Origin of the sequence: Alkalihalophilus pseudofirmus OF4 (assembly GCF_000005825.2) — a bacterium.
Lineage (GTDB): Bacteria > Bacillota > Bacilli > Bacillales > Bacillaceae_D > Alkalihalophilus > Alkalihalophilus pseudofirmus.
The window spans coordinates 692,055-748,599 of the sequence record NC_013791.2 but is presented as its reverse complement, the minus strand read 5'-3'; the positions used below and the strand labels follow the sequence as shown (position 1 = coordinate 748,599).

The window sequence follows — 56,545 nt, the reverse complement described above, 5'->3', positions numbered from 1 at the left end:
TTTTTCATAAAATCCTCCCCTGCACTCAGCTTTCATCACGCTTACACTCGATACTTATAAACTCACCTACAAAGTATATAGAAAATATTTCCTTCAGCCAATATTCTTTTTGTTAATTGATCATTCGATAAGATTTCATTGAAGATTTGACTGAATATTTGTTGGAACAAAAAGCAAGGGAGATCCCTTGCTTAATGAGATGCTTGTTCATTCAGTTTTTCTTGTAACCGACGCACTTCATCTTCTACTTCGATTTCATTATTTGCCTCAAATAAATCACTTCTAGATGATGATATCACTCTATCTTCCCTTATCATCAGCTGCTCATCAAATCGCTCAAATTCGTCATCAAGATCTATTAACGATTGCTTTTGAGCTGGTTTTACATGTTTATGTGTTTTTGCTGACTGCATTCTTAAGGCTAGTTCAACTTTCTTTTCACGTAATTGTTTATATTGATCTTGGAGCTTTTCAATTTCTACTTCATAATAATGCTTCACTTCCATGCTTTTATGAGTCAGTTCACCATATCGAACCACCTGATTGGCTAGTTGCTTTTTATCAAGTAATATTTTTTTTGCAAGCTGATCCTCACCAGACTTTAACGCCTCTAGAGCCTGTTCCTCTCTTTTCACCATTAATCTTTCTGTCATGTCTTTATCACGCTTAAGCATATCCTGAATCTGCCTTTGCTTTTGAATCGTACGTTCAGCTTTTTTTATCGATTCTTTCACATCTCTTATATGCTGCTTCACCATCATTTCTGGATTTTCAATACGATCTAATCCCTCATGTATCGTTGCTTTAATATACCGCTCAATTCTTTTCAATGCTGACATTTTAATTCCTCCTTGTATTTAACACTTGGTATTTAACACTTGATTTATTATTTTTTTATTAATCGATCAAACTCTGCATCTAAAGAGTCATAATCAGATCCATAGTTATCTTCATCTTCGTCTTCTTCCTGCTCTGTTTTTTGGACAACTAACTTATAGCCAAAGTAAACAAGCAAGAGGCCAATCGCTAAACTGACGACACCGCCCATTCCTCCAAATAAAATGACGGCACCTAGAGCTAATAACACAATACTCGATGGAGACCATCCGGTTTCCTGCCATTTGGTATAACCAAGGTACATCATCCATGCTCCTAGCACTAAGCTGATTAAACCTCCTAAATGAATACCAAACATACTAAGGAGAATGCTTACACCAATGAATAATAGGATCGCTCCTCCTAACGCTTTTGCTGCTCTTCTCATTTTCACCCCTCCTTGCCTTTCGTTACTTCTATTGTAGGAAACAGCATCAAAATTGACCCCTTGCCTGAGCACGGTTTGCTCTCCGCCTCTAGACTGATCTTTCTCTCGGACCTTTGTCACTTCTTTGTCACTTCAGTGAACAAATTGTTTTTCAAATGAAATAAATTAGAGTTATGGTATATACTTTGTACGAACAAGCTTAAGGATTTTTTCTTTCATAAGTGAAATGATAGAATAGTTTTACTTGCTTTTGCATGGACTAGTAGTATATGGAGGTGACGTTATTGGGTGAAGTAACGATATGGCTTGCGTTTCTTGCGGGGATTGTATCCTTTTTATCCCCTTGTGTATTTCCACTAATGCCGGCTTATTTAGCACAATTAACTGGAACACAAGTGACAGGTAATAAAGTGGCCGCTGACAGAAAGATTATTTTAATGAGAAGTCTGGGCTTTGTAATGGGATTTACAAGCATTTTCCTTTTACTTGGCCTTTCCACATCACTCATCGGGCAGGCTTTCTGGGATTATAGACCACTTATAGAGCAGATTGGCGGAATCATTATTACGATTTTCGGTTTACAAATGATGGGCGTCATTTCTATACGGATGCTGTTATCTGATAAACGAATAAAAGCAAAACCACATAAGTCAAGCAGCTTTGCAGGATCTGTTCTGCTTGGATTTCTATTTGGGTCGGGATGGTCGCCGTGTATCGGTTTAGTTCTTTCATCCATTTTATTTTTAGCAAGTCAGGCAGATACAATGTGGAGTGGGATGTTCTTACTCTTAATGTACTCATTTGGCTTAGGCATTCCTTTTGTCGCAGTAGCGCTTCTATGGTCTCGCTCCCTTGATAAAATGCGCCGCCTGAACAAGTGGCTCCCTACGATTCAAAAAGTGAGCGGAGGAATTATGGTAGCATTGGGTATTCTTTTATTTACAGGACAGTTCAGTATTATTTCTGCTTACCTGCAGCGCATTGCTACAAACTTACCTTTTAATTTGTAATGGAAGAATTCTTCACAAAAAAACGGAGGGATCAATTTATAGATCCTCTCCGTTTTTTTCTTGTTCAAATAATCGAATTCTGTAACTATTCATTGCCGTCTCCCCAAGCAGATCAAGAAAATGATAGTTAGCTGCTGCCCCAACGATAGCACCAAAGCCTGGTATCATCTGCAGCATTTTCGGTAAATCAATAAAGTCACGATAGTTTAATTGAAACTCTTTCCAATCAACATGCTCCATATACTCTCTTTTACTAGGTAGATAATTGTACTCCTCTTCCCACTCTTCAATCCGCTTCAGAGCTTCAATACGCTTATCCCCGCTTGAGAAGGCAAGCTGGAAAAGACGCAAGACAAAAAGTCTCTCCCTGTAATCTCTTACATCATAGCCATATGCCTGGGCTACATCAAAGAGAAATTTCATTTTTATTCCGAGCAATAGAGGGAAATCAGCTAAACCAAGCAGAATGCCACCAGCACCAGTACCTGCGCCCTCAGCAGCTGCTGTTCGTTTATATGATTTGATCAGCTGTCTTACTTTTTCTTCACGTTCTTCTAAACTTAAATCATACAAGGGTTCTTTATTGGCAGTATGCTCTGTTCCAGTTAACGTAGCTTGAACCATATTTCTAATACCTGTCGTTACCACCGTATGAACCCTCTCAGGTATCATTGTATTCATTTTCACTTGAAGCTTTTTTGTGTAACGGCCTGCCATTGAAGGACGTTTTAACAGCTTCCTTTTCCAGCGCGTGACTTCTTCTTTGGCATTTTCCTTATACATTAGCACACTCCTTTTATATCCAATCATTTCTACTAATAAATGAGAAAAATGAGTTTACCATGCCTGCTTTTTGCGCTTATGAATCCATGTGGTGCTTCCGAGATAGCTAAACAATATTCCTATTGCAAGGCCAATTGCTGTAATTAAATAAGTAGAGCTGACCAATAAAACTCCTGTTAAGACAGCAGTCATAACGAGCAGCAGCCTGAAGCTGATCGTCGTAAGTGCTTCTTTTCTGTCTCCTTGTTCAATCGGATATAGGTCTACCCACATATTCGTGTCATAATGGAACCATAACGTAGACAGCTGCATCATTACCATATGCATAAATAAAAGAAAAACAGCAAGCTCCATCCATCCGTTTGGCAGTATGGCTAATAAGAAGCTCGCAACGACGACAAGCCTTACATACACTCCTAAGTAGTCATTTGCACGAATAAATGTTCGCGCAAATAAATAATGATACACGCTTTTTTTGTTCGCCGATAAGAATCCGAGCATTCCGTTTAAATACGAGCGGCTTCTCACTTGTTCCTTTAATTGCGGCACATCCGTAAATGCATTAGCAATACGATAGAAGAACATCAGCATTTTCTGCTCTACGGAAATTAAATGTTCCCATTTAATTGAAAGCTTCACAGCTAGTTTTTGATAATAGAACACGTACAACAGTGCCATGATTCCAACTACAGCTATAAAATAGATAAAATCAGCACCTGAAAATAACAGGTAAGTAAATACTCCATTCACCATAAGTCGTAATAGGAAGTGTGATCCTCTCTCCTGACCGCTAGCAAAACGCTGCTCTTGCCAAGTGCTCGCTACATTCCAAGCTTTTGCGATAAGCAGCATTAGTAGTACAAACCAGAAGCTTCCTGATTCATTTGAAATTCTTAATGCAAAAAGTGGTGCCAAGACAATAAAGATAACGAGCATCACAAAAGATTGCAGAATGTATGAATAGATCTGAGAAGCTCTGAAATATCGATCGAGCTTTGACTCATAAGGCAGTAAAAACACTACATCTGCCTGCTTCACAAATGTCCTGATACGTCCTCTTGTTAAAACAATCGCAAAGATGACTGTAAAAACCCATAAAGAAGGGAATGCTTCCGGTAATTCTTCTAATGCCTGACTATAATAGAAGCTTCCAATTAGGATGAGAAAGTAAACCGTAAATAAAAAACCGCTGTTTCCAATTAAGCGTAGATAACGTATCGCTTCATTCCAGTAAGAGCTGGTCCGCTCACGCCAAAGAGTCATCCCATCCCTCATAGGACCGCGTCCTTTGTCATCTCAATATAAATATCATCTAATGTGGCTTCAGGCATCTTTAGCTGACTTCTCATTTCATCAAGTGTACCAGTTAGCACCACTTTTCCATGATGAAGAATGACAAAGCGATCACAATAACGTTCTGCCGTCGCTAGAATATGGGTAGACATTAAGATAGCTGAACCGCGTTTTCGCATATCAGAAATGAAATTGAGAAAAGACTGAATACCAATCGGGTCAAGACCAACAATCGGTTCATCGACGATATACACAGGCGGCTCCACTAAAAATGCACTCATAATCATGACTTTTTGGCGCATCCCTTTAGAAAAATGACTAGGAAACCATTTTTTCATTTTTGTCATTTTAAATTCTTTAAGCAAGGCTTCTGCACGCTCTTCAAATACTGCTTGATCAAGATTGTAAGCAAGCGCCGTTAATTCAAGATGCTCCCATAATGTTAATTCATCATATAGAATAGGAGTTTCAGGTATGTACGCATATGAACGACGGTATTCATTGGCATCTTCGTGAAATGTCTTTCCTTCAATAGTGACACGGCCTTCATGAGGCTCAAGCAGTCCTAATATATGTTTAATGGTCGTACTTTTCCCTGCTCCATTTAAGCCGATTAACCCAACAATCTCTTCTTGATTAACAGAGAAATTCACATCATGCAGCACTGGCTTTTTAGGGTGATATCCCCCAGTAAGATGTTCTATTTTTAAACGTTGATTCATCGTTTGTTTGCCGCCTCCCTGGTTTAATTCTGATTATTCTATTCATTTATATAAAATTCTTAGATGCTTATATCCTTTTGATTGTACCAAATGAATGACTACCTTCTCCACCCGCACCCTAAAAACCTCTCTAAAACAAGTAAGAAGTAACCGGTTTCGGCTACTTCTTATTCTACCTTATGCATTTGGCTGTGGAGTATCCGTAGGTTCAGCATACCCCTCTTTATAATGCTCATCAATAAGATCACGAATGTCTTTTTCCGACATGCCATTATCGTACAATTCCATCGAAGCATGTGCTATCTCAAGGCAAACACCACATTTAGCCCCGTGATCATCCCAGACAATAGAGCCGTCTTCACCACGCTCATTAATAAAGCAATCAAACGTGCTGCGATGACCTACAGATTCCCCGCATCCACAATAGCAAGGCATATGTTCAAGCAGCTCTTGATAGTGAGGCGTACGCTCGTAAATCTGTGCAATCGAATCTGGATGATTTTCTAAAAATGTTGGCAAAACACTCGCCGATGCTGTTTCTTCATGAATATCGCCCATCATCATCGAATGATCAGCATGCTCATCCACCGCATTGTCATTTGAACAACCAGCGGCTGGAAAAGCAAGTAATATAACTACAAGGAAAAGACCTATTTTCTTCATATCCATTCTCCTTTCACAAGGTAACCACCCGTATTATAGCACGCCCCACCCAAAGAAAATGTGAATAAAAAAAGAAAAGCGAAATGATTCGATTAGGTAAGAGGAGGCTGGAGGTTCGACAATTAGAAGCCTCCTTTTGCTTCGTTTGGCGAAGTGAAGGCACCGAGTACCTGAATCATGCAGCTAGACAAAGAAAAGCGAAGGGGCATGCCCTGGCATTCGAAAACTTAGGGGAAGCAAAAAGAAGTCGCTTTTTGACTTCGTTTGATTCACAAAAGTTTCTCGAAGGACAATGCCCCGCAGTTAGACAAGAAAAGCGAAAGCGACTGGGCTGGCATGCGGCCAAATAAAAGTCTAATACCCTACCTGTCTGTTATTGAACTATTTTGAAAGACTTTATCAATTTGATTGCGATCATAATCTAATATCCAGTCATTATATTTGTCGTAAATAGTCCGTATTCTATCAGTCGATGTAGCAATCAAGTCACAGCCCCTATCATCGTAAATATGAAAAACGGTTTCCTTTTCACGATTTATAAAATAGACATCATGAGAAATAGCTGGCTTAAGCCCCATATCTTGATTACAGATTGCTTTTATCATAGGGCTGTAACGTATATCAGCTGTCGTGCATTTCAAAGAAAATCGATGAGTTCTATATATTCCTTCGTCGTCATCTTCTGAGAAAATAAAAGGAATGCTCCGTTGCTGCAGCTTAAACAAAACGGATTTCTGCTTCACATATTTTGAGAAGATATTTAGTTTACGTTTAAAGCTTTCTCCATCAGCAAAATCATTTACATCTATCACTAATAGGATTTCATCATCAGTTATATTGATAGAACCAATATTTTCTACAAGACTACCCCCTGTATCATTTGCATTATTCCCCCAAATAAAAGAAGCAGTCCTACATGATTGCTCATTGGACTGCTCCCTCTCTTAACATACGCTTATTAGTTAACCATTCTTGCTCCTTCGCCCCAATATTCTTTACGGATTTGAACCTTTTGGATTTTTCCAGAGGCCGTTTTTGGAAGTGCTTCTGCAAATACTACGCTTTTAGGAGCTTTAAAATGAGCCATTTTACTTCTAGCAAATTGAATCACTTCTTCTTCAGTAAGCTGATGTCCCTCACGCAATACGACGACAGCGTGTGGAACTTCTCCCCACTTCTCGTGAGGAACGGCAATGACAGCCGCTTCTAAAACAGCAGGGTGCTCATATAGGACGCCTTCTACTTCAATAGAAGAAATATTTTCTCCACCACTGATGATGACATCTTTTTTACGGTCTACAATTTCCATATAACCATGTTCATCTACAGTGGCCATATCCCCCGTATGCAGCCAGCCATCCCGAATCGTCTCACTCGTAGCATCAGGGTTTTTCCAGTAGCCTTCCATAACTCCATTTGAACGGACAACAATCTCTCCGATGCTTTTGCCATCCGCCGCTACTTTCTCACCGTACTCATTCACAACCTTCAACTTTGATCCAATCATCGAATAGCCTGTTTTTGCTTTTAGACGAGCTTTCGCTGCATCATCAAAAGAAAGCTGTTCTGAACGGATTTGAGAAGTTGTTACAAGCGGGCTTGATTCAGTCATTCCATACACTTGAATAAACTCCCAGCCCAATTCTTCCTCCACACGTGTTACAAATGCAGGAGGCGGAGCAGACCCAGCGATCACGACTCTCATATTATCCCTTTTCGGCACATTTTCTGTTTTAGCATATTCAAGCAGCATGTTTAAAACAGTAGGTGCCATATGAGCTACGGTTACCCCATTTTTCTCAATTTTTTCAAAAATAGTTTTCGGATCGATTTTTCTAAGCATTACTTGCGTTGCACCGTTCGCTGTGTAATAAAACGGCGAACCCCATCCATTCACATGGAACATTGGCAATACATGCAGCAACGTATCTTGATCACTCACACGCAAATGATGCTGAGTACTTAAAGCATGCAGGTAGTTGCTGCGGTGCGTTAACATAACACCTTTGGGATTTCCAGTTGTACCGCTAGTATATAAAATATTTGCTAGATCATTTTCTTCTAAAGGAACACGTTTAAACTCGTCTGTTGGAAACTGACTGAGCCATCGCTCATATGAAACCCCTGCCTGTTGATCCTCTTTAGCTCCATGAATGATAATGTGTTTTACTGTTTCTAGCTTATCAATAACAGGCTCCACTAGAGGGTACAATTCTTGGTCAACAAAAAGCACTTGAGATTCACTATGATTTAAGATAAACAAGTAATCTTCGGGCTTTAATCGTGTATTTAAAGAAGTCATCACTGCTCCTACCTGAAACACGCCATAGAAGCCTTCAAGCATATCTTCTGTATTGGGAGCAAGGTAAGCAACTTTGTCTCCTTTTTGGATACCTAGCTTTGTTAATCCATAAGACAATTGTTGTACTCGTTCATTTAATTGCTGATATGTAAGCGTTCTCTCTTCTCCGACAATAGCTGGCTTATCCCCATATAATTCAACAGCACCATCTAGAAAATCAAGCAAAACTAAAGGTACATGCATAATCGTTCCTCCTGCTTCTGATTTATTTAAATTTTCTAACTATATCATACCATATAGCCCTTACTGTGCCAATAACACACTGATGTTTATCTTCTGTTACAAAACAGACGAACGACTTGCATGTCCATAACTCACTAAGATATAGTAGAAAAAAGAAAATTACTCCATATTTAATCTATATTTATCCAAATCAAATCGAAAGGGTGATAAGATGTCTCACGATGTAAATTGTATATTTTGTAAGATCATTAAGGGAGAGATTCCTTCTGCAAAAGTTTATGAAGATGAAAAGGTTCTAGCTTTTATGGATATTAGTCAAGTTACAAAAGGGCATACATTATTAATACCTAAAGCTCACAAGGCAGATGTGTTTGAGCTTGATACAGAACTTGCCCGCCACCTTTTCTCAGTTGTTCCGAAATTAGCAAAAGGCCTTAAAGCTACATACAAGCCTGAAGGATTAAACATAGTAAATAATAACGGGGAAACAGCTGGCCAAACTGTCTTTCACTATCATGTCCATTTAATTCCTCGCTACGGTAAGGGCGATGGATTTGGCGCAGTATGGAAAGATCACAGCTCAGACTATAAGCCAGAAGAATTGCAAGAAATGGCAGCTGCTATTTCTGCACATGTTACGAACTGACCAAATGGTCAGTTCTTTTTTTCTGTACATTCAGAAAATATCTCTCCTTTCTTCTCCTTTTTTAAATAAATTATGGTACGATAATCGTATTAGAAAAAACATTACTGTAGTACCGAATTAAAGGAGTGGAGAGAGAAATGAGCAAACAGGTTTTTAACTTTAATGCAGGCCCTTCAGCCCTGCCTAAGCCAGTATTAGAAAAAGCACAAGAAGAATTACTTAATTTCGGTGACAGCGGCATGTCAGTTATGGAGCTTAGCCACCGCAGCAAAACATACGAAGCAGTCCATCAAGAAGCTAAAAGTTTACTAACCGAACTCTTAGAGATTCCTGACAACTACGAGATTCTCTTTCTTCAAGGCGGCGCTAGCTTGCAATTTTCAATGATTCCGATGAACTTGCTTAAAGAAGGTAAAACAGCAAGCTTTGTTATGAGTGGTTCATGGTCTGAAAAAGCTCTAAAAGAAGCTCAATTAGTTGGCGAAGCGAAGATTCTTTCCTCTTCAAAAGATGAAAATTACCGTTCAATCCCTGAAGTTAACTCATCTGAAATTAATGCAAATGATGCATACATTCATATTACATCAAATAACACCATCTTCGGTACACAGTGGTCCACCTATCCAGATACAAAAGATGTTCCTTTAATTGCAGACATGTCGAGTGATATCCTCTCGCGACCGATTGACGTCAGCAAATTTGGAATGATTTACGCAGGAGCACAAAAAAATCTTGGCCCTTCTGGTGTAACAGTTGTTATTATCAGAAAAGATTTGCTAGAGAGCGCCAATGACCAAATTCCAACTATTCTTCGTTACCAAACGCATGCTAAAGCCGATTCCCTGTACCATACCCCACCAACATTTGCGATCTACATGCTTCGTAATGTTTTACAGTGGGTGAAGGATCAAGGCGGTGCAAGCGGTATTGCTCAAGCAAACGCCAAAAAAGCACAGCTCCTTTATGCTACCATTGATGAAAGCAATGGCTTCTATACAGGACATGCGACAAATGAAAGCCGATCTCATATGAATGTAACGTTCACTTTAAAAAGCGAAGAACTCACTAAATCTTTCTTAAGCGAAGCAGCTGAAAAAGGCTTTGTCGGTTTAGGTGGACACCGTTCTGTTGGGGGATGTCGTGCATCAATTTATAATGCTGTTCCATTAGAAGCTTGTGAAGCACTAAGAGCATTCATGGTTGAATTCCAAAATAAACACGCTTAATTAGAAAGAGAGCTGTAAATGAACAGCTCTCTTCTAGACATATACTAAAAGCCATCCAGATAGGACTCCACTGATGATAAAACATGTAAACATGATCAATATTGTTTTTCTCCAATAGGTTCTCTCTGAAGCATCTTTCGTTTTCACAAACCTTGAAATTGAATAAATGAGACTATACATCAATAATAAACTTACAGATAGTACCAATAAAATGAGTGCGTGCTGCATAGTCATCTTCCCTCCTTTTTTTATTGTATGAGCGGCAGATGGCACACATGACGATCAATTATGGATGAGGTGAGAAAAATATGCATATTAAATCTTTACTTTCTGGGATTGTTGCTGGAGTTGTAGTAGCAGGTACAGCTACTCTATTCACTACCCCAGCATCAGGTCGTGAGCTTCAAGAAACGTGTAAGGATCGAGTTCTAAAAGTACGTAAAGGTGTTAAGCAATTTTCTAATGATTCCATCGTATTAAAAGAAAAAGTAACAGAAACAACCCAGCTAGGCATTCAATCAATTAAAGCAGTTAGCTCAGAAGTGAAAGAAAGTATTTCTGACTGGCAAAAAGAGGTTCAGCCAAGTATCGATCAGCTAAGAAAAGATACAGAAGAACTTCAACGCCGAGTATCTCAGATGAAGCAGCTAGATTAAGCTGCTTTCTCTTTAGTAAATAATCACTATATAAATATAGATTTACAAACATTTTTTAGAAAATTTCTAAAAAGAAGAGAATTCCTCTTTCTTTTTGACACATTCCTTGTCATAATAAGTAATAAAAGTATTCAGAAATAGCTTTATAAAAGATAAAGAAATATGAAGCGTGATAGGGGGAGAAAAATGGAGCCAAACGAACCTTACTCTTTAAAACAGTCTGTTATTTTCAATCATAAGGTTGCGCAATTAAGTAAAGCACTTTGGAAGTCGGTAGAAAAAGATTGGCAGACATGGATTAAACCATTTGATTTAAATATTAATGAACATCATATTCTCTGGATTGCTTATCATCTTGACGGTGCGTCTATTTCAGATATAGCCAAATTCGGAGTGATGCATGTATCAACAGCTTTTAATTTTTCAAAGAAGCTGGAAGAACGAGGATTCCTTACGTTTTCAAAAAAAGAGAATGATAAACGAAATACGTACGTTTGTCTAACTGAAGAGGGTAAGGAAATGTTTTTAAAAACATTAGAAACCTATGAGCCTAGCACATATGGAGTGTATGGGGGCGCCCTTCCAATCAAAGAATTATACGGGAAATTCCCAGAATTCTCTGAAATCATGAGCATGCTTCGCCATATCTATGGTCCTGATTTTGTAGATATGTTTGAACAAACCTTACAAAAATTTGAAGAAGGCTTTACTGAAGAAGAAGGCCGCTTGTCTCCAAGACGCCCAATGCTTGATGATCATTCTCTTACGAAAGAGTCATCTTAACCGAAAAAAATTGCGGAACGATTTCTAAAAATCGCTCCGTTTTTTTATTGTCTTTTTTTATTATTGTCGAAATCCTTTTATTTTTGTCAGAGGTATTGCATTTCCTAGAAAAAGGGCGTAAATTATTCAATTAGGTTGAGCATTAAATTTACTAGTTATCTTTTATTAGATTCGACCTTATATTCAACCAACTTGTGGTTCAACTTGTTTTGGAGGTGCAGCTTAGATATGAACTGCTGGAAGACCATTAATATTTCTCGTGATTATGGAACGTTGCGCCTAATCATGTTCTCATCAAGCACTGTTTTACTATCATTTTTATTTTATTATTTAGTCATGAGCACGATTGTGCAGACAACTGAATTTACTCAATTTGGCTTTGTTACAGTGGTGTTAAGTTTATTTGGGTTAGTCCTTACACATAAATTGCTTCACTGCCTTCCCATTTGGTTATTTGGCGGGCGTGCAAAGATCAAAATCAGTACAAGGAAATTATTGTTCCCTTTAATGGATATCAAATTAAGGGAGCCGCTTTCCCGAAATGTTTACTTATTGGCTCTATTTTCACCTTTAGTATTTATTACAACAGCAGGTGCGGTAGGATCCATTATGTGGCCGCAATTTTTACCTTATTTTTCGATCCTTACATCGATCAATTTCGGCTTGGCCTTTTATGATTTGGTTTACGCTTCTCACCTAATGAAAGCACCTAAACAGTGTTATATTGAGGATCATGATGAAGGCTTTCATATTCTAATAAAGCAAGCAGTATAGCAAAAAGCAGAACCCATTGGTGTGGATTCTGCTTTTTGTATGTTGAATTAATTATTTACGATCATCTCAAACGTGATTTCATCTTCAGGTAAATTGATGGCTTTTGCTCTAAAATCAATTTTCGGATCAACATCAATTTCAGTGACTTTTATATGCGCCAAACGATCTGCAGGATAGATATCTACCCATTCAGGCAGGTCAGCATACTCTTTAATCAGCTGCATAGCCCGGTCCTGTGGAAGCTGCAAGATACCGACCGATATATGGTCAGCTAGCAATAGAACATCGCCATTCTCCCTCACTTGCGGTTCAAAATGCATTTCTAAAGGGACTCTTTGACCTAAAATACTAAACTCGGACCTAAATTCAATCAATTCATCTCCAAGCTCTACTACATATGGAACACCAGCATCTTGTTTTTCGATTTCCCTCGCGATTAAACCATTTAATTTACTTTTAGAAGTCTCAATTGTAAATGCTGCTTCACTATCCACTGGAGCAGCTTGCGATAGATGTTCTTCATCAATTGGACCTGTAAATCTCATGACAAAAACAAAAGCAATAATAAGCACGATAATATTTATTGCGAGCAGCGTTAAAAACGCTAATTTAAATGGAAACTTATTTTTCGATCTCTCCATCTCTCCATCACCTCTCCCTTTGATCATACGTACTCTTATTCTATTTTACAAACCACCTAACCCCTGCATTCCCCTTATCATTAAAACTAAATCATGCATACTTCTATCTTTTTTTAAAAAGTTTTGATAAAGTTTAAGATAAGACAAAGCTAGACTGGAGGCAATTGAATGGTCTTATTTCTCGTATTTTTTGCCCTATTTATTTTGTATATGATCAATACAATGACGGATGCCTTATGTGAACGCAAAGAAATCCCGTCTGAAAAACAACCAAAAGTTTTTCGCACAATTAATATCTTAATGACAATTTTACTAACATCCACATACGTAAAATTCATGTTTACCTAGAAAAGCGAAGGCTACTGCTTTGGCTTGCGGTAAAATAAGGGGGAAGCGATGAGCAGCGCTCCTGGCTTCGTTCGATGCACCGTTATTTCCCGCAAGACAAGGAGCCGCAGCTAGACACAAAAAGCGAAGGCGACTGCTTTGGCTAGCGTTAAAATTAGTGTAAGGTCTATGTAAACAAAAAGAATGGGGCGCAATAGCGCTCCATTCTTTTTTGGGTGATTAGCAGCACCAAGAAGCACCGATAATCACTAATAAGATAAATAACACGACGATCAACGCGAATCCGTTATATCCATAAGAGTGACCCATTGTTTAATCCTCCTCCCCCTTAGTAAAGTGTTAAACCGTAAAGAGGTGTGTAGATGCTAGCACCAAGCTGCACCGACGATTACTAATAAGATGAACAACACCACGATTAACGCAAAACCTCCACCATGATATCCTTGAGACATAAGAACACCTCCTCTTTGCTTTGTTAGGATATACTATGCAAATGTCTTGATTAGGTACTAGGCGATTGCCCCAAAATTTTGAGACTACGTTTTAAACAGTACTGAAAATCATTCTCTAACAGAGTAATCTATGGTATAGTTATGTCTGAAAGAAGGATCGACTGTTCATTGTATAAAGTATGTGGGCCAGCTAAGAAGGTACATAGAAGTTAAAGATAATTCAACAAGATGGTTGGAACATAATCGTAGAAATTCAATGAATAGCGACAATTTTGAGGAGTTGAACTCATGAATAAACGAATGATCGCAGCTGTTGGTCTTGCATGTATGACTGCTCTTGCAGCTTGCAGCAATGATGATACTGCAACTGATTCTAATGTAGTAGTGACTGTGGATGGAAATGAAGTAACTGAAGCTGAATTTTATGACAAGATGAAAGAACGATACGGCCAAGCAACATTAGAGGAAATGGTGCAACGAGTTCTAATTGCTGATGCTAAGGATGAACTAGGCGTGACTGAAGAAGAAATTGAAGAAGGAATTGAGAACTTTAAAGGACAATTAAATGTCGAAACAGACGAAGAATTACTTGAAATTCTAGATGCTCAATTTAATATGACGTATGAATCTATGGATGATTTTGTAGAAGATATGATTGTTCCACCAATTGTTCTTGATAAGTTAGCCAAATCTGAAGTGAACGTAACTGAAGAAGATAAACAAGCTTATTACGAAGAGAACGAAGAGCTTTATGCTGAGCAGGTTCAAGCGAGTCATATTTTAGTTGAAGATGAAGAAACAGCAAACGAAGTCCTTGAAAAGATTGAAGCGGGAGAAGACTTTGGAGAATTAGCTGCTGAATATTCAATGGATGGTTCTGCTACTCGCGGTGGCGATTTAGGATTTTTCGGTACCGGCGAGATGGTACCTGAATTTGAAGAAGCTGCTTTTGGACTAGAAGTCGGTGAAGTAAGTGATGCTGTAGAATCTCAATATGGATACCATATTATTAAAGTAACTGATCGTAAATCTGGTTATGAAGATTTTGCAGATGATATCGAACAAGCACTGATTCAAGAACAATCTAAATCAACAGAGGAAGTATTACGCGACCTTGTCGACAATGCAACGATCGATATTAAAGACCCTGAGTTTGCAGACCTTTTTGAGGAAAGTGAGCCAACGGAAGAGACAACCGAATAATAACACAGCCGGCACCTTAATTGATAAGTGCCGGCTTTTCTCTTGCTTAAGCGCCCAAATTGCACTCTAGCCTATGTCAAAAACTAGACGCTTGCATACGTTAGATTAGGGGATAGCCCTAATCATAGTTTTGAAAGGATGATTCTCATGTCAAAAAAAGGTCCAGTACAAGGCGGCTACGATTACGGATACGGCGATAACGGATTTTGCCTGCTAGTGATCCTATTTATCTTATTAATCATTGTAGGCTCAACGTTCTACTGCTGCTAGACAGAAGCCTGGAAAGACAATACCCTGCAGCTAGCTAGAAGGCTAAGGCTCTGTCAACTTTCAATGTTGATCAAAATGTAGAAAAGAACTTCCAATTTTATTGGAAGTTCTTTTTAATTTGCTTATTAAGGTAAGCAATTGAGCTGCCTATTTCCAGTCAACTTTTTCATCCCTCAGTTATCCTTTTATTTTAATTTATTTCTTACTTAAATATAAATTTTATAACGAAATAATTACATTAAACAGCTAAAAAATTCACCTTAAGAGTCATTTCTGAATATTTCTTAACGTGGACTGTTCTGTGCCTGTATCTGATTTTTTCAACACAGAAATATTGCCATCTGTTTCAAGCAAAACTGCGCGTACTTTTTCTAAAGAATCAATTCCACTCGAACGGGCTGCCTGAAGTATTTCCACCTCAAGAATACGGGATTTCTTCATAGTACTATAATAAAATTTTCCATTATAGTAAAGCAACTCAGGCTGAGATTTGATCATTTCACTTACAACAGTAGATCGAACCGAGAGCCATGCTATGATATATTGCATCGCAACTAGGACCACAAAGGCGGTGATCCCCTCCGCTAGTGCAACATTATTATTTAAGAGGATGGTTGCAAGAGTTGAGCCAAGTGCGATAGTAACAATCAAATCAAACGCATTCATCTTAGAAAGCGTTCGTTTACCCGAAGCCCGAAGAATTATGATTAACCCGACATAAGCTAAAACACCTACCAACAAGGTTCTCCCTATTATTTCCCAACCATTGAAAAACATATAACCCTCCCTTTGACATCCTTTCTTAGCCATTTCCCCCCCAAAAAAAAGTTAAACGAAAAGTAATTAGTTTCTCTGCTTAAAACTTGCCTTCACTATTTGAGAAATTAAAGTCGGGAATATTCTATCTAAAAAAAGAAGGTCATAGCTAATCGCTATGACCTTCTTTAGTGCGGCGTGCTCTCTCTTCTGCCAGCCTCTCCATATATACATTGCCTTCTTTTTCAATCCATTCTTGTTCGAATTCACGTTCCTCACGTGAGTATTTCATTGAAAGGTAGCCGCTTAAAAGGATTCCTCCGATAACAAAATACACCCACCATGGACTTGCTAACAGCACTGCTCCAATAGCTGTCTGAGTTAACACGAATAATACTGCTAAAATTATTAGTAATATCAACGCTAGTCGTTGGTTTTTTTGTCGTTTCTCCAATTCATATCCCCCCTGCTTGTCTTCTTTTAGTAGAGAATATGTAACAGGAGAGATAAATAGAACTAGATATCTAATGGAGGTTCATGAAAAGCAGGCTTGTAGAAACTGCGATTATCTAAAGCCATCACTCGCTCAGAAAATTCACCAGGCTGAACCCGCTCTAAGGCGCGATCCATCATGTTAATTTTCGCATCAACATTATCGATCATATGAAGAACTTCCGCTTCACGCACGACTGGAACTTTAGGTGAGCCCCACTCTCCTTTTCCATGATGGCTGAGCACCATATGTTGAAGAATCAAAACCTCTTCTCCCTCAAGCTCTAATTCTTTAGCTGCATCTGCAATCTCATTTACCATGATTGAGATATGTCCAAGAAGCTTTCCTTCAATCGTGTAATGCGTATCTATCGGCCCTGACAACTCACGTACCTTACCCAAATCGTGCAAGATCACACCAGCATATAAAAGGTCTTTATCAAGAGTTGGATATAGGACAGCCAAGTCTTTTGCAATCTTTAACATGGATACAACATGATAGGCTAATCCAGACACAAATTCATGATGGTTTTTCGTTGCTGCCGGTGATTCTAGAAATTCTTGCTGGTGTTTCTTCAATAAGAATCGAGTAATGCGCTGAATGGTAGGATTTTTCATTTCAAAGATATATTGAGTAACTTCTTCAAGCATATCCTCTGGAGATATAGGCGCAGACCGGACAAAATCAGCCACCTTTACATTATCCATAGCAGTTGTAGGTCTGATGCTTCCAATTTTTAACTGAAGGCGTCCACGGTACTCAATAACATCCCCTTGTATATGGACAATGGCTTTACTAGCAAATGCCACTTCATCTTCAGGCGAACAACCCCACAGCTTTGCTTCTATTTCCCCTGTGTTATCTCCTAAGATTAACGTTAGGAACGGTTTACCGTTACTCGCAATCCCTTTTGTTGCTGTCTTAATTAATAGATAGGTTTCAATCTTCTCGCCTACTTTATGATAGCGGATCCCTTTACTCAACCGTTTCACCTCATTATACTAAATCTATTTTTATCATCTGCTTTTTTGTGCTTCATCTTCTCAAGTATAGCATACTTGTTTAGACCTTCCTAAACGAAAAAAGCCCCTTTCACCAAAAGGGCTCTTACTATTTAGGCAGTAGTTTTTATTGTTTCTTTTCTTCTAGAAAGCCATGAAACCGTAGCAAAGAAACCCACAAACATTGTTAGTGCTCCTATGCTGTATGGCAAATACATATTCCATTCAAACATTAATCCTGCAAGCAGAGCCCCGGCAACGTTTCCTAGGCTTAGAAAAGAGTTATTCAATCCCATTATCATTCCCTGACGATCTCCTGCAAGCTTTGAAATCATTGTGTTTACAGAAGGTCTTAAAATAGAGTTACCTAAAAAGAATAAGCATGTTGTGAAAATAACGGTCACAAAGTCAAATGCAAGCATCATAATAACAAAGCCGATCCCGCTTAGAAGCAGTGCGCCTAACACCACTCGTTCATCTCCGAACCTTACGGTAAGCCTTCCTACAAGACCTCCCTGAGCAACCGCCCCTATTACGCCAACTACTACCATAATAAAACCTACTTGAGAAGGTGAGTAGTCAAACTGATGCAGTGCATACATACCGAATATGGTTTGAAAGTTTGCCAAACCAAAACTTAAGCCAAAAACAAGGATTAATAGGAATCCAACCGGACTTTTAAGTGCATGCCACATTTGGGAAAATTGATTGCTGCGGTCAGCAGAATCTTCAAGTTCCATTCGCTTTTCCTTCGATAATGATTCCGGCAATAGAAATAATGAAAAGATTCCCGCAAGAGTGGCTGCTATTCCTGCAAAAAGAAACGGCAAAGATAAGCTAACTTCAGCCAGCCAACCCCCAATTCCAGGACCGACTACGATTCCAAGTGCCATCGCTGCACCGAGCATTCCCATCCCATGTCCGCGCTTTTCGGAAGATGTACGGTCTGAGACATAGGCCATAGCGGATGGCATAACAGCCGAACCAAAGGAACCGGCAAGTATCCGCGAAAGAAACAGCATCCAGAGCTCCGTAGCAAAGGCGAAAATAAATTCTGCCCCAGCAAAACCAAACATACCAATCGCAATTAAAGGCTTCCTGCCAAATTTATCTGACATCCTTCCCCAAAAAGGCGCCAATAAAAACTGCATAAAGGAAAAAACAGCAATGAGTAAACCTAATTCAAAGCTCGATGCCCCAAATGCTTCTACATAATAGGGCAAAATAGGAATAACTAATCCAATCCCCATCATGACCACAAACATATTAATCATAAGCATGAATAAAGACTTAAATTCTTTATTTTTCATGTGCGTAACCTTCTCTACAACAAAAAATTAGTGTAACGAAATAAGTATAAATGGAAAAAGAAGAAGCGTCAATCTACGACTTCTTCTCCTTTTTCTTTGATTTTGGCTGGTCTTTTGGTTTTTTATAAGGCTTCGGAAACTCTATAATAAACTTCACACCAACCTCACTATTTTCAATCTTAGGCTGTCCCCCGTGAAGCTCAGCGATCCTTTTCACAATAGCAAGACCAAGCCCAAACTTCCCTTTATTTCCTTTATAGAAAGGATTAAAGATCTGCGGCAGGTCGACCTCAGGAATCGCTTCTCCGTTGTTCTCAACACTCACTTCTACATGATCATCTAATTCCTTGGCTGTAATCCAAATCGTATCGACTGCGTAGCGAAGAGCATTTTCAACCAAGTTCTCTAAAAGCACTTCCAATTGCTCAATATCACCATAAATCTTAGTCTCAGGACCAATGACTTTGATCTTAACATCCTCTCGCTGCACGCGGAATCGTTCTTCAATTTGGAAAGCAAGTGATCCAAAAATGATCTCTTCATGTTTTGGTGTCTCTTCTTTTAACGAGTCAAGCTTCGTGTAGTAAAGCATGTCTACAACACGGCGCTCCATTCGGTTTGCTTCTTCAATAATCACATTCATTGTCTGTTCCATGTTATCTTTAGGCAGAATACCATCTTTAACAGATTGCGCATAACTTTTAATGACCATGATAGGTGTTTTCAACTCATGTGAAGCATGCTGTATGAATGTTTTCTGTGCTCTATCATAACTGTTTAAATTCTGCCTCATCTTCTCAAATTGGTCAGAAAGACGCTGAAAATCTTCATCTCCGTCCCATTTAAGAGGCTCCTGCCAATCACGGTTCGCTATTTGTTCTAGATGATTCCCAAGCACAATCAGCGGCTGGCGCAAGTAATGCTTCAGCCATATCGCAGGTAATAGACTCAGACCACTTGTTAGTAATAAAAGATATAATAGCCTCTCCCATAATCTATTTACCATTTGATCACGATACGTATCCCACATATAGGAAATATGGAATCCTGGAGTGCCTTGAACCTGAGCTTTTGAAATGACATAGAATACCGTGGCTTCGCCGTACTGAATTTCATAACGCCCTCGGTTTGCCTCCTGCTTGTACGCATTCTGTGCCATCTCAAGTAAAATATCAGGAGGAGGGAACGAATCACCGACAGGGGCTCGTCCAACCGTATCATGTATAAAGAAATGACCGATATCTCCTGCTTCTCGGCGATCCATAAAGTCGCCGGCTTCATCTCTTGGGTCGATTAAGTCCAGCAAAGGATACGCATATCTTGTTTGTGCCGTCTCAATTAATCGGTACGTTTCTTCAGTAAGTGTCCCTTTAATCGAGATTGGGTAAATAATAATAATTGATAAAGCAACTAAAACAATGAGTGAAATAAAAGCAAGCCAGATTCGCTTGGCTAAGTTCACTTTGATCATGAAGAAAGAACCCTATACCCGTATCCATATAAAGTTTCTAAATGAATACGCGGCATCTTCTTACGCACACGACGTACGACATCATCGACAGCACGTTCAGAGCCGAAATAATTCTCACCCCATACATGTTCAATAATCTTCTCACGTGAAAATGCTTTACCAATTTCACCTGTTAGAAGCAAGATAAGGTCCATTTCTTTTGTTGTTAAATCAACAATTTCTTCTTCGCTCACTTCTGAATCGACAACCGTACGACCGACAGGATCAATAAGGTATTGATTAAGTTCAATTTTCTTCTGGTCTTGAGAAGCTGAGCCATATACACGATTTATTAGCTTTTTAGCTCGGATGATCAGTTCTTGCGGCAAGAATGGCTTCGCTAAGTAATCATCACTTCCCATTTCTAGACCTAAGACACGATCTAAGTCTTGGTCACGCGCTGAAATAAAGATAACAGGTGTATCTCCATTTTCTTTAATGCCTTTTAATAGTTGATACCCGTCTGTTCCAGGCAGCATAATATCCAGAATCCATAAATGAGGCTTGTCTTCAATTGCATCACGAGCAGCATCTCCGTCATTAAATACACGTACTTCCCAACCTTCTTTTTCAAGGTAGGCCTTTAATACTTCTGATAAATTTTGTTCATCCTCAACGAGATAAACGAGATATTGTCCCATTCCCGCATCCTCCTTCTTGTCTATACGGACAAATTAATCAAGTGTTATGAACACTCATATGACTAATTTGACTTTACACCTATTTTAGTACATTTTCCACTAATCACATAATTTAAACGGTCATCAGGAAATAAAGGCAAGCATGATCCCTTTCAACTTGCATAATTAGGAAGATGTCGTCGATTATTTCCCGGGGAAGTAAAGATAATGTCTTTTGCTGTAAAAATACTTGTTTCCCACTATTATTATCACGCAAATTAGCATTTGAGACTATCTAATCATGACAAATAACATGAAATAACTAGATTTCCCACAATTAATTTACCCATATTGTGAAACGGAAAATGGACTCAAATTTGAGCCCATTTTATATAAATGTCACCTATAATAAAGCGATCGCAGTCAGGGCTGCTAGCGGAAGGATTAAACGATTCCACCCTCTTGGCCTAGGGTAATATGGATAGAAATAAGGCTGGTAATAAGGATTGTATGCATAATATGGATAACGCTGATCTTGATAAGAACGTACCATTTGATTCTGTTGATAATCTCCCATTAAATCTGCCAAATCCATATATTGCCCGAATTCATCTACCGGCACGAGCAAGTAAAGATATTCATTATCGACATTCTCTATCACACCGTTATAGGCAGGCTGACCATTCATTTGAGTATGCACTGCTTGATTCATATATTGCTGACACAATGATTGCATTTCTTGCACCTGATTCATCTTATCTCCTCCTTCATTGCCCATTTTATGCATGGATGAAGAGGTAGGTGAATATCACGACAAACAAAAGAGGACCCCTCAATATATGAAGGCATCCTCTTAAACATCACTTAGAAATATCCGTTTTCAATTGTTCAAACCTTACTACAGTAAAATAGGTTTGGATAATCATAAATAGATTTCCTACTACCCAATACAATGATAAAGCTGATGGTAACGTAACTCCAGCTACGACAATCATGACTGGCATAATATAAATAATCACTTTCATTTGATCATTTAATTGAAATGAAGTCATTTTCACTTGGAGGAACGTCGTAATTCCTGCTACAACAGGTAAGATATATAAAGGATCTGGTGAACCTAGATCAAACCATAAAAATGAATGTAGAGCAATCACTTCTGTGCGCATGATCGCAAAATAAAAAGCCATCATCACCGGTAATTGAATAAAAAGCGGTAAACAACCAGCCATTGGATTAACTCCGCTGTCTTTATATAAAGCCATCAATTCTTTTTGCATTTTCTGCTGGTCTTTTGGATCACGCTTTGTTCCTTGACCGTACTTTTTCTGCAAAGCTTCCATCTCGGGACGCAATGCCTGCATTGCACGGCTGCTTTTTTGCTGCTTGATCATCAATGGTAGTAAGAATAGCCGGATGCCTATTGTCACAACAATAATCGATAATCCAAAGCTTCCATTCAATAGATCTGCTACACTTATCAGAACCCAAGAAAGCGGGTAAACAAAGAAGTGATTCCAAATCCCCTCTGTTTCTGCAGTAATCGGCTGACCGTTCGCACCACAGCCTGCTAATGCACCTACCATTAAGATGATTATTATGATCCATAATACTTTTTTCAACTTTATTCCTCCTTGTTGTTTTAACTATTTTAGTTAAACAACAAGAGAGTGCGGCTCATCATCAGACTGGCCCTTATCAAATACAGATGGTATCTTAGGTCGATATGGATTTGATGAAGGGCGAATGAGAGCAGCTATGACTAACGGTTGATGTTCTGTTTGGCTTAACTGCTTTTTACTTGTCATATGAAACGTAAACCAAACTCCTGCCACACTCGCTCTCGCAAAAGCGGCAACTAAAAGTACTGTCATAACAACACTTAACCAAAGCATCGTCATATCTGTTATAAACTCAATCATCTATTCGCCCTCCTTTCCTTTTAATAATCTCATCATATCATAAGATACTTCAGATACAAATCCACTCTTATTTCCAGTACATTAATTATTCTTACTCTTGTTTCGTTATTTTCTTGTCATTCTAAGAGCGCGGCCAATATCCTTTAATGCTGAGCTCTTACCGTATAATAATACACCGCCTTTGAAGATTCTTGCTCCAATTGTCGCTAAAAGTCCAATTGATGCCAGAAGAAGACCGATTGATAATAATAGTTCCCATAGGGGTATAGAAAGCATCCCGACACGTAAGAACATAATCATTGGACTAAAAAACGGGATAAAGGAAGTAACCGTGATAAAACTTGATTCAGGTGCATTTAAGCCAAACATAGCTATGAAAAATGCTACGATCACAAGCAGATTCATTGGACCGATGACTTGATTGACATCTTCAATACGACTGACTAAGGAGCCTAGAGTCGCCGCAAGAGTCGCATACAGCAAATAGCCTAATACGAAAAACAACACAGCAAATCCAATTAAATCTAGCGGAATATCCTCTGAAAACAGCGCTTGAAGCATCGAAAGGCCGCCTTCAGCCTGCTCGGCTCCTGCTAATGAACTAAGAATGACTACTAGAAAGATCAACCCGTATTGCGTCAATGCTAATAACCCTATCCCAACTATTTTTCCAAACATCTGTGCGACTGGCGAGGCACTAGAAACAAGAATCTCCATAACACGTGAAGACTTTTCTGTAGCTATTTCAGTTGCAATCATATTTCCAAAGATTAATACAGAAAAATAAATGACGAACAGAAGCACATATACAATCGACCTTGCTTGGTTTAATTCACTTTCTGTTCGCGCCGTATCACTCACTGTAGATGTTTCAAATGTGATCGGTGAGTAAATATCTGCTAACACTTCACCGCTAAGTCCCAGTTCTTGTGTTGCTTCTGTTTCTTTAATGTGCTGCAGAGCATTTTGCAGCTGGATTGGTGTAAATTGCTGAGTTAGAGAGTCCGAATAATACGTTGCTTGAATGTCACCAGCGCTATCTCTATTAACTACAAGGACTGCACCAAATTCCCCGCTTGATACGGCTTCCAACGCTTCCTCTTCACTTAATGAAGTTCTAGTAAGCTGGATGCGGTCTTCATGCTGCATAAGCTGTTCATTTAAAGGTTCATACAGCTCACTGCCCTCTTCTACAACAGCAACTTCTACTGCGCGGCTCTCTGCATCTTCTTCAAACATCATGAAAATACGATCCATATTTGTAAGAACAAGCATAAAGGCCAGAGTAATGACAGTCGAAATGAGGAAGGCCTTAGACATGAGACGGTTTTTATAAGTATGAGCTAGAATGATTCCAAAATTACGCATATGCAGTCCCTACTTTCTCGATAAATATATCTTGAAGGCTTGGCTCTTCTACTTCAAACCGCCTCACATATCCGGACTTTGCCACTTCTGCAAAAATGACTTTTGCCACTTCTTCATCTTCCACCTGTAGACGCACGCCTCCCTGCTTTTGCTGAAACTTCTTAACACCAGGGAGGTTTTTAAGCGTCTCAAACGACCTTTCTCCTTCGATTACAATAAATTTATTTCTGAAGCTGCGCTTAATCTCGCGAAGCTCCCCTTTAACCACTGGTGTGCCATGACGGAGGATGCATAAATGCTGGCACAGTTCTTCGACGTGGTCCATTCTATGGCTGGAAAAGACAATTGTCGTGCCTTTCTTTTTCAGATCGATTACGGCTTCTTTTAGTAATTCAGCATTAACTGGGTCAAGTCCGCTGAAAGGTTCATCTAATATAAGCAGCTCAGGCCTGTGGATGACGGATGCGATAAACTGAATTTTTTGCTGGTTTCCCTTTGATAATTCTTCAATGCGTTTCGTTTCATAATCCGTCACTTTAAATCGTTCAAGCCACATTCGCATTTCTGGGATAATGTCTTTTTTGTGCATCCCTTTCAGGCGTCCTAAGTAGATAAGCTGGTCTCTTACTTTAAGTTTTGGATATAGTCCTCGCTCTTCCGGTAAATACCCAATGACATTTGTCCGGGAATAATCAATTTTCTCCCCTTTCCAAGTCATTTCCCCCTCCGTCGGTTCTAGGAGACCAAGCATCATTCGAAAGGTGGTTGTTTTTCCCGCCCCATTTGCTCCAAGCATTCCAAACATTTCTCCGCTTGGAATTTCTAGTGACAGCTGATCAACCGCCACAGATTGACCAAAGCGTTTCGTAATGTTATTAATTTTAAGCGTCATCTCACTCCCGCCTTTCCTTTATTTTCTTGTTCGCACTAGTTTTATAGGTTCTTATGTTATACGTTCTTATGCTGATTTCGTTTCTTCTTTTAAGATAATGCGCAAGATTTCTCTTAGCTCTAGTGGTTGAACCGATGTGACTGTAGCACCCATCTTCTTCAATTCTTGTTCAACCTCAAACGCATTGGACGTTACGCATTCAACTAATGAACCCTGCTTGCTAGTTGAAACCATGCCTTTGAGATTTTTAAGGGCAGATGTATCTCCCTCCACCCAAATACGGCTCCAAGATGCGATCAGGCTGTCTTTTTCATACTGATTGAGAAGATGTCCTTCTTTCATTAACAAAATATAGTCTGCGAGTGTTCTAATTTCATCAGCTGAGTGAGTTGATAACAAAATCGTTTGATCCTCTGCCCTTTCCATATATCGAACCATTTCATCTCTCATTTGTTCCTGGCCTTCAAAATCAACTCCAGCTAAAGGCTCATCTAAGAGTAAAACCTTTGATTGCCTTGCTAATGTTAATGAAAGCATCGCTTTTTTCTGCATCCCCCCTGAAAGTTTTTCGACTTGTTTCTTTAAGGGTAAATCAAATAATGAAGTAAGCCTGTCAAACTCATTACGATTCCAACCCGGATAGCTCATTTCAAAGAAATCTGCTAATTGGGCTATTGTAAACCCGTGGTACATCAACGGTGTTTGCGGGACATAAGCAAAAGCCTGTTTCCATCCGTTTTCACGATCTGTCCCAAAGTGATAGTCTATTTCCCCAGACTCTTTTTTCACTAATTCCATTATGGTTTGAAATAATGTGGACTTTCCAGCCCCGTTATTCCCAACGAGTGCTACAATACTGCCCGGTTCAATTTGGCAAGATAAGGGGCCTAGTTCAAAGCTCTTATCTACCTTTTTGTATATGTCCTGTAACAAAATCATTACATATCCCTCCCTGTAATCGATCTATTCCATTAGAGCTTCTTCAAATAATTTTCTGAGTTCATCATCGGTATAACTATGCCGACGCCCTACTTCTACTGCTTTTTTTAATGTGTCATACACAGCTTCTGTTTTAGCTTCTTTCTTAGATCGTTCATCAATTTCAGCTACAAATGTTCCTCTGCCTTGGCTGGTTTTTATATAACCCTGCTGCTCAAGATTTTGATATGCTCTTCTTGTGGTAATGACACTGCAAGCAAGATCTTTTGATAACGCTCGAATAGAAGGCAGCGGTGTACCTGCACTTACATGCCCTGAAACAATGAGTGCTTTAATCTGTTCTTCTATTTGATGATAGATCGGGGTGCGCGAGCCTTCTTGGACGCTTATTGGTAATTTCAATCAAAGACCTCCTTTCAACAGACGACCCTTTTATAGGTGATAACTAGTTTTATTTTCATAGTATCTATAAGAGTAAATCCACGTGGCTGTAGCTATGATCATAAACAAAAATGAAATACCTAAGAGTAACATAGGGTTTGTTTGTACAATATTGATAGACCAAATAATATACGGGGCTCCTGCTAGCAAGTTAAATCCAGTTAGTAGTACAAAAAGTACTGCAATATAAACGACACTCCATATGACTAAAGCCACAGGTGAATATCTTCCACCTGGTTCACCTGCTGCATATAATCCCCCCCACACATAGCTGATGGCAAGCCAGCTTAGACCGAGAATTATTGCCTCAGAAACTGATAATACTTCTTTGATATTATTTGAGAACACATAGAACAGCACAAATACAATAGTGTTAAACGTCAGAATATAAATTGCACTCATGATAAATCTGCTTTTCATAATAACTCGATCAGCAATAGGTGTTTGTTTAAGTAAGATAAAAAAAGAACTAGCGTATAACCCGCCTTTTATATCTTGAATGTTGAATGGTTTGTATCTTACCGTGTACGCAAGCGACAATGCACTAAAAAATAGAAAGTCATAAATTATAGGGAACCGCCCGCCCCCGCTTACTTCATTAATAAATTGACTCCCTAAAAAAACAATTAAACCCATTGCAGCAACCATCCATAGATACTTAATGAATGGTGTATTCTTTAACTCGAATAAAATAATTTTCTTAATTAATTGATTCTCTGACATGAGCTTCACCTCTCAAAGTGTATTGGTGTGTATATCTATATACACAGTATATGACCACCTTCCAATTATTGCAACAGCAAAAACAATAATTACCAAAAATATTTTATACTTGCTTATGTAAGCGTTTGAATTTAAACTATTCTTACAATAGTTTAGGGGGAAATAATAATGAATGAGTATTTTCTAACCGTTTATGAACCTAATGGCGAAATGGTTTTTGAGGAACGAATTGAAGCTGCGGATGATGATGCCGCACAAGAGATTGGAAAGAAAAAGTTAGAGGAAAACAACTATACAAATCATACTCACCGCCTTACACGTGCTGGTAAGTTATTGTTATTTCATGTGTAAACGAAAGAGCTGCCCCATTTGGGACAGCTCTTATTTATTATTGATGTGGAAGTACTATGAGTTGTTTTATTCCACTTGAACACGCAGCTGCTTTCTAAACACTTCTCGAATCATGTAAGAAACCCCGTTTTGATGATTCGAGCGCGTGATCCAACCGGCTGCCTTCTTTACTTCTTCACTGGCATTCCCCATAGCTACCCCTAATCCTACTTGACTAATCATTGGTATATCATCCTCTTCAAGGCCGACAGCAACCATTTCTTGCAGGGAAATACCAAGCTCTTGCCCTACTTTTTGTAACCCATGAAGCTTTGAGACTCCCTCTGCTACAAACTCTACTTTACCATCTTGAATGGAAACAGCATTTACCCCTTTAATCATTTCTTTCACTTGGTTTAAAGCGGAGTTCAGTTCTTCTTCATCAAAGAACTGAACCTGTACTTTAGGAGGAGCAATCGCTTCTTGCAGTAAACGATCATAAACAGAATCTACAAACGTCACAGGGTAAAATAATGGGTCACCTACACCAATCGTCATCTTTGCGATCAACTGATTTTTCTGCCGCACCTTATTTCCAATAGAGAAGCTTTCGTGAAGAACACGAATATGACAATCATACTGCTCTAATACTTCAACGAGCTGCAAGGTTTTGTTTACATCAATTCGTTTTACGTATAAAGGATCTTCTGCGTCATTCGCAACAAAGGCGCCATTGTTTGTTACTAAATAGTTATCAATCTTTAAAGATTTTGCCAATCGTTTTGCGGAAAGGTGAGGTCTTGAAGTCACTAAGGTGACATACACCCCTTTTTTCTTCACATACTCAATAGCCTCTTTCGTTTGCTTTGAGATCTTCTCATTTGAACCAATCAATGTTCCATCAATATTTAGGGCTAGTAATCGGTACGTCATGATGCTTTCCCCCTTTTTCTTTACGACGACACGTCCCATTTCGGTCTGCCTGTCTGTTCTCTAGACTGTATGTCACACACTATTTGAATAGAACCAAAACTAAATAGACGGATCTCGTTGCTTTCGTTATACTCTTTTGTAGATAACGTTCATCTTAATAGAAAAAGGGAGTTCATATGAAATCATTTGTACAGTTTTATTTGGTCGTACCTGCTGTTTTTATGCTGTTAACCAGTCTTCAATTAGCAGGAAGCACAGCGGGAGAAATGGTTATGGGTCTTCTAGGGGCAGCTAGTGTGGGGATATTTGCTGGATTTGTTCTGCACATGGCTGTTTTGATTGGTAAAAAACTAAAAAAGAATAATCCTCAATAAAAAAGTCACGAGAATGATCCTCGTGACTTTTTGTACATTTATCAAATTATTGTTGACCTTCTGGGTTACCATAGATCTCTTCAAGAGGCTCTGTGATGATTTTGTTGATATCACCAATGATAACGCTTAGACGTTGTTCAGCTTCCATTAATTTCGAGATTAACTCATGTTGTTGAACAAGTTCAAATTGCTGTTGAGCTTTTTGAGCTTCTTCTTCCGTAATTTGAATACCTTGCATTTGCTTTTGTTGAAGCTCAAGCTGCAGGTTACGGAAGTTCTCTAGCATTTTTTTAGCAATCTCATCTGCTTCAATTTCTTCGTGCATTGATTTTAATGCAGAGAATTCTTCACTTTCAGCAATTGCTTTCTTTAGTTCATGAGCCTTATCGTATACATTTGACATTTATAACGTCCTCCTAAAAAAATAGTCTTTACGACTATAACATGTCTAAACAGACAATTCATCCTTCAAGGGTGAATTTAAACAATATTTATAGTCACACTCTTTACTCTTTACCCGATGAATAAAACTAATAAACCCTGAATAAATCCAATCATCCCCCCTAGCAAAGCCCCAAGATAGGTAATCATTTTAAATTCCCGTTTAGAGATCGTTAATACCAGTTCCTCTAAACGTTCTACAGAGAATGCCTCAACCTGCTCACGAACGATATCCTCTAAATTCAGCTTTTCTAACAGTCCTTCAAGGTGAAGGGCTAATAAATCAGAAACAGCATCGACAAGCTTTGGCACCCAATTGATAACTAACATGTCTTCAAATGGTTCACTCCAGTCACAAAGCGGCTGGTCTACCCATTGATAAAACGTGACATTTTTCTCTAAAGCGGTCGTCATATACTCAACTATATCTTCTTTGTTTAGTTGATCCTCTATGAGTGCAACATCTTTTTGCTTTAGTTTTGCCCACTCTTTTTCTAAAATTTCTTCAACCATTCTCTTTGTACCATCATCTCGCATAAACTTCATTAGTTCAGGCTGGAGCTTATCAACGAGCCTCTCATTGCCAAGAAACATTGAAATCATATTTCCTAATGTCCCCTTATTTAAAAGGAAACGGTCAATCATCTTGCTTAGACGCTCCTTGCCTTCTTCACTGCTGAAAAGAGCTTGTCCTCTCTCTAACAAGAAGGCCGCAATCACAGGTACACTATGGTCAATTTTTTCATTAACACCTCTTGGAAGCACCTCACCGATCTGCTTATAACGGTTCTCTTGAAAGAAACGATCATAGCTTTTTTCAATCAAGCCTTCCGTTTTTTGAAGAAGTGTCTGTTTCGGCTCTTTCACACCAAGTTTATCTTCTAGAAGCTCTCCTATCGTTAGTTCACTTCTAAGCAGCTTCAACAATTCCGTCGATAACCAGTCATTCATCGCTTTCATAAACACTGCACTCTTTAGTTTCTTACCTAATCCTTCTGCTGTAAGTAAATAATGTACAACCATGTGGCCAAGCTGTATCGCTAGCTCTTGGTGGCGTTTCGGAATGAGTCCTGGAGTAAAAGGAACTCTCCACTTCCCAATTCTTTTTTCAGTATAAGGTCTAAATAACATTTTAATAGCAAGTGAATTTGTTGCACCGCCAATAACGGCTCCTATGACTACCATAAATCCAATAAACCATGCTGTATCCAACAGCTGTCACCCTTTCTATCAATCACCATATAGGCGCATATCACATAGTATACGATATCACGCTCTCCATACGCTAGTTCAAGATATTATTCGGAAGCTAAAATCGTTGCTTTCTTTTTATGATTTTTCTTTTTGTGGCTTTCTTTTTATTCAACAGAAAAGGAGGAAGTGCGTTGAAGATCATCACCATAAATTATCATAATTGGGAAAAGTACCGGCGTCCGCTCATACGTTTTACAAAACGGTATGACAAGGCACCTAAGCAGCCAATCCACTCATATGTATTTCATCTAAAGAAACACCATATCGAAGAAGCTGGGAATTCCATTAAAATTGCTCTTTGGGAAGGGAAAATCATTGCTTGTTCCGTAGTCGTTAATTTTGGAACCAAACTCTCAGCAGTTTTACTTGCTCCAAAGTATAAACACACTCATATACAAAGAAGCCTTATAGAATCATCTATGCAGGATCTCGGTGTGATGTACAAAAAAATCAAATACAATGACGAAGCTGGAATCAAGATGGCCTTACAATCAGGACTTGTTTGTTTTACCTATATCCACGAATCTGATGGTCAGGTTTACTTATGGTTTGGAGGCGGGCATTGGCATTCGGATGATATTTCGGAAAAGGAAGCCTAACACAACACTCTCTGACATGGTATAGTGAATGTAAACGTTTCACTATATGCAACATGTTAGGGGGCAGCAAATTGATTTCTCATTTTCAATGGAAGGAACTTCGAAATAATTTAGTACGTAGAGAATGGGCCTTTTCTTTTTTTCACGCGGGATCGTACTTAACTGGGACGTACCATAAGGATGGCTCAATTGATTGGAATCATCCAGTGCCAACTGAGGACAAGAAAAAGGAGCTTGAACCAAAAGTTCATGACTTGATGTTATATCATGTATACGAAGAGCATTAATGCATAGATTTATTCGCAATCATCCATCCTATAGATAAAGGAGGGATGAGCGATGTCAGATAAGAAACAGGAAAACAAGTATAGTTCTTCTACTGGTTCATCTAATGGTTCATCTAATGGTTCATCTAATGAAGGAAGAGACGAGTTTTTTATGGATATCGATCGGATGATTAATGAGGGGCTTGGCGGCGGTGTCGTTAATGAACATCACGCAGGTACCATTGAAGAAGCAAGAGATCTTGAAAGAGAAGATCGACCAAATGAAAATAAATAGCAACATGTATTAAATCCTTCTCGTTTTATTGCAGAAGGATTTTTTGTTTTGTCAGATTTGTTTCTGTCATTCTCCATTGTTTGTTATACTCTGTAAAAACAGTGTACATGAGAGGTGCTTAGTAACTGTGAATGAAAAAATCAAACGATTATTTGAAAAAGCCATTGTTCCAGCCCATATCACTCCTCCACACCCAGAAGTTTTATGGCTGATTGATGATTCAGCTTCCCTTCTTGGTTTTTGGCGGGATCAGTTAAATGAAAAAGAGACAGCATTATTAACGTATTTTTATAAAGAGTATCAGCACACCCCAAAAGCCGTCACATATACAGACAAAGAATGGCGGGCGTGGCTGCTTGATTCAGATGTGAGACAGCCAAACGTAGAGAGGCCTGTCCGGCTTATTCATTTTCATTTAAGCGAATCAATTGATGATTACGAAGCCCTTAGCTCTACCTGGCAGGAGGCATTTCCGCATGTAATAACGATAGTCTGGGTGCATCAACAATATGGAGTCGTTGTATTAGAGTCATTAGATGGATACGGGGATGAGATGGATATAGAGAGCTTTGCTGAAGCGATCTCAATGGATTTTTATCTTGATTTATATACCTTGATTGGGATTGAATCCACAGTCGAGAATTCTAGGGAGTCCTTCTTATATCAACATGAGTTATTTCAATACCTTCTATCTAAAAGCCACCCTAAACACGTCTATAAAGAACAAGAGGTGCTGCTTTTGTATTTAATGAGGAATTCAACCGGCAAGGAAATGGATCGTATCATCCAACGCTTGATTTCTGTGGAACTGCTTAATGATAAGGAGCTGCTTACAACGGTTGGGACGTACTTCAGCCATAATCTTAATACTACACAAGCAGCGAAAGCCTTACATATGCACAGAAATAGTTTGCAATACCGGATTGATAAATTTGTGGATCGGACTGGTATTGATATAAAACAATTCTCAGATGCAGCTCTCGTCTATATGCTTCTCCTTCATTATCAACACGATTAATCGTCAATGTGCACAAACGATGACTGAAAGCTTGTGCACACTGACCATAGCTCTGCTTGCGTGAAAGGGGTTACAATAACAGCACGAACACATGAGGGGGATTTAAAATGGCAGATATTCAATTAAAAAACATATATAAAATTTATGATGGTGATGTGACTGCAGTAACTGACTTTAATCTTGATATTAAAGATAAAGAGTTTATTGTTTTTGTTGGGCCATCTGGTTGTGGTAAATCAACGACATTACGTATGATTGCAGGACTTGAGGATATCTCAAAAGGTGATTTATACATCGGCGACCGCCGCGTTAATGATGTAGCACCAAAAGATCGTGATATTGCGATGGTATTCCAAAACTACGCTCTATACCCACATATGAATGTATACGAAAATATGGCTTTCGGTTTAAAGCTTCGTAAATTTAAAAAAGATGAAATTGATCGTCGCGTGAGAGATGCAGCAAAAATTCTAGGCCTTGAAGCGATGTTAGATCGTAAACCAAAAGCAATGTCTGGTGGTCAGCGTCAACGTGTTGCCCTGGGTCGTGCAATCGTTCGTGATCCTCAAGTATTCTTAATGGATGAGCCATTATCAAACTTAGATGCGAAATTACGTGTACAAATGCGTGCTGAGATCACTAAACTACACAAGCGTTTGCAAACAACAACGATTTACGTAACACACGACCAAACAGAAGCGATGACGATGGCTACTCGCATTGTTATTATGAAAGATGGATTTATTCAGCAAGTAGGTACACCTAAAGACGTATATGATAACCCAGAGAATGTTTTCGTTGGTGGATTTATTGGTTCTCCTTCGATGAACTTTATCACTGGAAAAATTGAAGGCGATTACTTTAAAGTTGGTGATGTAACCGTTAAAGTACCAGCTGGTAAGTTGTCTGTTCTTCGTGATAAAGGATACATGAACAAAGAGATTATTTTAGGCATTCGTCCAGAAGATATTCATGATGAACTTCTGTTTATCGAATCATCACCAGAAACAAAATTAACGGCTGAAATTGATGTAGCCGAGCTGACAGGTGCAGAAACCGTTCTTTATTCTTCTGTTAATGGCCAAGCATTTGTTGCTAGAATTGATTCGCGAACAGATATAGAAGGCGGTCAGTCACTAGATCTTGCCTTTGATATGAATAAATCTCACTTCTTTGATGCAGAAACTGAATTACGTATCCGTCCATAAAACAAATAGAAGCGGCTTTCTCAATACGAGATAAGTCGCTTCTTACGTGCTGTAGTCAACTTCTTTAAATGAATAAGTGTATGTTGTTCGGCAATTTTCACACCCTACATAATGCATGCAGCCTTCGCTCTTGGTTTGAGTTGATTGAGGTTGAATGGATTGAGCGCTTGTTACATCATACTCCTCATAAGCACTATAATCATCTTGATAATCGGAGGTGCGACCATAAATGGTTACATTTTGTCCACAATATTCACATGTGATTTGAAGTGTAGTAAGGCCATTACATGCCGGACACATGCTCATTAGAACCCGCCCTTCCAATAAATAAGAGGTGAGCGAACCCACCTCTTAAGCCATTATATTTAATTACTTTTGGTAACCACCCATTTGTTGTTCAGCCATTTGAACTAAACGCTTAGTGATTTCACCACCTACAGATCCGTTAGCACGAGCTGTAGCATCAGGTCCTAATTGTACACCAAACTCAGAAGCGATTTCATATTTCATTTGATCAAGTGCTTGTTGTACGCCAGGTACTACAAGTTGATTTGAGCTGTTGTTGTTAGCCATGTGTCTCACCTCCTCCTTGTGTACTCCTAGTTTGGTTTTTTTCCTGCTGCTTATGTACAAGAATGTAAATAATTTTATTGGTAATTAGAGGGAAAAGCTTGTCCAAGTAAAAAAGCAGATAAGACGATTGTCTTATCTGCTTTTTTTATAAATTTACATTTTCTTTTACCTGCTCAATTTCGCGTAAAACTTGAGGATTCTCTAGAGCAGATAAATCTCCTGTTTCTAATCCTAAATAAGCGGCCTTAATTGCCCTGCGCATTACTTTTGCATTTCTTGTTTTCGGCAGGTCACTGACAAAGTATAAATTTTTTGGCTTAAGCGCCTTTCCTAGCTTTTCAGCAACTAGACTTAACAATTCTTTTTTTAGTGCCTCACTAGGTTCTTGAGATTGGTTTAGAACAGCAAAGCATATCGCAGCTTCTCCTTTTACTTCATCAGGAATTCCGATTGTACCTGCTTCCTTCACTGCCTCATGGCCGACAAGGACTGATTCTACTTCAGCAGGACCTAAGCGTTTGCCGGCAACATTTAAAATATCATCCGATCTGCCGGTAATCGTCCATTGCCCCTCCGTATCTTTAATCACCCAGTCTCCGTGTACCCACGTTTGCTCGAATCGGCTCCAGTAGGTGTTTAAATAACGTTCCGAGTCACCCCAGAATCCCTTTGTCATCCCTACCCACGGCTTTTTAATTACGAGTTCGCCTACTTCATTTTCAACAGGCTTTCCGGTTGGGTCAAATACATCTGCTGCCATTCCGGGTAACGGGGAGTTAAAAGTGATTGGTCCTATTGGTCTGACGAGTACATTCCCCAAGATCCCACCGGCAATTTCTGTGCCGCCAGAATAATTAAAAATAGGAATTTGTTTTTTTCCGACATTCTGAAAAAGCCACATCCACGGCTCAGGATTCCACGGTTCACCTGTTGATCCTACTACCCGCAGTGTATCTAAGGAATGCTTATTGACCCACTCATCGCCTTGCGTCATTAAAGATCGTATTAACGTAGGTGAAATACCAAGATGGCTGACGTTATGCTTCGCCACAAGTTCCCATATACGGTCGGGATTTGGGAAATCAGGTGTGCCTTCATATAACAGAATTGTTGCTCCATTAACTAAACCACCGTAAACAAGAAAAGGCCCCATCATCCAGCCCATATCGGTATACCAGAAAAGAACATCTTCTCTTTTTACATCCATCCCAATTCCAGCGTCAAATGCCGCTTTAATCGGGAAGCCGCTATGTGTATGCACTGCCCCTTTTGGCTTACCGGTTGTCCCTGACGTATATAAAAGCATAAGAGGTTCTTGGCTGTCCATCCGTTCTGTCTGCTCATATTTCTCAGAGTTACGCATTTCCTGCCAATCAACATCCCGTTCATCATTCCACGGAGTATCGGCATTCAGACGGCTGATGACGATCACTTTTTCCACTGTGGGAGATAAGTCAGCTGCACGGTCAGCTTCTTCCTTCATCATTACAGTCTTCCCACGTCTTAAAAATCCATCTGCTGTAATAAGAGCTTTAGCCTCTCCCGCATTAAGCCTAGTTGCCACTGCTTCTGCGCCATAGCCTGAAAATACCGGGGCGAACACTGCACCAATCTTTGAAGCAGCCATCATCGCAATCACCGTTTCTGGCAGCATAGGCATATAGATTCCAACAACATCGCCCTTTTTCAGGCCCAGCTTGCGGAAGCCTCCTGCTACACGGTCCACTTCCTCTTGCATTTCTATATATGTAAAGGTTCTAACTGCCCCGTCTTCGCCTTCCCAAACAAGCGCTTTTTTATCTTTCATGGAAGGATCTTCTGCCCATTTTCCAATGGAGAGATGAGATGCATTTAAGGTACCTTCTTCAAACCAAATCGGCCATTCTATGCCGTTTGCATCATTCAATGATTTGGTATAGGGCTCATACCAAGGAATTTCTAATTCTTTTTCTGCTTCATGCCAAAACCATGCTACGTCTTCAACCGTTTTATTGAAAAACGTATCATAATCGCTGTATCCTAATTTGTTCATCCATTGATAAAGTCGTGTTGACTCAATATATTCTTTCGTTGGATGCCAGACAGTCTCACTCATCGTTTTTCCCCCTCACATTTTGAAAAAGAGACCAGAATAAAAGTGTGGTATGAATTGAGAACTAAATGATAGAAAGAGCATATAAGCCGCTGCTGAATCATGCTAGAAAAAGACAACTAAAGGTATCCCGCTTTTACTAGTTGTTGATATCCGCTGCAGGCAATCGCTTTCCGCGGGCGGTCCGGGAGCCTCCTCGTTGCTTTGCTCCTGTGGGGCCACGCACATCCCGCAGGAGTCGATTGCCTTCCGCTCCAATCAACGGAGCGAGGAGGAAATTGAGTGCTTCTATCAAGAGTCTCATTGTCAGTTCTCCATAGCAAAAAGCAAAAGTGAGTCCTCCCAATGCGTAAAATAAAAAGTCAACAGACGCCATATACATGATTCATCTTTATTTCTCATTTGTTAACACACGATAACCCCAAGTCTCTTCCTGTTACAAGTTATACTGGGTAAACTGGGTGCTTGCGGTGTGTGAAGTCTAATTCCTTTGTACGGTAGGCTTCAAGACGTGTCACGAGCTCTTTACGCAGGTCGTTGCCTTGAACGATGCCATCAATGACCATTTCAGAAGCTAAGCGATACACATCAATATTTTCCTTATATTCATTCCGCTTCTCTTCAACAAATGCTGGTCTTTCCTCTTCTGGAAGCTCTGAGATTTTCTTAGCATATACTGCATTAACAGCCGCCTCTGGTCCCATTACAGCAATTTGAGCGTTAGGCAAGGCTAAGCAGCAATCTGGTTCAAATGCAGGGCCAGCCATCGCATAAAGACCTGCACCGTATGCTTTTCTCACAATAATCGAGATCTTTGGCACCGTTGCTTCTGACATTGCAGAAATCATTTTAGCGCCGTGGCGAATAATACCAGCTCGCTCTACCTTCGTTCCGATCATAAAGCCTGGAATATCCGCTAAGAAAACGAGCGGGATATGATAGGCATCACATAAGTTGATGAATTTTGCAGCTTTATCAGCAGAATCGTGGAATAACACCCCGCCTTTGGCACGCGGCTGATTGGCAATAATTCCTACAGGTTTCCCGTCCATACGTGCAAGCCCCGTGATGAGCTCCGGTGCGAAAAGCTTTTTAATTTCAAAGAAAGAGCCTTCATCAATTACACGCTCAATTAAATCATGCATATTAAATGGCGCGTTTTGATTTTTAGGAATGATTTCATCAATACTTTTTTCAAACTCTTTTGGCGTCGCTGGTGTGGTCTCAGGAGGCAGTTCACCATAATTTGCTGGGAAGTAGGACAAGTATTCACGAGCCATAGAGATCGCTTCTTCTTCTGATTTTGCAAGTACATCTCCACACCCAGAAACCGAGCAATGCATTTTCGCTCCGCCCATCTCCTCAAGTGATACTTTCTCCCCAATGACCATCTCAGCCATTCGCGGAGAACCTAGATACATTGAGGCATTGCCGTCTACCATAATGACAATGTCACAAAATGCAGGAATGTACGCACCGCCAGCAGCCGAAGGTCCGAATAATAAGCAAATTTGCGGCACACGCCCAGATAGTTTCACCTGATTATAGAAAATTCGCCCTGCTCCTCTGCGGCCTGGGAACATTTCTACTTGATCTGTAATACGCGCTCCGGCTGAGTCTACTAAATAAAGCATCGGTACATTCAATTTTTCAGCCGTTTCTTGAATGCGAATAATCTTCTCAACCGTTCTTGCTCCCCAAGACCCTGCTTTAATCGTTGAATCGTTAGCCATCACACAAACCGTTTGTCCATGAATCTTGCCTATTGCTGTTACAACCCCATCTGCCGGCAGACCTTCTGCTTGGCAATTAGCAAATAAGCCATCTTCAAGTTCTACTCCTTCATCGAATAATTGCTCAAGACGCTCTCGTACAAATAATTTACCCTTTTCCGCATTGCTTGCGTGGTATTTCTCAGCCCCACCCTTTTTGATCTTCTCAACACGTTCTTGTAATACTTGTTCAAATGACATCTAAACGCCTCCTATTCTCCTCTGTAGTTCGGTTTGCGCTTTTCTTTAAACGCTTGCAGACCTTCAAGCCGGTCTTTTGTTGGGATGGTTTGTTCATAAGCTAACTTCTCAATCTCAAGTCCTGTTGCAAGATCTACCTGCATTCCAGCCTGGATGGCACGCTTAGCCTGTCTTAGCGCGATTGGTCCATTTGAAGCCATCTTACCGGCAAGCTCATAAGCACTTCTTAAAAGTGTATCTGCCTCCTCGACTCTTTCGACAAGGCCAATTTGCTTCGCCTCATCTGCATCAATTCGAGCTGCGCTGTAGATCAGTTCTTTTGCTTTCCCAATACCAATCAGCCTTGGCAGACGCTGCGTTCCTCCCGCTCCGGGAATAATCGCTAAAGCTGTTTCTGTTAAACCATATAAGGCGCCTGTTTTAGCGATACGGATATCACAGCTTAATGCGAGCTCAAGTCCGCCGCCAAATGCGCCCCCATTCATGGCTGCAATCGTCGGCTGCGGCAGTGCTTCTACTTTATCCATCAGGGTGCGAATGAGTGTAACCGTCCGCTTTACTTCGGTTGGGTTCATTCCAGCACGTTCTTTTAGGTCAGCCCCTGCACAGAAGACTTTTTCTCCTGCACCAGTGATCACAACCACTCGTACCTTCTCATCAAATGCCAATTCATCCAAATGCGCATGAAATTGCTTTAACATGTCTACTGAAAGAGCATTTGCAGCGTTAGGACGGTTTAGTGTCAGAAGCGCAACGCCCTCTTCATTCTTTTCAAGTAAAACGAGTGAGTCCATTACACACCCTCCTTACAATCGCTCGCAAGTCTAGCTTGGAGATTATGACTAGGCAAAGGGCGGCCTACTTTTTTATGAATAAACTCTGCACTATCTACTAACTGTTCGAGCGAAACCCCTGTCTCTACACCGAGTCCGTTAAACAAATAAAGCATATCTTCAGTCGCCACATTTCCCGCAGCTCCCGGGGCATACGGACATCCGCCTAACCCGCCTGCTGCCCCGTCAAAACGGCGAACTCCTAGTTGATAGGCTTGATACACATTAGCGAGTGCGGTTCCCCTCGTATCATGGACATGAAGGGCCAGCCTTTCAATAGGAATAATGCCTTTCAAAGCGAGCAGCACTTCTTCGATTTGATTAGGCGTCGCGACACCAATCGTATCTCCAAGCGACAGTTCATCAATGCCCATTTCCATTAATTTTTCTGAAGTATGTACTACTTGATCAATAGAAACCTTGCCTTCATAAGGACAGCCAAAAACAGTGGATACATAGCCCCTTACTGACTTCCCTGCACTCTTTGCTTGTTGTACCACTTCTTTTAAGACAGGGAATGTCGCATCCATTGATTTATTAATATTTTTTCTGTTATGGGTATCACTCGCTGACATAAATACACTGACTTCATCAATATCAGCTTCGAGCGCCCCTTCTAAGCCCCTTTGATTAGGCACAAGCGCTGCATATGTCACACCAGGCTCACGTTCAATTTGCTTTGCTACATCCAGGCAGTCTGCTAATGCAGGGATCCATTTCGGATTTACAAATGACGTCACTTCAATATAAGAAAGACCTGTTTTGGATAACTGATTAATCCACGCTACTTTGTCCTCTGTTCGAATCATCTGCTTTTCATTTTGAAGACCGTCCCTTGGTCCAACTTCACGTATCAATACTTTATCCTGAAGCACATAAATCCTCCTTTATCGAATGCTGTTTCATTTATCACTTTGAGTTTATTCCAATATGGAGGAAGCTGAAGCCTAATGCTTCAGCTAACCTAGGTTTGTTTATTCAAGCTCAAGCAGAACTTCACCTTCATCCACAAATTCTCCTTCAGGCTTGTGAATGACGGTCACTGTCCCAGATGCTTCACTAGCTACAGGAATCTCCATTTTCATTGATTCTAAAATCGCTACATCTTGGCCTTCTTCTACTTTGTCGCCTTCTTTCACTAACATCTTCCATACATTCCCTGCCATATTCGTTGTTACTTTCGTCATGATCGTTTTCCTCCTTGGGCTGGTTGTAAATTTTCTTCCACAAATGCTGTAGTCGCTTCCCCGCGCTTAAATACTGGGTGAGCGATCACTTCTTTTAACATAGAAATATTCGTCTTAATGCCTTCAATTGAGTATTCTTCAAGAGCTGCTTGAAGTCTCTCAATCGCCTCATCCCTTGTATCAGCTTTCACGACAAGCTTTGCAATCATCGGATCATAAAAAGGAGTCACTACTGAACCAGCGCTCACCGGACATTCATGGCGGATATACGGTGCTTCTGGCAGGTTAATCTCTTTAATTGTTCCTGGTGATGGGAAGAAAGTTTTCGGATCTTCAGCATAAATGCGGACCTCAATTGCGTGTCCCTCTAGTTTCACTTCCTCTTGAGTGAAATCAAGTTCTTCTCCGTAAGCAACCTTTAACTGCCATTCCACCAAGTCAAGTCCTGAAATCTCTTCTGTGACCGGATGCTCCACTTGCAGTCTTGTATTCATTTCTAAGAAATAAAACTCTTTATTTTCATCTACAAGGCATTCAATTGTACCAGCATTGGCATAACCAATCGCCTTAGCAGCTGTCACAGCCATTTCCCCCATTTGTCTGCGTGTTTCTTCATCTAAAAACGGGGAAGGGGCTTCCTCTACAACTTTTTGGTGACGTCGTTGAACCGAACAGTCACGCTCCCAAATATAAACTGTGTTACCTTTTTGGTCGGCTAATACTTGAATTTCAATATGGCGCGGGTTTGCAATATACTTCTCAACAAACATCGCACCGTCCCCAAAGAACGATTGAGCTCTCGTTTGGTTGCCTGCAAATGCTTTGCGGCATTCTTCCTCATTTCGAACAATCTGCATCCCGATTCCTCCGCCGCCAGCAGACGCTTTTAGCATGACAGGATATCCGATGTTATTTGCTACCTCTACAGCTTCATCCACATCTCTTAAAGCATGTTCAATTCCAGGTACAACAGGCACACCGGCTGCTTCCATTGCTTTTCTTGCTTCGATCTTGCTTCCCATCTTCGCGATGACTTCAGGAGAAGGTCCAATAAAAACAAGTCCTTCCTCTACACACCGTTTAGCAAACTCACTGTTTTCTGATAGGAGACCGTATCCTGGGTGGACAGCTTCTGCTCCGCTCTTTTTCGCCACTTCTATAATCTTTTCTACTTGGAGATAACTCTCATTTACTCTCGGCTTACCTACTAGATAGGCTTCGTCTGCTAAGTTGACGTGCAAAGCATTCTCATCGGCTTCAGAGTAAATAGCCACTGTTTTAACACCAATGCGCTGGCATGTTCGTATGACGCGCGCAGCAATTTCGCCTCTATTTGCAATTAATATTTTCGTAAACATCTTCTCACCTCATTGGGCGGCCGGATGACATTCGACATCATCCGACCAATTTTGATAACGCTTACAATCTATTCATTGGTCACTCGGCTGAACGTCTCTTCTGCTTGCTGTCTTAATTTAAATTTTTGGATTTTGCCTGATGCCGTCATCGGATATTCATCGACAAATGCGATATAGCGAGGAATTTTATAAGCTGCAATCTTACCCATGCAGTCTTTACGTAATTCGTCAGCTGTTGTCGATTCTCCTTCTTTTAATTTAATCCAAGCAGAGACTTCTTCACCGTATTTCTCATCAGGTATCCCTACGACTTGAACATCCAGCACTTTTGGATGTTGATAAAGAAATTCTTCAATTTCACGCGGATAGATATTTTCTCCTCCGCGTATGATCATATCTTTTAATCTGCCCGTAATACGGCAATAACCATTTTCATCCATTACAGCTAAATCACCCGTATGTAACCAGCCATCTTCAGTGATTGCTGCTTTAGTCGCTTCAGGATTTTTGTAATATCCTTTCATGACATGATAACCGCGTGTGCATAACTCACCTTGAACGCCGCGAGGGACCTCATCATTCGTTCCTGGTTCCACAATCTTCACTTCTACATTAGGAAGAGCACGGCCAACTGATTCTACGCGGAGCATTAATGGATCATCAACGCGAGTTTGTGTAATAACTGGAGATGATTCTGTTTGGCCATACGCAATCGTAATCTCACTGGCACCCATTTTATCCACAACCGCTTTCATTACTTCAATTGGGCAATTAGATCCGGCCATAATACCTGTACGTAAGCTAGACAGGTCATATGTGTCAAAATCAGGATCATTTAATTCGCCGATGAACATCGTTGGCACCCCGTGAAGCCCCGTACACTTTTCTTTTGATACGGCTTCAAGCACAGCCTTTGGACTGAATTCTTCCACAGGCACCATCGTAGCACCGACAGAAACACATGCCAATGTCCCAAGTACACAGCCAAAACAATGGAAGAAAGGGACTGGAATACATAAGCGATCTTTATTCGTTAAATTCATGCAGCCGGCAATATTAACTGCATTATTAGCTAGATTATAATGCGTCAGCATAACCCCTTTTGGAAACCCAGTTGTACCAGAGGTATACTGCATGTTAATCACATCATCTTTATCCAGGCTGTCCATACGGGCATCAAGCTCTGCATCTGTTACCTTTTTGCCTAACTCAATTAACTCTCCCCATGTATACATATCAGGATAAGCCTCTTCGCCTAAGAAGATAATATTTTTTAATTTTGGAAGTTTGCTAGATTGCAAGTTTCCACGCTCAGCAAGCTTTAGTTCAGGTACAATTTCATAAAGCATCTCTATATAGGATGCATCACGGAATTGATCCATTAAAATAAGGGTCGTTGCATCAGATTGTTTCAGTAAGTACTCAAGCTCAGAGGTACGATAATTTGTGTTAACGGTAACTAATACAGCTCCCATTTTTCCTGTAGCAAATTGACTTGTGAGCCATTCTGGTTTATTAGTAGACCAGATCGCTACATGCTCCCCGCGTTCAATTCCGAGTGCCATCAGCCCTTTTGCAGCTTTGCGACATTCTTCATCAAATTGTTGATACGTATACCTTAACCCTCGGTCAGAATAAACTACCGCTTCATGATCTGGTTGCCTTTTTGCTACATCTTCTAACAGTTTTCCGATAGGTACTTGAATATCTGACATAATAATCCCCCTTATGTTTTAAGTGGATGAGCCTATACGTCAATCTTGTTAGCGGCAACCTAGCTGTCTTGAAATAACGAGTCGTTGAATCTCAGATGTCCCTTCCCCAATTTCAAGTAATTTTGCATCACGCAGCATACGCTCTACTTCATATTCACGCATATAACCATATCCGCCGTGAATTTGAATCGCCTGATTAGCAGTACGTGTAGCTGTTTCAGACGCATAAAGCTTAGCAAACGCAGCCTCTTTCCCAAAAGCACGATTTTGATCCTTTAACCATGCAGCCTTCATCACCATGTTTCGCGCCAATTCAATTTCCATGGCCATATCAGCAAGCTTAAATTGAATCGCTTGGAAGCTAGATATCGTCTTTCCAAATTGCTTTCGTTCTTTTGAATAAGCGAGTGCACGCTCAAATGCTGCTTGTGCAATACCTACCCCAAGAGCTGCAATGGAAATACGGCCGCCATCTAATGTATAAAGAAATTGTTTAAACCCGCCTTGAGGGTCACCTAATAAATTCTCCTTCGGCACTCTGACATCCTCTAAAACTAGTTCACATGTATTAGAAGCGCGAACACCCATCTTTTCGTAATTGCTATTAATCGTGAATCCAGGCGCATCTGTTGGGACAATAAGAGCTGAGGTAATGTTCTTCCCTCTCTCGTCTTTTCCTGTTACAGCTGTTACAATCACGGTTCTTGCATAACTCGCATTCGTGATCCAGCACTTCTCGCCATTAATCACATACTCATCACCGTCAAGAACAGCTTTTGTTTGTGTACCTCCTGCATCAGAACCCGCATTAGGTTCTGTTAACCCAAACGAACCTAGGGACTGTCCTTGTGCCAGAGGCGTAAGATATTCCTTTTTCTGTTCCTCTGTTCCGAAATAATAAAGAGGACTCGCTCCTAGAGATACAGCTGCAGCGTAACTTAAACCGGTCCCTCCGCATGCACGTCCAATTTCTTCTACAGCTAATGCATAAGAAACCGTATCTCCGCCTGATCCGCCATATTCTTCTGGGAATGGAATGCCTAAAAGTCCAAGTTCTCCAATTTTCTTAAAAATGTCCTCTGGAAACTCAGCACTTGCATCTCTTTCCTCAGCACCTGGTGCAATTTCATTTTGTGCGAAATCTCTAACCATATCACGAATCATTTTCTGTTCTTTCGTTAAATCAAAGTTCATCGCATTTCCTCCTAGGTATGAAATAAGAATATTCTGAGCGGTTGTTCAGAATTTAAGTAAATAAAACATATAAATGAAAGCGCATTCAAAAAATATGTCGACTTTTATACTAACCAGTCGGTTTTTAAAGTGCACTCCTTTCTCTATGTACTCTTTCCTTATCTATTATACAAAAAATGTATGATCAATTCAAATTTTTATGAATTCCATTTGTAAAATAGGACATTTAGCTGATAAGGCTCTAACTTACCAGCGTGAACGTTAAGAGTGCATTCAACTAAATAAATTATTCAAACGTACCTTTTACGATCGTTTCTTTATGGGAAATCATGAGCTGTCCTTTAGCAATAACGGTATCAATTGATAAGTCTTGTTTATCAAGCAGAACAATATCCGCATCATTCTGAATTGCAAGCTCACCTTTTCCTTTTAGTTTAAGAGCCTTTGCGACATTACGTGTGACTACTTGAAGAGCTTGCTCAAGCGGGATGCCTTCTTCTAAAACTGATGCACGCACTTCATCATAAAGAGAACGGATCTCGCCAATTCCAAGTCCGGTAAACTCCCCTTTGTCATTGAATCTAGGCAGACTCCCTTGAGCATCTGAGGTGAATGTAACAAGAGAAAGATCTACGCCGCGAGAGAGGATTTTCTTAAACGCTTTACTGCATTTCAAGTCAGATTCGCCCTCATGAGGCAAGTTGCTTGTTGTTAAATCAATGCGTCCTCCATTACTCGCATAGATAATCCCGGCTTGGAGCAAATCTTTATTTCTATTAATATGCGTAGGTAAGAATTGAGTGATTGGAATCTCTGTAGTCCTTGCAATCTCTTCTAATAAAGAAAGCTTATCTGCGCCGTCGCCGATGTGAACATTTACGATCCCTCCCTTTCCAGAGAGCATGCCTCCGACTCTAGCTTCTGCCGCAAGCCTTTTTAACTCGTTAAGCTCTGGCTGTGCAGACCGGTGATCAGAAATCGCCACTTCTCCTACTCCAATAATTTCTTGAATCAACATAAGATCAGTCTCAATTCTTCCTGTTACAGGCTGAATGGGAACATGATACGATCCTGTATGCACATAGCAGGTGATTCCTTCTTCCGTTAAGGCTTTTGCTTTAGCAATCAAATCCGGCATTGTACGAGTGAAGCCGTCTGTACCTAATACTCCCACAATGGTTGTCACTCCGGCTTTCGTCGCCTCTGTTAACGTTAATTCAGGTGTTCTTGTATTAAATCCCCCTTCTCCACCCCCGCCAATAATATGAACATGGCTGTCAATAAAGCCAGGCACTACATGCATCCCTTGAGCATTAATCATCTCAACACCTACAGTGCCTGCAAGTGTTATATTTTCATCAATTGCTAGAATTTCACCTCCTCCGATGAGGACATCCTTTTTTCCTATGTAATCAGGTGTAAATACATCTCCGTTTTTAATCAATGTTAACATTTCTACCACCATCCTTGATTTTAAGTATAACAAAAAGATATCATTATATGAAAATTATGAATAACCATTTATGAATTACATACTTTTTTAAAAATTAGAGGACAAATACCTAAAAAGTCAGAAAATTCCCTATTCACAGAGAAGCTTTTATGCTATAGTAAGTTCACGAAATTATTTTACTGTATTAAAGGAGGAATACGTTGTGTCGCTAAAGGAAGATGTGGGTCGTGAGCAATGGGCCTCGCGGCTAGGATTTATTTTAGCTGCGATGGGGTCAGCAGTAGGTTTAGGTAACGTATGGCGCTTTGCCTATGTTACAGGAGAAAATGGTGGTGCAGCATTCTTGCTCATTTACCTAGCTTGTATTTTATTAATCGGGATTCCAATTGTAATGGCGGAGTTTACAATTGGACGTAAAGCGAAAAGTGATGCAGTCGGTTCATTTGAAAAGCTTGCTCCAGGGAAGCCATGGAAGATTGCCGGACTGATGGGAGTAGCTGCTGCATTTATGATTCTATCCTTTTACGGAGTTATCGCCGGGTGGATTTCTTACTATTTCGTCAATTATCTGACAGGAAACCTGTGGACTGCTCCTGAAGGCGGTTATGAAGGATTTTTTGTTGACTTTATTACTAATCCATATCATCCGCTGTTATGGCAATTCCTCTTTATGGCTGCGACCATTGCCATTGTATATGTTGGAGTTAAAAAAGGGATTGAACGTTCAAACAAAATTTTAATGCCATTATTAGGTGTATTATTAATTGGTCTTTCTGCTTATGGTTTAACTCTTGGAGGAGCTAGAGAAGGCCTAGCGTTTCTTTTCAGTCCTGATTGGAGCGCTCTAACCGATCCGAACATTTATCTAGCAGCCCTTGGACAAGCCTTTTTCTCATTAAGTCTAGGTATGGGTGCCCTAATTACGTATGGTAGTTATTTATCTAATAAAGAACGACTGCCTGGTGCTGCAGCGAGTGTTGCAGGTCTTGATACGTTATTTGCGATTGTAGCTGGAATTATGATCTTCCCTGCTGTTTTTGCATTTGGAATTGAGCCAGCAAGTGGCCCTGGTCTTGTATTCATGATTATGCCTGATGTATTTGACAGTATTTCAATGGGCTGGTTATTCGGTCTATTATTCTTCTTCTTATTAGCAGCAGCTGCTCTTTCTTCAGCTGTATCGTTATTAGAAGTAGCGGTTGCTTATTTTATTCGCCGTTTCTCTTGGTCACGTAGAAAGGCAGCTCTAGTTATCGGGGGAATTATCTTCTTACTAGGTATCCCTTCTTCTCTTGGTCAAGGCATTTTATCTAATGTAGCGATTATTGGTGGTCGTGATATTCTTGATTCAATCGACTTTATCGCATCAAATATTTTGCTTCCATTAGGCGGTTTAATGATTGCTTTATTTATGGGGTGGGGTTTTAAGAAAGCAGATGCATTATCTGATTCTGACTTCGGTGATACGTGGCTTGGAAATGCGTGGTTATTCTTATTACGTTATTTTGCACCGGTTGCCATCTTCATCATTTTCCTAAGTTCAATTGGATTATTAGATCTCATTCTTAATCTTTTCAGGTAATTACGTTAAAAACCGTGTGAGCAGAGTGCTCACACGGTTTTCTATGTTATGAAAAGATATGAGGGTTTTTACTTTTCTCTTTAAGAAGATCAAGAAGCAATCCCATACCATGCTCAATCTTTTCAGGCGTTGCATGCGTGTAGTTCAAGCGCATAGTATTCTTTTGCGCTACATCTGCATAGAACGGTTCACCCGGAACATAAGCAACTCCTGCCTCTACTGCTTCTGGCAATAGAGCGGTGGTGTTTATTTCAGGAGCAAGTTCCAGCCAAAGGAACATGCCTCCCTTAGGTTTCACAAAACGTAGCCCATCAATATTTGCTTGTTCAATACAATTTACCATCATATTCATACGACTCTCATATACGCGAATTAACTGCTGAATATGAGCATCTAAATCAAAATGCATACATAGCTGGTATAACGCTTGTTGAGACAAAGAATTAGAGTGCAGGTCGTTTGCCTGTTTAGCTTGGGCCATCATACGAATGACTTGAAATGGTCCTGCTACCCATCCCGTTCGAAGAGCAGGTACTGCCGTTTTCGAGAAAGTACTTGTATACAGAACCTGTGTCCCGTCATCTAGAGCGGCAAGCGGGGTATAGGTCTCATCTTGACGGAATTGAATATCACCATACGGGTCATCTTCTAAAATGATGACATTCCCTTTTTCTGCTTGGCTCAAGAGCTGCTGTCTGCGCTCAAGCGACCATACTCGGCCTGCTGGATTAGAAAAAGTTGGTACGACATAGATTGCTTTTGGTTTGTACTGCTTCATTTTTCTTTCTAGATCATCCGGAAGCATCCCGTTATCATCTGAAGCTACAGCCACGACCTTCGCTTCATACGATTTAAATACTTGCAAGGCAGCAAGGTAAGTTGGATCTTCTGTTAAAATGACATCACCCGGATTCAACATTACACGTGAAAACAGATCAATAACCTGCTGCGAACCGGTAGTAAGCATAACATTTTCAGCAGAATAGCTCGTAATCCCTTTTCTGCTCATTCTCTCTAAAATGACTTCTCTAAGCGGAAGATAACCCTCTGTTTCTGTATATTGAAGAGACTTTTTGCCTGACTCAAACACCTTAGCAAACGATTCTTCAATTCCTTCAATAGGAAACAGCTCATCATCAGGAAGGCCTCCTGCAAATGAAATGATATCTCCTCTTCCTACGACTTTTAAAATATCACGAATGGCTGATGATTGTAGATGACGGATTCTCTTTGCAAACGCGTATTTCATATGTGACACCTCTAACATTTTATATTTGGATAATAGTTCAATAGTATCTGATTTATTAGAAATGTCAATCAATTTTTAACTATATCTAGAGGAAACCTGCCTTCACTCGTTAATTTTGTGATTAGTTCAGTAAATGGAAGAGGCTTTGTCCATACAAACCCTTGCATCTCATCACAGTCGAGACTTCTAAGCAGCGCTACATGATCATAAGACTCTACGCCTTCCGCTATCACTTTCATCCCCATATTATGACCCATTGAGACAATCGATTTTATAATCGTTTGATTTGTATTTGTTTGCACTCGCAAAAATGATTTATCAATTTTCAACTTATCAATCGGATACTGACTTAGATACTGTAAGGATGAATAACCTGTTCCAAAATCATCGATCGACACATGGACTCCTAGCTCACGTAAAGCAGTCAGCTTCTCCATCACATGAGCCTCATCCTCCATTGCCACAGATTCTGTGATTTCAAGTTCAAGTGAAGAGGCATTTAACCCGGCTTCTTCTAGAGCATTAGTGATGATCTCAACAAGGTTTGGCTGTACAAATTGAACCGGTGATAAATTAACAGCCATTTTAACCGGACGCCCTAACTCCCTTTCTAACTGCAAGGCATAGTGACAGGCTTGCTCAATAACCCATTTCCCAATTGGAATAATTAAGCCCGTTTTTTCTGCCACTTCAATAAATTCAAAAGGAGACACCATTCCTAAAGCAGAACTCTTCCAACGCAGCAAGGCCTCCACACCAGATAAATCTCCACTTTCAAGGCAGGCCTGCGGGTGAAACACAAGTGTAAATTCATTTTTAGCTATCGCATGGCGGAGTTCGTTTTCAATAATCATTTCACGGATCGAGCCTGTGCTCATTTCCTTTTCATAAAATTGAATAGAACCATGTGTAGAATCTTTGATCGTGTGCAGGGCAACTTCTGCTTGTCTAATTAATTCATTCACATCAATTAAAGCATTAGATGAGATACTCAGCCCTACGCTTAAATTAACATGAAAATAGAATTCATCGAGCTGCAAAGGTTCATTGAAGCACTCCAAAATATTATTAATAAAAGGAATGACAGCATCTTGTGGATTACTTTCGATAAATGAAAGGATGAACTCATCGCTGCCCAATCGAGCTAGGTGAATACGCGGGAGACACTTTTCATTCAATAGGTGGCTCACTTCTTTTACAAGACGATTTCCTGCCTCAATTCCCATGGCATCATTTACCGTTTTTAACCGGTTTAATCCGATTGTTGCGACAACGACAGATTCGTCGCTTTTCAATGCATTTAACTGCTCTTTCATCCGCTCTTGAAAGGCTCTTCTATTTAATAAACCTGTCACTTCATCATGATAGGCTAAGTATGTAATCTGTTCTTCTTGTTTTTTTCGTTCAGTAATATTTCGTATCGAAACAAGACGTACCTTTTTTTTCTTATACGGGTAGGGACGACCCTGCACCTCTATATGAATGGTTGTCCCATCTTTATGAAGTGCCCTTAGTTCAAAAGGTTCGATTAATCCATTCACAATTGCATCCTGTGCTTTGATCCAATCCTCCGGTGAAATTAGTTCAAAGACAGATAAATGAATCAATTCCTTACGTGTGTAACCAAATAAAACAGCCGATTCTTCATCTACACTGATAATCTTTCCTTGGTCATGAATTAAGGTGCCTTCAAACCTAGTATTTACGAGCTGTTCTAGCTGCTCTTCAATCTCATTCATCAATTCAGTGCGCTGATCAGTTGGATAAAATAATAAATATGATTCACGCGAGGCGGTATTCAGTTTATTTTTATAAACGATATAATCTTGTCCCTGAATTTTCATATTCTGTTTCGTTAATTGATTTGTCTCGTTTGGCAATTGTGCAAGTATAGCAGCGAGCTGTTTTTGCGGGTGAAACATTACCTTTTCGGTGTAGCTGTTATATGTAAGGATTTTATGAGTTTCTGAGAAAATCGCTACTGGTAATTCTAGGTCGTTACATATGTTTAAAATGGCATCCCATTTCTCCTGTATCACCTACACCCCTCCTTATGACTTTCATGCAGTACTATTATACCATGTGAAGAGGTGTTTCTTTTCAACAAACTACAAAGGTTTCCAAATTAGTTACCTCTTAGCAGTCATAGACTATTAGGATACTTGCTTCTGACATTTTACGAGTGTGCTTTTCACACCGAGCGCAGAATCTTCAATCTCATCGATCGTATGAAACCCTTCTCGTTCATAAAAAGCCCTCGCATCCTCATTTTCCTTTTCTACATATACATACAAGTGAGGTTTGTGTGCAGCCTTGGCAATATCAATTATTTTATTTACTAATAACTGACCAAGTCCTTTTCGCTGTGAGTCCGGTAAAATGTATATTCTTGATAATTCCAGCCCATCTAAATAAGGAACAGCTTGCGCGAAACCTACACACTGTCCCACGTCTTCTGCTACTATAAATCCACAATCATTCCGTTCTGAGCAGATTTGAATTGATTTTTTTAACCTCTCAATCTCATACGCTTTTTGAAGAAAATTCTCTATAATGTCCATAGAATATAAACGTTTATAGGTGTGCTTCCATGTTATTTCTGCAATGCTCTGTATTTCTTTTGCATCTCTCACTTCTGCTTGCCGAATCATCCGATCATCCCCTAATTTAATAAGCTTATTATAGAGATTAGCTATAAAAGGATAAACTCCTGCCTAAATATGACAATCCTCAGCAAATAAAGCAGTTTTGCTGCCAACTGTGACTGTGCTGCTGCTTTAATTGTCCATTCAAGATGTTTATGCGTTGGCCTTAAAGGTGTTTGTGCTGATTGATTCAATTATTGCGTCAGTAGCATGCTTTATTGCGTCCTTCTCCTGTTATTGCGCCTATTTAACCTGTATATACGTCACTGACAAGCAGATTTATATTCCTCTATTAACTAATTGCGTCACTCCTAACAAACAAGAGAGCTGCCCACTAATATGAGGCAACTCTCTAAAACCCTTCTTATAATTAATCCCAGTCGACAGATACTATTTCACCTGTTGCTGCATCAACGTCTACTTCTACTTCTTGGCCATCTTGTTCAATCTCAATTTCATAGACTAAGATTCCATCCTCACGATCTAATTCAACCTCATCAATCGTGCCCCCTCCTACGTGATTTAGTGCGGTTTTAACTGCTTGTTCTTTTGTGATCTTTATAGAGTCGTGATCAGACTTATTCGTTGACTCTTGGCTGCTCCTTTCTTTATGGTCCACATTAGCCCCCTGACTGATTGCTTTATTACGAATATCCTCTTCAATGTACAGCACCTCACCTGTTGTTGCATCAATGTAGACGTCTCCATCTTCTCCTGCAACCTTCACTTCAATTTCGTATACAAAGCGACCATCTTTCATTTCTAGCTCTACATCTTTTATTCCCGCTTTATCAAATAGGGAAAGAGCCTCTCTTTTGGCTTCACCTACATTTACCTTCATTTGATTTTTCACTGGAGTTTTTAGAAGATCATCATCAATCGATAAAACATCACCTGTGATCGCATCAATATCAAAGTCATAATCGTTTCCGTTGAAATATAATTCAACTTCATAGATAAGCTTCCCCTCTTCACGGTCAAGCTCTACTTCTTTTACAGAGCCACCTAAAATAGCTTGCGCTGCTTTAACTGCTTCTTCTTTTGTAATCTGATCTTTGGCTTGATTGTCATCCTTTTCTGTTACGGTTTCAGTGTTTGTTGCTACCGTATTTTCATATGAAACGAACTTACCAGCATCAGAAGCAGAAACTCCTACTGCAGCACCTCCAGCTAATAAAGCACTTGAGAAAATGGCTACCCACTTTTTCATTATGAATCTCTCCTTTTAGTGTGTTTTTTGTTTGTGTGTTTTCTTTATGCCTTAATCATATACACACGAAATGAAAACACCCTTAAAGGAAAATGAGAAATTGATGAGAATCCATGAGAAAACAAAAAGCCCGGCATCTAGCCGGACCTTTTAATCTTCCCATATGATATTTACTACTTCTCCGGTTAATGCATCAATCCAAACATAGGCATCATAGCCTTCTGCGTCATTTTCGACTTCAACTTCATAATAAAGGCGGCCATCTTTTTCCTCAAGGTCGACATCATCTACTTCTCCCGTTACTTTTGAAAGGGCAATTCGTGAGGCTTCCGCTTCTCCAATAGGTTCAGCTTTTCTCTCATTATTTTGATTGCTAGAAGCACCTGGATGCTCTCCTTCATCTACTAGAGAGTAACTGATTGTCTCTCCCGTTACAGCATTAATAATCAATCGAGACTCCCCTGCACCCTCCTGCATAATCACTTCATAGGAAGAGTCTTCTGATTCTGCTCCATCAACAAGGTCAACACTTGAGATAACCGCCTCCTCACCATACTCTTCTTTTACCAGACTTTTCACTTCTTCTACAGTTAGTTTCTCGGCCTCATCAGTTGAACCTGGGCTTCCTATCTCTTCTCTTGCGACGGTTTGTTCTAACGATAAAATATCTCCCGAAGCCGCATCAACTATAATCAAATAAATACCGCCATCTGATAACAATTCAATTTCAAAGACACTTGTTCCATCAGCTAACGTTTTGTTTACTGAACTGATCGTGCCTCCAAACTGGGATCCTATCAGCTCCCGGACTTCTTCTTCATCCATTGAAGCTTCTGCCGGCTGCATCATAAACATACCTAATCCAATCACCACAATACAGACAGCGCCTGCTGCGATCCACTTATATTTCTTACTCATCCACCTTTTCACCTCCACTTTGTTTTTCACTTTGTTTTTCATTGACTTGTGAAAAGAAGATTCTAAATGTCGTCCCTTTTCCTTCTTCACTTTGAACATCTACTTTTGCTCCGTGCGCGTCAATAATTGCTTTGGCAATGGACAAACCTAAACCACTTCCGCCCGTCTGCCTGCTTCTAGCCTTATCCACTCTAAAGAAACGTTCGAATACATTTGGGATATCATCTTTCGGGATACCAATTCCTTTATCTTGAATAGAGAGTACAACATTATTTATCTTCTGATCAAGCGTGATCCTAATGTCATCATCGCTGTATTTCAATCCATTCTCAACAAATATAAATAGAAGCTGTTTGATTCGCTCTGGATCACCGAGTATATAGATGGGCTTCTCATTAGCTGTGACAACGATCTCTCTACGATATGCTTGCCTAAGCCGTTTCGCTGTATCTTCGGCCGACTTTACAAGGTCTATTTGCTGAAGAGTGACGGTTTTATCTGGTTCTCCTGTAGCAAGGGCCAGCATCTGTTTTGTTAAGCCTTTCATCCGCTGGGACTCATCATAGATTGCATCTACAGCTTCTTCTAACAGGTCAGGCTTCTTCATACCCCATCTTTTTAGGAGGCTTGCATAACTTTCGATCACTGTGAGAGGGGTTCGGAGCTCATGAGAGGCATCTGAGACAAAACGCTGCTGTTTATCATAATTTTCTTCTAACAGCTCCATCATCTCATTAAAGGTATGACTCATTTGAGCCAATTCATCTTTAGCGTCAGGCTTAATATCTATCTTCTGAAAAGCCCCGCTCCCTCTAATACCTTGCATAGTGTTTATTAACGTTTGAACTGGCATTAAAATGATGCGGTCCAGTGCCCTTCCTGCGAAATAAGCAGGGATAAGGATTAAGACTGATGCAATCATCAAAACGATTCTAAGGGTAGAAAGAGTTGATTCAAGTGTAGTAAGCGGATGAATCAATTCTAAAGAAACAATCGAACCATCAACCCAAATGATCGGAAACCGGTTAAGGGAGTAGCTCTGTTCTTGATAATTTATCACTTCTCCGCTCTCTCGATTACTGTACTCTGCAGGGATTAATCGTAGATCAGGCTCTTTTGTGACAGTTAAGGCAGATGAGCCGTCTTCACGGATCACACGAAGCATGCCATCTCCCGTACCATAGGATGTAAGCCATAGATCCGATTGGCTCCCCTGGGCCGATTCAGCAATTGTTTGCAATTGCGCCTGCATTCTTTCTAGTTCAGCATTAGTGGAAAATTGTTGGAACAAAAAATAGATACTTCCATTTACTAATACAAGCAATAGGAACAAAAAGCCCGTTGAAAAAAGAGTGATTCGCTTTGATATACTCATGTAACGGATTCCTTCATTACATAGCCGACCCCTCTGACCGTATGAATGAGAGGAGCATCAAATGGCTTATCGAGCTTCTGTCTCATATAGCGGATATAGACATCGACAACATTCGTATCACCAAAATAATCAAATCCCCATACATGTTCTAAAATTTGCTCTCTTGTCATTACCTGCTCGGGATGCCGCAGCAAATAGACAAGTAAATCAAATTCCCGCGGAGTAAGCTCAATCGTTGTTTCTCCGCGTTTAATTTCTCGTGTTCGTTCATTTACATACAAATCAGCTAACGTTAATTCACCTTCATCAAGATGTGTACCGCTTGTACTGAGTTGAGTTCTGAGGCAGGCTCTTATGCGTGCTAACAGCTCTTCAATCTCAAAAGGCTTCGTCACATAATCATTTGCACCTTGATCAAGGCCCATCACTTTATCTACTATGGTATCGCGAGCCGTTAACATAATAACTGGAGTCGTATTCCCTTCCTTCCGTATTCTTCTTAACACTTCCATTCCGCTTAATCGCGGCAGCATCACATCTAGCAGGATCAAAGACCATCCGCCTTGCTCAATCTGCTCTAGTGCGCTTAGTCCATCTGCTGCAATCTCTGTTTCGTAGCCTTCATGTTCAAGCTCTAATTCTATGACTCGAGCAATATTCGCTTCATCTTCAACAATTAGAATTCGGGCATTGTTCACTTACAACGCACTCCCTTATGTTTTTTTCTAAAGTGTACATGAAAAGCAGTTAATTTAAAAATGTTCCTGCTCGCATAAAAAAAGACCTGCGAATGATTTCATCAAAATGATTTCATCCATAGGCCTAGTTAAATTATTCAGAAGTGATGGCAGTATATTGTGATTGAACGAGGCCAAAGTACGTTCCTCTTTGACTCATCAGTGAATTATGCGTCCCTTCTTCTATCACATTCCCATGATCAAGAACAATAATATGGTCAGCATCTCTTATCGTTGATAGTCGATGGGCAATCATTACAGCAGTACGGTTATGAAGAAGCTTTTTTAGACCGGCTTGTATTTTAAGCTCTGTCTCTGTATCAATACTTGCCGTAGCTTCATCTAAAATTAATATTTTCGGATCAGCAAGTAATGCTCTGGCAAATGAGAGCAATTGTCTCTCTCCAACAGATAAGACATTTCCTTTTTCTTCAACCTCTGTGAAATAGCCCTTATCCAACCGCTCGATAAAGGAATGCGCA

Annotated in this window: 64 protein-coding genes and 1 pseudogene (2 of these 65 only partly in view); 17 read left to right on the top strand and 48 right to left on the bottom strand. The window is 40.0% G+C overall.

Features of this window, described 5'->3' with window-relative positions; genetic code table 11:
• The 3 genes from BPOF4_RS03735 to BPOF4_RS03725 form a co-directional block, all read right to left on the bottom strand.
• On the bottom strand, nt 1-8 hold the 5' end (the start) of the coding sequence (locus tag BPOF4_RS03735) for a DUF4097 domain-containing protein (protein ID WP_012957729.1). The gene continues 877 nt to the left of window position 1, outside the view; only the first 8 of its 885 coding nucleotides appear in the window; the start codon lies at nt 6-8; the stop codon falls past the left edge of the window.
• A 183-nt stretch (nt 9-191) separates the two neighbouring features.
• Nucleotides 192-839, bottom strand: coding sequence for a PspA/IM30 family protein (locus tag BPOF4_RS03730; protein WP_012957728.1), 648 nt, complete (start codon nt 837-839; stop codon nt 192-194).
• A 47-nt stretch (nt 840-886) separates the two neighbouring features.
• Nucleotides 887-1,384, bottom strand: coding sequence for a LiaF transmembrane domain-containing protein (locus BPOF4_RS03725; RefSeq protein WP_238446481.1), 498 nt, complete (start codon nt 1,382-1,384; stop codon nt 887-889).
• 164 nt (nt 1,385-1,548) lie between these two features.
• Between BPOF4_RS03725 and BPOF4_RS03720 the strand changes: the two genes are divergently transcribed.
• A complete protein-coding gene (locus BPOF4_RS03720; protein WP_012957726.1) occupies nt 1,549-2,274 on the top strand; it encodes a cytochrome c biogenesis CcdA family protein in 726 nt (241 codons plus the stop codon).
• A 36-nt stretch (nt 2,275-2,310) separates the two neighbouring features.
• Here BPOF4_RS03720 and BPOF4_RS03715 read toward each other — a convergent pair whose 3' ends face one another.
• From BPOF4_RS03715 to BPOF4_RS03685, 6 genes and pseudogenes are all read right to left on the bottom strand, one after another.
• The gene (locus BPOF4_RS03715; protein ID WP_012957725.1) at nt 2,311-3,057 is read right to left on the bottom strand and encodes an EcsC family protein; all 747 of its coding nucleotides are present in this window, start codon (nt 3,055-3,057) and stop codon (nt 2,311-2,313) included.
• Nucleotides 3,058-3,111: 54 nt separating this feature from the next.
• Complete coding sequence (locus BPOF4_RS03710) at nt 3,112-4,332, bottom strand: ABC transporter permease (protein WP_012957724.1); 1,221 nt, start codon at nt 4,330-4,332, stop codon at nt 3,112-3,114.
• Complete coding sequence (locus tag BPOF4_RS03705) at nt 4,329-5,072, bottom strand: ABC transporter ATP-binding protein (protein ID WP_012957723.1); 744 nt, start codon at nt 5,070-5,072, stop codon at nt 4,329-4,331. The genes BPOF4_RS03710 and BPOF4_RS03705 overlap by 4 nt, the downstream gene beginning before the upstream one ends.
• 177 nt (nt 5,073-5,249) lie before the next feature.
• Complete coding sequence (locus BPOF4_RS03700; protein ID WP_012957722.1) at nt 5,250-5,735, bottom strand: PCYCGC domain-containing protein; 486 nt, start codon at nt 5,733-5,735, stop codon at nt 5,250-5,252.
• Between the two features lie 362 nt (nt 5,736-6,097).
• Nucleotides 6,098-6,580 (bottom strand): annotated as a pseudogene (locus BPOF4_RS03690) (DUF3885 domain-containing protein); the annotation flags it as partial.
• A gap of 113 nt (nt 6,581-6,693) precedes the next feature.
• The gene (locus tag BPOF4_RS03685; RefSeq protein WP_012957719.1) at nt 6,694-8,280 is read right to left on the bottom strand and encodes a long-chain-fatty-acid--CoA ligase; all 1,587 of its coding nucleotides are present in this window, start codon (nt 8,278-8,280) and stop codon (nt 6,694-6,696) included.
• A gap of 211 nt (nt 8,281-8,491) precedes the next feature.
• Between BPOF4_RS03685 and BPOF4_RS03680 the strand changes: the two genes are divergently transcribed.
• The 5 genes from BPOF4_RS03680 to BPOF4_RS03655 all read left to right on the top strand — a co-directional run bounded on the left by BPOF4_RS03680 (nt 8,492) and on the right by BPOF4_RS03655 (nt 12,365).
• Complete coding sequence (locus tag BPOF4_RS03680; RefSeq protein WP_012957718.1) at nt 8,492-8,926, top strand: HIT family protein; 435 nt, start codon at nt 8,492-8,494, stop codon at nt 8,924-8,926.
• Between the two features lie 137 nt (nt 8,927-9,063).
• A complete protein-coding gene (serC, locus tag BPOF4_RS03675; RefSeq protein ID WP_012957717.1) occupies nt 9,064-10,152 on the top strand; it encodes a 3-phosphoserine/phosphohydroxythreonine transaminase in 1,089 nt (362 codons plus the stop codon).
• Nucleotides 10,153-10,460: 308 nt separating this feature from the next.
• The gene (locus BPOF4_RS03665; RefSeq protein ID WP_012957715.1) at nt 10,461-10,808 is read left to right on the top strand and encodes a YtxH domain-containing protein; all 348 of its coding nucleotides are present in this window, start codon (nt 10,461-10,463) and stop codon (nt 10,806-10,808) included.
• A gap of 186 nt (nt 10,809-10,994) precedes the next feature.
• The gene (locus BPOF4_RS03660) at nt 10,995-11,591 is read left to right on the top strand and encodes an HTH-type transcriptional regulator Hpr (protein WP_012957714.1); all 597 of its coding nucleotides are present in this window, start codon (nt 10,995-10,997) and stop codon (nt 11,589-11,591) included.
• 228 nt (nt 11,592-11,819) lie between these two features.
• Nucleotides 11,820-12,365: a DUF3267 domain-containing protein gene (locus BPOF4_RS03655; protein WP_012957713.1), complete on the top strand. Its 546-nt coding sequence runs from the start codon at nt 11,820-11,822 to the stop codon at nt 12,363-12,365.
• Between the two features lie 47 nt (nt 12,366-12,412).
• Here the strand turns inward: BPOF4_RS03655 and BPOF4_RS03650 are convergent, their stop codons facing one another.
• Nucleotides 12,413-13,006, bottom strand: coding sequence for a YpmS family protein (locus tag BPOF4_RS03650; RefSeq protein WP_012957712.1), 594 nt, complete (start codon nt 13,004-13,006; stop codon nt 12,413-12,415).
• Between the two features lie 168 nt (nt 13,007-13,174).
• Between BPOF4_RS03650 and BPOF4_RS22595 the strand changes: the two genes are divergently transcribed.
• On the top strand, nt 13,175-13,354 hold the full coding sequence (locus BPOF4_RS22595) for a hypothetical protein (protein ID WP_012957711.1): 180 nt from the start codon (nt 13,175-13,177) through the stop codon (nt 13,352-13,354).
• Nucleotides 13,355-13,573: 219 nt separating this feature from the next.
• Here the strand turns inward: BPOF4_RS22595 and BPOF4_RS21530 are convergent, their stop codons facing one another.
• Nucleotides 13,574-13,663: a YjcZ family sporulation protein gene (locus BPOF4_RS21530; protein WP_022626469.1), complete on the bottom strand. Its 90-nt coding sequence runs from the start codon at nt 13,661-13,663 to the stop codon at nt 13,574-13,576.
• A gap of 56 nt (nt 13,664-13,719) precedes the next feature.
• Complete coding sequence (locus tag BPOF4_RS21525; RefSeq protein ID WP_075683146.1) at nt 13,720-13,806, bottom strand: YjcZ family sporulation protein; 87 nt, start codon at nt 13,804-13,806, stop codon at nt 13,720-13,722.
• Nucleotides 13,807-14,094: 288 nt separating this feature from the next.
• Between BPOF4_RS21525 and BPOF4_RS03640 the strand changes: the two genes are divergently transcribed.
• Nucleotides 14,095-15,009, top strand: a complete 915-nt coding sequence (locus BPOF4_RS03640) for a peptidylprolyl isomerase (protein WP_012957710.1) — start codon at nt 14,095-14,097, stop codon at nt 15,007-15,009.
• Between the two features lie 147 nt (nt 15,010-15,156).
• Nucleotides 15,157-15,279, top strand: a complete 123-nt coding sequence (locus tag BPOF4_RS21520) for a YjcZ family sporulation protein (RefSeq protein WP_012957709.1) — start codon at nt 15,157-15,159, stop codon at nt 15,277-15,279.
• 267 nt (nt 15,280-15,546) lie between these two features.
• Here the strand turns inward: BPOF4_RS21520 and BPOF4_RS03635 are convergent, their stop codons facing one another.
• From BPOF4_RS03635 to BPOF4_RS03570, 14 genes are all read right to left on the bottom strand, one after another.
• Nucleotides 15,547-16,056: a DUF421 domain-containing protein gene (locus BPOF4_RS03635; protein ID WP_012957708.1), complete on the bottom strand. Its 510-nt coding sequence runs from the start codon at nt 16,054-16,056 to the stop codon at nt 15,547-15,549.
• Nucleotides 16,057-16,204: 148 nt separating this feature from the next.
• Nucleotides 16,205-16,489 (bottom strand): sporulation YhaL family protein, encoded by a 285-nt coding sequence (locus BPOF4_RS03630; RefSeq protein WP_012957707.1) that lies wholly within the window; start codon nt 16,487-16,489, stop codon nt 16,205-16,207.
• Nucleotides 16,490-16,551: 62 nt separating this feature from the next.
• A complete protein-coding gene (yhaM, locus tag BPOF4_RS03625; RefSeq protein WP_012957706.1) occupies nt 16,552-17,511 on the bottom strand; it encodes a 3'-5' exoribonuclease YhaM in 960 nt (319 codons plus the stop codon).
• 131 nt (nt 17,512-17,642) lie between these two features.
• Nucleotides 17,643-18,839, bottom strand: coding sequence for an MFS transporter (locus tag BPOF4_RS03620; RefSeq protein ID WP_012957705.1), 1,197 nt, complete (start codon nt 18,837-18,839; stop codon nt 17,643-17,645).
• A gap of 73 nt (nt 18,840-18,912) precedes the next feature.
• Entirely contained in the window at nt 18,913-20,310 is a 1,398-nt protein-coding gene (locus tag BPOF4_RS03615; RefSeq protein ID WP_012957704.1) for a sensor histidine kinase, read from the bottom strand.
• Nucleotides 20,307-20,990, bottom strand: coding sequence for a response regulator transcription factor (locus tag BPOF4_RS03610; protein WP_012957703.1), 684 nt, complete (start codon nt 20,988-20,990; stop codon nt 20,307-20,309). Before BPOF4_RS03610 ends, BPOF4_RS03615 begins: the two co-directional genes overlap by 4 nt.
• A gap of 382 nt (nt 20,991-21,372) precedes the next feature.
• The gene (locus BPOF4_RS03605) at nt 21,373-21,723 is read right to left on the bottom strand and encodes a hypothetical protein (protein WP_012957702.1); all 351 of its coding nucleotides are present in this window, start codon (nt 21,721-21,723) and stop codon (nt 21,373-21,375) included.
• 106 nt (nt 21,724-21,829) lie between these two features.
• Nucleotides 21,830-22,588 carry a membrane protein insertase YidC gene (yidC, locus tag BPOF4_RS03600; protein WP_012957701.1) on the bottom strand — a complete coding sequence of 253 codons (759 nt, stop codon included), beginning with the start codon at nt 22,586-22,588 and terminating at the stop codon, nt 21,830-21,832.
• A gap of 33 nt (nt 22,589-22,621) precedes the next feature.
• Nucleotides 22,622-22,888: a hypothetical protein gene (locus BPOF4_RS03595; RefSeq protein ID WP_012957700.1), complete on the bottom strand. Its 267-nt coding sequence runs from the start codon at nt 22,886-22,888 to the stop codon at nt 22,622-22,624.
• A gap of 105 nt (nt 22,889-22,993) precedes the next feature.
• The gene (locus tag BPOF4_RS03590) at nt 22,994-24,256 is read right to left on the bottom strand and encodes an ABC transporter permease (protein WP_012957699.1); all 1,263 of its coding nucleotides are present in this window, start codon (nt 24,254-24,256) and stop codon (nt 22,994-22,996) included.
• Nucleotides 24,249-25,148, bottom strand: a complete 900-nt coding sequence (locus tag BPOF4_RS03585; protein WP_012957698.1) for an ABC transporter ATP-binding protein — start codon at nt 25,146-25,148, stop codon at nt 24,249-24,251. The genes BPOF4_RS03590 and BPOF4_RS03585 overlap by 8 nt, the downstream gene beginning before the upstream one ends.
• A 66-nt stretch (nt 25,149-25,214) precedes the next feature.
• Nucleotides 25,215-26,087 (bottom strand): ATP-binding cassette domain-containing protein, encoded by an 873-nt coding sequence (locus tag BPOF4_RS03580; protein WP_012957697.1) that lies wholly within the window; start codon nt 26,085-26,087, stop codon nt 25,215-25,217.
• 24 nt (nt 26,088-26,111) lie between these two features.
• Nucleotides 26,112-26,489 (bottom strand): GntR family transcriptional regulator, encoded by a 378-nt coding sequence (locus BPOF4_RS03575; protein ID WP_012957696.1) that lies wholly within the window; start codon nt 26,487-26,489, stop codon nt 26,112-26,114.
• A gap of 30 nt (nt 26,490-26,519) precedes the next feature.
• Entirely contained in the window at nt 26,520-27,251 is a 732-nt protein-coding gene (locus tag BPOF4_RS03570; protein WP_012957695.1) for a hypothetical protein, read from the bottom strand.
• 168 nt (nt 27,252-27,419) lie between these two features.
• Here BPOF4_RS03570 and BPOF4_RS03565 point away from each other — a divergent pair, with 168 nt between their 5' ends.
• The gene (locus tag BPOF4_RS03565; RefSeq protein ID WP_012957694.1) at nt 27,420-27,602 is read left to right on the top strand and encodes a YhzD family protein; all 183 of its coding nucleotides are present in this window, start codon (nt 27,420-27,422) and stop codon (nt 27,600-27,602) included.
• 66 nt (nt 27,603-27,668) lie between these two features.
• Here the strand turns inward: BPOF4_RS03565 and BPOF4_RS03560 are convergent, their stop codons facing one another.
• Nucleotides 27,669-28,514 (bottom strand): Cof-type HAD-IIB family hydrolase, encoded by an 846-nt coding sequence (locus tag BPOF4_RS03560; RefSeq protein ID WP_012957693.1) that lies wholly within the window; start codon nt 28,512-28,514, stop codon nt 27,669-27,671.
• A gap of 176 nt (nt 28,515-28,690) precedes the next feature.
• Here BPOF4_RS03560 and BPOF4_RS03555 point away from each other — a divergent pair, with 176 nt between their 5' ends.
• Nucleotides 28,691-28,888 (top strand): hypothetical protein, encoded by a 198-nt coding sequence (locus BPOF4_RS03555; RefSeq protein ID WP_012957692.1) that lies wholly within the window; start codon nt 28,691-28,693, stop codon nt 28,886-28,888.
• Nucleotides 28,889-28,934: 46 nt separating this feature from the next.
• Here BPOF4_RS03555 and BPOF4_RS03550 read toward each other — a convergent pair whose 3' ends face one another.
• Together BPOF4_RS03550 and BPOF4_RS03545 are read right to left on the bottom strand one after the other, a co-directional pair.
• Nucleotides 28,935-29,291 (bottom strand): YlbF/YmcA family competence regulator, encoded by a 357-nt coding sequence (locus BPOF4_RS03550; protein WP_012957691.1) that lies wholly within the window; start codon nt 29,289-29,291, stop codon nt 28,935-28,937.
• A 110-nt stretch (nt 29,292-29,401) separates the two neighbouring features.
• Nucleotides 29,402-30,541 (bottom strand): DUF445 domain-containing protein, encoded by a 1,140-nt coding sequence (locus BPOF4_RS03545; protein WP_012957690.1) that lies wholly within the window; start codon nt 30,539-30,541, stop codon nt 29,402-29,404.
• A gap of 173 nt (nt 30,542-30,714) precedes the next feature.
• Here BPOF4_RS03545 and BPOF4_RS03540 point away from each other — a divergent pair, with 173 nt between their 5' ends.
• The 5 genes from BPOF4_RS03540 (at nt 30,715) to BPOF4_RS03520 (ending at nt 33,969) form a co-directional block, all read left to right on the top strand.
• Entirely contained in the window at nt 30,715-31,182 is a 468-nt protein-coding gene (locus BPOF4_RS03540; RefSeq protein WP_012957689.1) for a hypothetical protein, read from the top strand.
• A gap of 71 nt (nt 31,183-31,253) precedes the next feature.
• Nucleotides 31,254-31,469: a YheE family protein gene (locus BPOF4_RS03535; RefSeq protein ID WP_012957688.1), complete on the top strand. Its 216-nt coding sequence runs from the start codon at nt 31,254-31,256 to the stop codon at nt 31,467-31,469.
• Nucleotides 31,470-31,521: 52 nt separating this feature from the next.
• On the top strand, nt 31,522-31,743 hold the full coding sequence (locus BPOF4_RS03530; RefSeq protein WP_012957687.1) for a hypothetical protein: 222 nt from the start codon (nt 31,522-31,524) through the stop codon (nt 31,741-31,743).
• A gap of 127 nt (nt 31,744-31,870) precedes the next feature.
• A complete protein-coding gene (locus BPOF4_RS03525) occupies nt 31,871-32,761 on the top strand; it encodes a PucR family transcriptional regulator (protein WP_012957686.1) in 891 nt (296 codons plus the stop codon).
• 107 nt (nt 32,762-32,868) lie between these two features.
• On the top strand, nt 32,869-33,969 hold the full coding sequence (locus BPOF4_RS03520) for an ABC transporter ATP-binding protein (RefSeq protein ID WP_012957685.1): 1,101 nt from the start codon (nt 32,869-32,871) through the stop codon (nt 33,967-33,969).
• 42 nt (nt 33,970-34,011) lie between these two features.
• On the opposite strand, the gene BPOF4_RS21915 is transcribed toward BPOF4_RS03520, so the two are convergent.
• The 11 genes from BPOF4_RS21915 to iadA all read right to left on the bottom strand — a co-directional run bounded on the left by BPOF4_RS21915 (nt 34,012) and on the right by iadA (nt 46,347).
• Nucleotides 34,012-34,275, bottom strand: coding sequence for a hypothetical protein (locus BPOF4_RS21915; protein WP_148229490.1), 264 nt, complete (start codon nt 34,273-34,275; stop codon nt 34,012-34,014).
• Between the two features lie 63 nt (nt 34,276-34,338).
• A complete protein-coding gene (locus tag BPOF4_RS03515; protein WP_012957684.1) occupies nt 34,339-34,542 on the bottom strand; it encodes an alpha/beta-type small acid-soluble spore protein in 204 nt (67 codons plus the stop codon).
• A gap of 145 nt (nt 34,543-34,687) precedes the next feature.
• Nucleotides 34,688-36,637: an AMP-binding protein gene (locus tag BPOF4_RS03510; RefSeq protein ID WP_012957683.1), complete on the bottom strand. Its 1,950-nt coding sequence runs from the start codon at nt 36,635-36,637 to the stop codon at nt 34,688-34,690.
• 440 nt (nt 36,638-37,077) lie between these two features.
• Complete coding sequence (locus BPOF4_RS03505; RefSeq protein WP_012957681.1) at nt 37,078-38,607, bottom strand: acyl-CoA carboxylase subunit beta; 1,530 nt, start codon at nt 38,605-38,607, stop codon at nt 37,078-37,080.
• 11 nt (nt 38,608-38,618) lie between these two features.
• On the bottom strand, nt 38,619-39,401 hold the full coding sequence (locus BPOF4_RS03500) for an enoyl-CoA hydratase (protein ID WP_012957680.1): 783 nt from the start codon (nt 39,399-39,401) through the stop codon (nt 38,619-38,621).
• Nucleotides 39,401-40,315: a hydroxymethylglutaryl-CoA lyase gene (locus BPOF4_RS03495; RefSeq protein WP_012957679.1), complete on the bottom strand. Its 915-nt coding sequence runs from the start codon at nt 40,313-40,315 to the stop codon at nt 39,401-39,403. The genes BPOF4_RS03500 and BPOF4_RS03495 overlap by 1 nt, the downstream gene beginning before the upstream one ends.
• Before the next feature lie 99 nt (nt 40,316-40,414).
• Nucleotides 40,415-40,627 carry an acetyl-CoA carboxylase biotin carboxyl carrier protein subunit gene (locus BPOF4_RS03490; protein ID WP_012957678.1) on the bottom strand — a complete coding sequence of 71 codons (213 nt, stop codon included), beginning with the start codon at nt 40,625-40,627 and terminating at the stop codon, nt 40,415-40,417.
• Complete coding sequence (locus BPOF4_RS03485) at nt 40,624-41,985, bottom strand: acetyl-CoA carboxylase biotin carboxylase subunit (RefSeq protein WP_012957677.1); 1,362 nt, start codon at nt 41,983-41,985, stop codon at nt 40,624-40,626. The genes BPOF4_RS03490 and BPOF4_RS03485 overlap by 4 nt, the downstream gene beginning before the upstream one ends.
• Before the next feature lie 68 nt (nt 41,986-42,053).
• Nucleotides 42,054-43,700, bottom strand: coding sequence for an AMP-binding protein (locus BPOF4_RS03480; protein WP_012957676.1), 1,647 nt, complete (start codon nt 43,698-43,700; stop codon nt 42,054-42,056).
• A gap of 48 nt (nt 43,701-43,748) precedes the next feature.
• Complete coding sequence (locus tag BPOF4_RS03475; RefSeq protein WP_012957675.1) at nt 43,749-44,894, bottom strand: acyl-CoA dehydrogenase; 1,146 nt, start codon at nt 44,892-44,894, stop codon at nt 43,749-43,751.
• Nucleotides 44,895-45,180: 286 nt separating this feature from the next.
• Nucleotides 45,181-46,347, bottom strand: coding sequence for a beta-aspartyl-peptidase (gene iadA / locus BPOF4_RS03470; RefSeq protein WP_012957674.1), 1,167 nt, complete (start codon nt 46,345-46,347; stop codon nt 45,181-45,183).
• Between the two features lie 202 nt (nt 46,348-46,549).
• Between iadA and BPOF4_RS03465 the strand changes: the two genes are divergently transcribed.
• Entirely contained in the window at nt 46,550-47,929 is a 1,380-nt protein-coding gene (locus BPOF4_RS03465) for a sodium-dependent transporter (protein WP_012957673.1), read from the top strand.
• Between the two features lie 46 nt (nt 47,930-47,975).
• Here the strand turns inward: BPOF4_RS03465 and BPOF4_RS03460 are convergent, their stop codons facing one another.
• The 8 genes from BPOF4_RS03460 to BPOF4_RS03425 form a co-directional block, all read right to left on the bottom strand.
• On the bottom strand, nt 47,976-49,178 hold the full coding sequence (locus BPOF4_RS03460) for an aminotransferase-like domain-containing protein (protein ID WP_012957672.1): 1,203 nt from the start codon (nt 49,176-49,178) through the stop codon (nt 47,976-47,978).
• Nucleotides 49,179-49,246: 68 nt separating this feature from the next.
• A complete protein-coding gene (locus BPOF4_RS03455; RefSeq protein WP_012957671.1) occupies nt 49,247-51,217 on the bottom strand; it encodes a putative bifunctional diguanylate cyclase/phosphodiesterase in 1,971 nt (656 codons plus the stop codon).
• Nucleotides 51,218-51,331: 114 nt separating this feature from the next.
• Complete coding sequence (locus tag BPOF4_RS03450) at nt 51,332-51,829, bottom strand: GNAT family N-acetyltransferase (protein WP_012957670.1); 498 nt, start codon at nt 51,827-51,829, stop codon at nt 51,332-51,334.
• Between the two features lie 364 nt (nt 51,830-52,193).
• A complete protein-coding gene (locus BPOF4_RS03445) occupies nt 52,194-53,033 on the bottom strand; it encodes a PepSY domain-containing protein (protein WP_012957669.1) in 840 nt (279 codons plus the stop codon).
• Between the two features lie 150 nt (nt 53,034-53,183).
• Nucleotides 53,184-53,951 carry a PepSY domain-containing protein gene (locus BPOF4_RS21090; protein WP_012957668.1) on the bottom strand — a complete coding sequence of 256 codons (768 nt, stop codon included), beginning with the start codon at nt 53,949-53,951 and terminating at the stop codon, nt 53,184-53,186.
• Nucleotides 53,944-55,326: a sensor histidine kinase gene (locus tag BPOF4_RS03435; protein WP_012957667.1), complete on the bottom strand. Its 1,383-nt coding sequence runs from the start codon at nt 55,324-55,326 to the stop codon at nt 53,944-53,946. Before BPOF4_RS03435 ends, BPOF4_RS21090 begins: the two co-directional genes overlap by 8 nt.
• Nucleotides 55,323-56,024 (bottom strand): response regulator transcription factor, encoded by a 702-nt coding sequence (locus BPOF4_RS03430; protein WP_012957666.1) that lies wholly within the window; start codon nt 56,022-56,024, stop codon nt 55,323-55,325. The genes BPOF4_RS03435 and BPOF4_RS03430 overlap by 4 nt, the downstream gene beginning before the upstream one ends.
• Before the next feature lie 133 nt (nt 56,025-56,157).
• Nucleotides 56,158-56,545, bottom strand: the end of a protein-coding gene (locus tag BPOF4_RS03425; RefSeq protein ID WP_012957665.1) for an ABC transporter ATP-binding protein. 1,421 nt of this gene lie beyond the right edge of the window; the window shows 388 of its 1,809 coding nt (coding positions 1,422-1,809); its start codon lies beyond the right edge, outside the window — the gene reads right to left on this strand; the stop codon is at nt 56,158-56,160.

What these genes read in the sequence shown, in the direction of transcription:
- BPOF4_RS03730 (WP_012957728.1), bottom strand. Translation starts at nt 839, where the DNA reads ATGTCAGCATTGAAAAGAATTGAGCGGTATATTAAAGCAACGATACAT.
- BPOF4_RS03715 (WP_012957725.1), bottom strand. Translation starts at nt 3,057, where the DNA reads ATGTATAAGGAAAATGCCAAAGAAGAAGTCACGCGCTGGAAAAGGAAG.
- BPOF4_RS03710 (WP_012957724.1), bottom strand. Translation starts at nt 4,332, where the DNA reads ATGAGGGATGGGATGACTCTTTGGCGTGAGCGGACCAGCTCTTACTGG.
- BPOF4_RS03705 (WP_012957723.1), bottom strand. Translation starts at nt 5,072, where the DNA reads ATGAATCAACGTTTAAAAATAGAACATCTTACTGGGGGATATCACCCT.
- BPOF4_RS03700 (WP_012957722.1), bottom strand. Translation starts at nt 5,735, where the DNA reads ATGAAGAAAATAGGTCTTTTCCTTGTAGTTATATTACTTGCTTTTCCA.
- BPOF4_RS03685 (WP_012957719.1), bottom strand. Translation starts at nt 8,280, where the DNA reads ATGCATGTACCTTTAGTTTTGCTTGATTTTCTAGATGGTGCTGTTGAA.
- BPOF4_RS03680 (WP_012957718.1), top strand. Translation starts at nt 8,492, where the DNA reads ATGTCTCACGATGTAAATTGTATATTTTGTAAGATCATTAAGGGAGAG.
- serC (WP_012957717.1), top strand. Translation starts at nt 9,064, where the DNA reads ATGAGCAAACAGGTTTTTAACTTTAATGCAGGCCCTTCAGCCCTGCCT.
- BPOF4_RS03665 (WP_012957715.1), top strand. Translation starts at nt 10,461, where the DNA reads ATGCATATTAAATCTTTACTTTCTGGGATTGTTGCTGGAGTTGTAGTA.
- BPOF4_RS03660 (WP_012957714.1), top strand. Translation starts at nt 10,995, where the DNA reads ATGGAGCCAAACGAACCTTACTCTTTAAAACAGTCTGTTATTTTCAAT.
- BPOF4_RS03655 (WP_012957713.1), top strand. Translation starts at nt 11,820, where the DNA reads ATGAACTGCTGGAAGACCATTAATATTTCTCGTGATTATGGAACGTTG.
- BPOF4_RS03650 (WP_012957712.1), bottom strand. Translation starts at nt 13,006, where the DNA reads ATGGAGAGATCGAAAAATAAGTTTCCATTTAAATTAGCGTTTTTAACG.
- BPOF4_RS22595 (WP_012957711.1), top strand. Translation starts at nt 13,175, where the DNA reads ATGGTCTTATTTCTCGTATTTTTTGCCCTATTTATTTTGTATATGATC.
- BPOF4_RS21530 (WP_022626469.1), bottom strand. Translation starts at nt 13,663, where the DNA reads ATGGGTCACTCTTATGGATATAACGGATTCGCGTTGATCGTCGTGTTA.
- BPOF4_RS21525 (WP_075683146.1), bottom strand. Translation starts at nt 13,806, where the DNA reads ATGTCTCAAGGATATCATGGTGGAGGTTTTGCGTTAATCGTGGTGTTG.
- BPOF4_RS03640 (WP_012957710.1), top strand. Translation starts at nt 14,095, where the DNA reads ATGAATAAACGAATGATCGCAGCTGTTGGTCTTGCATGTATGACTGCT.
- BPOF4_RS21520 (WP_012957709.1), top strand. Translation starts at nt 15,157, where the DNA reads ATGTCAAAAAAAGGTCCAGTACAAGGCGGCTACGATTACGGATACGGC.
- BPOF4_RS03635 (WP_012957708.1), bottom strand. Translation starts at nt 16,056, where the DNA reads ATGTTTTTCAATGGTTGGGAAATAATAGGGAGAACCTTGTTGGTAGGT.
- BPOF4_RS03620 (WP_012957705.1), bottom strand. Translation starts at nt 18,839, where the DNA reads ATGAAAAATAAAGAATTTAAGTCTTTATTCATGCTTATGATTAATATG.
- BPOF4_RS03615 (WP_012957704.1), bottom strand. Translation starts at nt 20,310, where the DNA reads ATGATCAAAGTGAACTTAGCCAAGCGAATCTGGCTTGCTTTTATTTCA.
- BPOF4_RS03610 (WP_012957703.1), bottom strand. Translation starts at nt 20,990, where the DNA reads ATGGGACAATATCTCGTTTATCTCGTTGAGGATGAACAAAATTTATCA.
- BPOF4_RS03605 (WP_012957702.1), bottom strand. Translation starts at nt 21,723, where the DNA reads ATGAATCAGGTGCAAGAAATGCAATCATTGTGTCAGCAATATATGAAT.
- BPOF4_RS03595 (WP_012957700.1), bottom strand. Translation starts at nt 22,888, where the DNA reads ATGATTGAGTTTATAACAGATATGACGATGCTTTGGTTAAGTGTTGTT.
- BPOF4_RS03590 (WP_012957699.1), bottom strand. Translation starts at nt 24,256, where the DNA reads ATGCGTAATTTTGGAATCATTCTAGCTCATACTTATAAAAACCGTCTC.
- BPOF4_RS03585 (WP_012957698.1), bottom strand. Translation starts at nt 25,148, where the DNA reads ATGACGCTTAAAATTAATAACATTACGAAACGCTTTGGTCAATCTGTG.
- BPOF4_RS03580 (WP_012957697.1), bottom strand. Translation starts at nt 26,087, where the DNA reads ATGATTTTGTTACAGGACATATACAAAAAGGTAGATAAGAGCTTTGAA.
- BPOF4_RS03570 (WP_012957695.1), bottom strand. Translation starts at nt 27,251, where the DNA reads ATGTCAGAGAATCAATTAATTAAGAAAATTATTTTATTCGAGTTAAAG.
- BPOF4_RS03565 (WP_012957694.1), top strand. Translation starts at nt 27,420, where the DNA reads ATGAATGAGTATTTTCTAACCGTTTATGAACCTAATGGCGAAATGGTT.
- BPOF4_RS03560 (WP_012957693.1), bottom strand. Translation starts at nt 28,514, where the DNA reads ATGACGTACCGATTACTAGCCCTAAATATTGATGGAACATTGATTGGT.
- BPOF4_RS03555 (WP_012957692.1), top strand. Translation starts at nt 28,691, where the DNA reads ATGAAATCATTTGTACAGTTTTATTTGGTCGTACCTGCTGTTTTTATG.
- BPOF4_RS03550 (WP_012957691.1), bottom strand. Translation starts at nt 29,291, where the DNA reads ATGTCAAATGTATACGATAAGGCTCATGAACTAAAGAAAGCAATTGCT.
- BPOF4_RS03530 (WP_012957687.1), top strand. Translation starts at nt 31,522, where the DNA reads ATGTCAGATAAGAAACAGGAAAACAAGTATAGTTCTTCTACTGGTTCA.
- BPOF4_RS03520 (WP_012957685.1), top strand. Translation starts at nt 32,869, where the DNA reads ATGGCAGATATTCAATTAAAAAACATATATAAAATTTATGATGGTGAT.
- BPOF4_RS21915 (WP_148229490.1), bottom strand. Translation starts at nt 34,275, where the DNA reads ATGAGCATGTGTCCGGCATGTAATGGCCTTACTACACTTCAAATCACA.
- BPOF4_RS03515 (WP_012957684.1), bottom strand. Translation starts at nt 34,542, where the DNA reads ATGGCTAACAACAACAGCTCAAATCAACTTGTAGTACCTGGCGTACAA.
- BPOF4_RS03510 (WP_012957683.1), bottom strand. Translation starts at nt 36,637, where the DNA reads ATGAGTGAGACTGTCTGGCATCCAACGAAAGAATATATTGAGTCAACA.
- BPOF4_RS03505 (WP_012957681.1), bottom strand. Translation starts at nt 38,607, where the DNA reads ATGTCATTTGAACAAGTATTACAAGAACGTGTTGAGAAGATCAAAAAG.
- BPOF4_RS03500 (WP_012957680.1), bottom strand. Translation starts at nt 39,401, where the DNA reads ATGGACTCACTCGTTTTACTTGAAAAGAATGAAGAGGGCGTTGCGCTT.
- BPOF4_RS03490 (WP_012957678.1), bottom strand. Translation starts at nt 40,627, where the DNA reads ATGACGAAAGTAACAACGAATATGGCAGGGAATGTATGGAAGATGTTA.
- BPOF4_RS03485 (WP_012957677.1), bottom strand. Translation starts at nt 41,985, where the DNA reads ATGTTTACGAAAATATTAATTGCAAATAGAGGCGAAATTGCTGCGCGC.
- BPOF4_RS03480 (WP_012957676.1), bottom strand. Translation starts at nt 43,700, where the DNA reads ATGTCAGATATTCAAGTACCTATCGGAAAACTGTTAGAAGATGTAGCA.
- BPOF4_RS03475 (WP_012957675.1), bottom strand. Translation starts at nt 44,894, where the DNA reads ATGAACTTTGATTTAACGAAAGAACAGAAAATGATTCGTGATATGGTT.
- iadA (WP_012957674.1), bottom strand. Translation starts at nt 46,347, where the DNA reads ATGTTAACATTGATTAAAAACGGAGATGTATTTACACCTGATTACATA.
- BPOF4_RS03460 (WP_012957672.1), bottom strand. Translation starts at nt 49,178, where the DNA reads ATGAAATACGCGTTTGCAAAGAGAATCCGTCATCTACAATCATCAGCC.
- BPOF4_RS03450 (WP_012957670.1), bottom strand. Translation starts at nt 51,829, where the DNA reads ATGATTCGGCAAGCAGAAGTGAGAGATGCAAAAGAAATACAGAGCATT.
- BPOF4_RS03445 (WP_012957669.1), bottom strand. Translation starts at nt 53,033, where the DNA reads ATGAAAAAGTGGGTAGCCATTTTCTCAAGTGCTTTATTAGCTGGAGGT.
- BPOF4_RS21090 (WP_012957668.1), bottom strand. Translation starts at nt 53,951, where the DNA reads ATGAGTAAGAAATATAAGTGGATCGCAGCAGGCGCTGTCTGTATTGTG.
- BPOF4_RS03435 (WP_012957667.1), bottom strand. Translation starts at nt 55,326, where the DNA reads ATGAGTATATCAAAGCGAATCACTCTTTTTTCAACGGGCTTTTTGTTC.